54 protein-coding genes (2 of these 54 cut by a window edge) are annotated in these 56,269 nt (G+C 63.0%); 30 read left to right on the top strand and 24 right to left on the bottom strand.

Features of this window, described 5'->3' with window-relative positions:
* The 3 genes in view from AC1DU8_RS22055 to AC1DU8_RS22045 are tightly spaced (at most 10 nt apart) and all read left to right on the top strand, a layout consistent with a single transcriptional unit that may run on beyond the window.
* Positions 1–473, top strand: partial view of a carbon-nitrogen hydrolase family protein gene (locus tag AC1DU8_RS22055; RefSeq protein ID WP_457282426.1) — the 3' portion only. The gene continues 334 nt to the left of window position 1, outside the view; only the last 473 of its 807 coding nucleotides appear in the window; its start codon lies beyond the left edge, outside the window; its stop codon occupies positions 471–473.
* 10 nt (positions 474–483) lie between these two features.
* A complete protein-coding gene (locus AC1DU8_RS22050) occupies positions 484–2,577 on the top strand; it encodes a two-component system sensor histidine kinase NtrB (RefSeq protein ID WP_477666958.1) in 2,094 nt (697 codons plus the stop codon).
* 10 nt (positions 2,578–2,587) lie between these two features.
* The gene (locus AC1DU8_RS22045; protein WP_457282424.1) at positions 2,588–3,214 is read left to right on the top strand and encodes a response regulator transcription factor; all 627 of its coding nucleotides are present in this window, start codon (positions 2,588–2,590) and stop codon (positions 3,212–3,214) included.
* Positions 3,215–3,233: 19 nt separating this feature from the next.
* Here AC1DU8_RS22045 and AC1DU8_RS22040 read toward each other — a convergent pair whose 3' ends face one another.
* Positions 3,234–3,437: a hypothetical protein gene (locus tag AC1DU8_RS22040; RefSeq protein ID WP_457282423.1), complete on the bottom strand. Its 204-nt coding sequence runs from the start codon at positions 3,435–3,437 to the stop codon at positions 3,234–3,236.
* On the opposite strand from AC1DU8_RS22040, the gene mltA reads away from it, so the two are divergent.
* Positions 3,427–4,572: a murein transglycosylase A gene (gene mltA / locus AC1DU8_RS22035; protein ID WP_477727241.1), complete on the top strand. Its 1,146-nt coding sequence runs from the start codon at positions 3,427–3,429 to the stop codon at positions 4,570–4,572. The genes AC1DU8_RS22040 and mltA overlap by 11 nt on opposite strands.
* Before the next feature lie 35 nt (positions 4,573–4,607).
* The gene (locus AC1DU8_RS22030; RefSeq protein WP_457282421.1) at positions 4,608–4,946 is read left to right on the top strand and encodes a hypothetical protein; all 339 of its coding nucleotides are present in this window, start codon (positions 4,608–4,610) and stop codon (positions 4,944–4,946) included.
* 80 nt (positions 4,947–5,026) lie between these two features.
* On the opposite strand, the gene AC1DU8_RS22025 is transcribed toward AC1DU8_RS22030, so the two are convergent.
* A complete protein-coding gene (locus AC1DU8_RS22025) occupies positions 5,027–5,683 on the bottom strand; it encodes a hypothetical protein (protein WP_477666955.1) in 657 nt (218 codons plus the stop codon).
* Between the two features lie 136 nt (positions 5,684–5,819).
* Positions 5,820–6,305, bottom strand: coding sequence for an Lrp/AsnC family transcriptional regulator (locus tag AC1DU8_RS22020; protein ID WP_457282419.1), 486 nt, complete (start codon positions 6,303–6,305; stop codon positions 5,820–5,822).
* Between the two features lie 185 nt (positions 6,306–6,490).
* Here AC1DU8_RS22020 and AC1DU8_RS22015 point away from each other — a divergent pair, with 185 nt between their 5' ends.
* From AC1DU8_RS22015 to AC1DU8_RS21995, 5 genes are all read left to right on the top strand, one after another.
* Positions 6,491–10,057, top strand: coding sequence for an indolepyruvate ferredoxin oxidoreductase family protein (locus AC1DU8_RS22015; protein WP_457282418.1), 3,567 nt, complete (start codon positions 6,491–6,493; stop codon positions 10,055–10,057).
* A gap of 229 nt (positions 10,058–10,286) precedes the next feature.
* Positions 10,287–10,628: a preprotein translocase subunit YajC gene (gene yajC, locus AC1DU8_RS22010; protein ID WP_457282417.1), complete on the top strand. Its 342-nt coding sequence runs from the start codon at positions 10,287–10,289 to the stop codon at positions 10,626–10,628.
* A 68-nt stretch (positions 10,629–10,696) separates the two neighbouring features.
* Entirely contained in the window at positions 10,697–12,571 is a 1,875-nt protein-coding gene (gene secD / locus AC1DU8_RS22005) for a protein translocase subunit SecD (protein ID WP_477666953.1), read from the top strand.
* Between the two features lie 42 nt (positions 12,572–12,613).
* Positions 12,614–13,567, top strand: coding sequence for a protein translocase subunit SecF (gene secF, locus AC1DU8_RS22000; protein ID WP_477666952.1), 954 nt, complete (start codon positions 12,614–12,616; stop codon positions 13,565–13,567).
* A 28-nt stretch (positions 13,568–13,595) separates the two neighbouring features.
* Positions 13,596–16,058: a DUF1631 family protein gene (locus AC1DU8_RS21995; protein ID WP_457282414.1), complete on the top strand. Its 2,463-nt coding sequence runs from the start codon at positions 13,596–13,598 to the stop codon at positions 16,056–16,058.
* A gap of 66 nt (positions 16,059–16,124) precedes the next feature.
* Here the strand turns inward: AC1DU8_RS21995 and AC1DU8_RS21990 are convergent, their stop codons facing one another.
* From AC1DU8_RS21990 to AC1DU8_RS21980, 3 genes are all read right to left on the bottom strand, one after another.
* Complete coding sequence (locus tag AC1DU8_RS21990; RefSeq protein ID WP_457282413.1) at positions 16,125–16,637, bottom strand: Smg family protein; 513 nt, start codon at positions 16,635–16,637, stop codon at positions 16,125–16,127.
* A gap of 59 nt (positions 16,638–16,696) precedes the next feature.
* Entirely contained in the window at positions 16,697–17,845 is a 1,149-nt protein-coding gene (gene dprA / locus AC1DU8_RS21985) for a DNA-processing protein DprA (protein ID WP_457282412.1), read from the bottom strand.
* Positions 17,846–17,950: 105 nt separating this feature from the next.
* Entirely contained in the window at positions 17,951–19,174 is a 1,224-nt protein-coding gene (locus AC1DU8_RS21980) for a LysM peptidoglycan-binding domain-containing protein (protein ID WP_457282459.1), read from the bottom strand.
* Positions 19,175–19,391: 217 nt separating this feature from the next.
* Between AC1DU8_RS21980 and def the strand changes: the two genes are divergently transcribed.
* The 9 genes from def (at position 19,392) to AC1DU8_RS21935 (ending at position 28,311) form a co-directional block, all read left to right on the top strand.
* A complete protein-coding gene (gene def, locus AC1DU8_RS21975; RefSeq protein ID WP_477666950.1) occupies positions 19,392–19,913 on the top strand; it encodes a peptide deformylase in 522 nt (173 codons plus the stop codon).
* An 84-nt stretch (positions 19,914–19,997) separates the two neighbouring features.
* Positions 19,998–20,984, top strand: a complete 987-nt coding sequence (gene fmt / locus AC1DU8_RS21970) for a methionyl-tRNA formyltransferase (protein ID WP_477666949.1) — start codon at positions 19,998–20,000, stop codon at positions 20,982–20,984.
* Positions 20,985–21,018: 34 nt separating this feature from the next.
* Positions 21,019–21,765 (top strand): AzlC family ABC transporter permease, encoded by a 747-nt coding sequence (locus AC1DU8_RS21965; RefSeq protein WP_457282409.1) that lies wholly within the window; start codon positions 21,019–21,021, stop codon positions 21,763–21,765.
* Positions 21,762–22,097 (top strand): AzlD domain-containing protein, encoded by a 336-nt coding sequence (locus AC1DU8_RS21960; protein WP_457282408.1) that lies wholly within the window; start codon positions 21,762–21,764, stop codon positions 22,095–22,097. Before AC1DU8_RS21965 ends, AC1DU8_RS21960 begins: the two co-directional genes overlap by 4 nt.
* Before the next feature lie 388 nt (positions 22,098–22,485).
* Positions 22,486–23,679, top strand: a complete 1,194-nt coding sequence (locus tag AC1DU8_RS21955) for a phosphoglycerate kinase (protein ID WP_477666947.1) — start codon at positions 22,486–22,488, stop codon at positions 23,677–23,679.
* A 179-nt stretch (positions 23,680–23,858) separates the two neighbouring features.
* A complete protein-coding gene (gene pyk, locus AC1DU8_RS21950) occupies positions 23,859–25,292 on the top strand; it encodes a pyruvate kinase (RefSeq protein WP_457282458.1) in 1,434 nt (477 codons plus the stop codon).
* A gap of 500 nt (positions 25,293–25,792) precedes the next feature.
* A complete protein-coding gene (fba, locus tag AC1DU8_RS21945) occupies positions 25,793–26,857 on the top strand; it encodes a class II fructose-bisphosphate aldolase (RefSeq protein ID WP_477666946.1) in 1,065 nt (354 codons plus the stop codon).
* Positions 26,858–26,984: 127 nt separating this feature from the next.
* Entirely contained in the window at positions 26,985–27,893 is a 909-nt protein-coding gene (locus AC1DU8_RS21940) for a phosphoribosylaminoimidazolesuccinocarboxamide synthase (RefSeq protein ID WP_457282405.1), read from the top strand.
* A gap of 28 nt (positions 27,894–27,921) precedes the next feature.
* Entirely contained in the window at positions 27,922–28,311 is a 390-nt protein-coding gene (locus AC1DU8_RS21935; RefSeq protein ID WP_457282404.1) for a hypothetical protein, read from the top strand.
* Positions 28,312–28,314: 3 nt separating this feature from the next.
* On the opposite strand, the gene trxA is transcribed toward AC1DU8_RS21935, so the two are convergent.
* Positions 28,315–29,214, bottom strand: coding sequence for a thioredoxin (gene trxA / locus AC1DU8_RS21930; RefSeq protein WP_457282403.1), 900 nt, complete (start codon positions 29,212–29,214; stop codon positions 28,315–28,317).
* Between the two features lie 160 nt (positions 29,215–29,374).
* On the opposite strand from trxA, the gene purE reads away from it, so the two are divergent.
* From purE to AC1DU8_RS21910, 4 genes are all read left to right on the top strand, one after another.
* Positions 29,375–29,884 (top strand): 5-(carboxyamino)imidazole ribonucleotide mutase, encoded by a 510-nt coding sequence (gene purE / locus AC1DU8_RS21925; RefSeq protein WP_457282402.1) that lies wholly within the window; start codon positions 29,375–29,377, stop codon positions 29,882–29,884.
* On the top strand, positions 29,881–31,149 hold the full coding sequence (locus AC1DU8_RS21920) for a 5-(carboxyamino)imidazole ribonucleotide synthase (protein WP_457282401.1): 1,269 nt from the start codon (positions 29,881–29,883) through the stop codon (positions 31,147–31,149). The genes purE and AC1DU8_RS21920 overlap by 4 nt, the downstream gene beginning before the upstream one ends.
* Entirely contained in the window at positions 31,149–32,138 is a 990-nt protein-coding gene (locus AC1DU8_RS21915; RefSeq protein WP_477701608.1) for an L-threonylcarbamoyladenylate synthase, read from the top strand. Before AC1DU8_RS21920 ends, AC1DU8_RS21915 begins: the two co-directional genes overlap by 1 nt.
* A gap of 379 nt (positions 32,139–32,517) precedes the next feature.
* Entirely contained in the window at positions 32,518–33,141 is a 624-nt protein-coding gene (locus tag AC1DU8_RS21910; protein WP_477701607.1) for a LysE family translocator, read from the top strand.
* A gap of 226 nt (positions 33,142–33,367) precedes the next feature.
* On the opposite strand, the gene AC1DU8_RS21905 is transcribed toward AC1DU8_RS21910, so the two are convergent.
* Both AC1DU8_RS21905 and dacB read right to left on the bottom strand, forming a co-directional pair.
* Positions 33,368–33,631 carry a SemiSWEET transporter gene (locus tag AC1DU8_RS21905; RefSeq protein WP_457282398.1) on the bottom strand — a complete coding sequence of 88 codons (264 nt, stop codon included), beginning with the start codon at positions 33,629–33,631 and terminating at the stop codon, positions 33,368–33,370.
* Positions 33,628–35,133: a D-alanyl-D-alanine carboxypeptidase/D-alanyl-D-alanine endopeptidase gene (gene dacB / locus AC1DU8_RS21900; protein WP_477666942.1), complete on the bottom strand. Its 1,506-nt coding sequence runs from the start codon at positions 35,131–35,133 to the stop codon at positions 33,628–33,630. Before dacB ends, AC1DU8_RS21905 begins: the two co-directional genes overlap by 4 nt.
* Positions 35,134–35,309: 176 nt before the next feature.
* Between dacB and tsaB the strand changes: the two genes are divergently transcribed.
* The 3 genes from tsaB to AC1DU8_RS21885 are packed head-to-tail and all read left to right on the top strand — an operon-like array spanning position 35,310 to position 37,320.
* Entirely contained in the window at positions 35,310–36,065 is a 756-nt protein-coding gene (gene tsaB, locus AC1DU8_RS21895) for a tRNA (adenosine(37)-N6)-threonylcarbamoyltransferase complex dimerization subunit type 1 TsaB (RefSeq protein WP_477727240.1), read from the top strand.
* Entirely contained in the window at positions 36,062–36,541 is a 480-nt protein-coding gene (rimI, locus tag AC1DU8_RS21890; protein WP_457282395.1) for a ribosomal protein S18-alanine N-acetyltransferase, read from the top strand. Before tsaB ends, rimI begins: the two co-directional genes overlap by 4 nt.
* Entirely contained in the window at positions 36,538–37,320 is a 783-nt protein-coding gene (locus AC1DU8_RS21885; RefSeq protein ID WP_477727239.1) for a uracil-DNA glycosylase family protein, read from the top strand. Before rimI ends, AC1DU8_RS21885 begins: the two co-directional genes overlap by 4 nt.
* A 7-nt stretch (positions 37,321–37,327) precedes the next feature.
* Here AC1DU8_RS21885 and AC1DU8_RS21880 read toward each other — a convergent pair whose 3' ends face one another.
* The 3 genes from AC1DU8_RS21880 to AC1DU8_RS21870 all read right to left on the bottom strand — a co-directional run bounded on the left by AC1DU8_RS21880 (position 37,328) and on the right by AC1DU8_RS21870 (position 40,005).
* The gene (locus tag AC1DU8_RS21880; protein ID WP_477701603.1) at positions 37,328–38,218 is read right to left on the bottom strand and encodes a DMT family transporter; all 891 of its coding nucleotides are present in this window, start codon (positions 38,216–38,218) and stop codon (positions 37,328–37,330) included.
* Positions 38,219–38,379: 161 nt separating this feature from the next.
* Positions 38,380–39,159 (bottom strand): hypothetical protein, encoded by a 780-nt coding sequence (locus AC1DU8_RS21875; protein ID WP_477666938.1) that lies wholly within the window; start codon positions 39,157–39,159, stop codon positions 38,380–38,382.
* 21 nt (positions 39,160–39,180) lie between these two features.
* Positions 39,181–40,005: a cupin-like domain-containing protein gene (locus AC1DU8_RS21870; RefSeq protein ID WP_457282457.1), complete on the bottom strand. Its 825-nt coding sequence runs from the start codon at positions 40,003–40,005 to the stop codon at positions 39,181–39,183.
* Between the two features lie 271 nt (positions 40,006–40,276).
* Between AC1DU8_RS21870 and pyrF the strand changes: the two genes are divergently transcribed.
* Positions 40,277–41,116: an orotidine-5'-phosphate decarboxylase gene (gene pyrF, locus AC1DU8_RS21865; protein WP_477727238.1), complete on the top strand. Its 840-nt coding sequence runs from the start codon at positions 40,277–40,279 to the stop codon at positions 41,114–41,116.
* Between the two features lie 707 nt (positions 41,117–41,823).
* Here pyrF and AC1DU8_RS21860 read toward each other — a convergent pair.
* Positions 41,824–42,468, bottom strand: coding sequence for an NAD(P)-dependent oxidoreductase (locus AC1DU8_RS21860; RefSeq protein WP_477666936.1), 645 nt, complete (start codon positions 42,466–42,468; stop codon positions 41,824–41,826).
* Positions 42,469–42,565: 97 nt separating this feature from the next.
* Here AC1DU8_RS21860 and AC1DU8_RS21855 point away from each other — a divergent pair, with 97 nt between their 5' ends.
* Complete coding sequence (locus AC1DU8_RS21855) at positions 42,566–43,492, top strand: LysR family transcriptional regulator (protein ID WP_477666935.1); 927 nt, start codon at positions 42,566–42,568, stop codon at positions 43,490–43,492.
* Positions 43,493–43,586: 94 nt separating this feature from the next.
* Here the strand turns inward: AC1DU8_RS21855 and AC1DU8_RS21850 are convergent, their stop codons facing one another.
* The 8 genes from AC1DU8_RS21850 to AC1DU8_RS21815 all read right to left on the bottom strand — a co-directional run bounded on the left by AC1DU8_RS21850 (position 43,587) and on the right by AC1DU8_RS21815 (position 51,876).
* Positions 43,587–44,033, bottom strand: coding sequence for an acyl-CoA thioesterase (locus AC1DU8_RS21850; protein ID WP_457282388.1), 447 nt, complete (start codon positions 44,031–44,033; stop codon positions 43,587–43,589).
* 27 nt (positions 44,034–44,060) lie between these two features.
* Positions 44,061–45,032 carry a dipeptidase gene (locus AC1DU8_RS21845; RefSeq protein ID WP_477666934.1) on the bottom strand — a complete coding sequence of 324 codons (972 nt, stop codon included), beginning with the start codon at positions 45,030–45,032 and terminating at the stop codon, positions 44,061–44,063.
* A 73-nt stretch (positions 45,033–45,105) separates the two neighbouring features.
* Positions 45,106–45,870, bottom strand: a complete 765-nt coding sequence (locus AC1DU8_RS21840) for an ABC transporter ATP-binding protein (RefSeq protein ID WP_457282456.1) — start codon at positions 45,868–45,870, stop codon at positions 45,106–45,108.
* A gap of 23 nt (positions 45,871–45,893) precedes the next feature.
* Positions 45,894–46,742, bottom strand: coding sequence for an ABC transporter ATP-binding protein (locus tag AC1DU8_RS21835; RefSeq protein ID WP_477666933.1), 849 nt, complete (start codon positions 46,740–46,742; stop codon positions 45,894–45,896).
* The gene (gene nikC / locus AC1DU8_RS21830) at positions 46,739–47,653 is read right to left on the bottom strand and encodes a nickel transporter permease (protein WP_477666932.1); all 915 of its coding nucleotides are present in this window, start codon (positions 47,651–47,653) and stop codon (positions 46,739–46,741) included. The genes AC1DU8_RS21835 and nikC overlap by 4 nt, the downstream gene beginning before the upstream one ends.
* On the bottom strand, positions 47,650–48,744 hold the full coding sequence (locus AC1DU8_RS21825; protein ID WP_477690221.1) for an ABC transporter permease: 1,095 nt from the start codon (positions 48,742–48,744) through the stop codon (positions 47,650–47,652). Before AC1DU8_RS21825 ends, nikC begins: the two co-directional genes overlap by 4 nt.
* A 13-nt stretch (positions 48,745–48,757) precedes the next feature.
* Positions 48,758–50,362 carry an ABC transporter substrate-binding protein gene (locus tag AC1DU8_RS21820; RefSeq protein WP_477666975.1) on the bottom strand — a complete coding sequence of 535 codons (1,605 nt, stop codon included), beginning with the start codon at positions 50,360–50,362 and terminating at the stop codon, positions 48,758–48,760.
* 683 nt (positions 50,363–51,045) lie between these two features.
* The gene (locus tag AC1DU8_RS21815) at positions 51,046–51,876 is read right to left on the bottom strand and encodes a YecA/YgfB family protein (protein ID WP_477727237.1); all 831 of its coding nucleotides are present in this window, start codon (positions 51,874–51,876) and stop codon (positions 51,046–51,048) included.
* Between the two features lie 118 nt (positions 51,877–51,994).
* Here AC1DU8_RS21815 and AC1DU8_RS21810 point away from each other — a divergent pair, with 118 nt between their 5' ends.
* The gene (locus AC1DU8_RS21810) at positions 51,995–53,722 is read left to right on the top strand and encodes an FMN-binding glutamate synthase family protein (protein ID WP_477690219.1); all 1,728 of its coding nucleotides are present in this window, start codon (positions 51,995–51,997) and stop codon (positions 53,720–53,722) included.
* Here AC1DU8_RS21810 and AC1DU8_RS21805 read toward each other — a convergent pair.
* Positions 53,696–54,091, bottom strand: a complete 396-nt coding sequence (locus AC1DU8_RS21805; RefSeq protein ID WP_457282381.1) for a tautomerase family protein — start codon at positions 54,089–54,091, stop codon at positions 53,696–53,698. The genes AC1DU8_RS21810 and AC1DU8_RS21805 overlap by 27 nt on opposite strands.
* Before the next feature lie 105 nt (positions 54,092–54,196).
* On the opposite strand from AC1DU8_RS21805, the gene AC1DU8_RS21800 reads away from it, so the two are divergent.
* A complete protein-coding gene (locus AC1DU8_RS21800; protein WP_477727236.1) occupies positions 54,197–55,102 on the top strand; it encodes a LysR family transcriptional regulator in 906 nt (301 codons plus the stop codon).
* Here AC1DU8_RS21800 and AC1DU8_RS21795 read toward each other — a convergent pair.
* Both AC1DU8_RS21795 and AC1DU8_RS21790 read right to left on the bottom strand, forming a co-directional pair.
* A complete protein-coding gene (locus tag AC1DU8_RS21795; RefSeq protein WP_477727235.1) occupies positions 55,053–55,499 on the bottom strand; it encodes a putative toxin-antitoxin system toxin component, PIN family in 447 nt (148 codons plus the stop codon). The genes AC1DU8_RS21800 and AC1DU8_RS21795 overlap by 50 nt on opposite strands.
* A protein-coding gene (locus AC1DU8_RS21790; protein WP_477690216.1) for a THUMP domain-containing class I SAM-dependent RNA methyltransferase crosses the window boundary here: on the bottom strand, positions 55,496–56,269 show its 3' portion. 657 nt of this gene lie beyond the right edge of the window; only the last 774 of its 1,431 coding nucleotides appear in the window; its start codon lies off the right edge, out of view; the stop codon is at positions 55,496–55,498. The genes AC1DU8_RS21795 and AC1DU8_RS21790 overlap by 4 nt, the downstream gene beginning before the upstream one ends.

The following is a 56,269-nucleotide window of genomic DNA, read 5'->3' as shown; positions in this document are numbered from 1 at the left end:
ACAAGATCCATCTTTTTCGCTTTGCGCAGGGAAAGGAAGACTATGACGAGACGCGTGTGCTGGAGCCTGGCGCGCAGCCCGTCCGGTTTGATCTGGCTTCCCGCGATGGCCATGTCTACGCTGTCGGCATGAGCATTTGTTATGACCTGCGTTTCCCGGAGCTTTACCGCGCGCTGAAGGCCGATGTGCTGCTGGTGCCCAGCGCGTTTACCTACACTACCGGGCAGGCGCATTGGGAAGTGCTGCTGCGTGCACGCGCCATTGAAAACCAGGCCTATGTCATTGCGGCGGCGCAGGGCGGCACGCATGAAAACGGCCGCCGTACCTGGGGCCACAGCATGCTGGTGGATCCCTGGGGTGAGGTGATGGCTCAGCAGGCTGAAGGCGCAGGCGTTGTTCTGGGTGAAATCTCCAGCACTCACACGGAAGGTGTGCGAAGCCGTTTGCCTGCATTGAACCATCGTTTCCTATGAGGCCGGCCGCGTGAGGCTTCCGTTTGCAAACGGCGTCAGCCGCGCCAGCAAGCGCTGGTCCTTGTGGGCGCTGCTGGTGGCGCTGCTGGTGGCGCTGCTGGGCATTCTGGTGTGGCTGGCGGGACGTTATGAGTCCAGCATGGTGCAAAGCCGGCTGGAGCATGACGCAGCGGAAGCCGTAACAGACATCCGCTCGGGACTGACGCGCAATATCCAGACCTTGCAGGCGCTGCAGTCCAGCGACCGCACGCCGGAGCCGTGGCATTCATCCGCCGCCGAGCTGCTTCGCGAGCGCCGTGAAATCATGCGGCTTGAATGGCGCAACGAAGCGCTCGATGTGCTCGGGTTTGTGGAGACGCCCTATCGCACCTCGGTGTTCGAGCGGCTCGGGCGGGGCAGTTTGCAAACCGACGTGGGCCTGACCTGCACCACGGCCCGGCGCCTGAGCGGTGCGGCTTACTCCATCAGTTATTTCATGCCGCAGCGCGATGGCCTGGGCCTGGAAGTGCTCGACATGTGCCTGCCCGTCGTGGTGGCGGGGCGACTCACGGGGTATAGCGTGGTCACCTATTCGCTGCAGGACATTCTGGGGGAACTGGTTGGCCGCCAGCTCGCCCGGGGCATCGGCCTGTCTTTTACCGAAGCTGACGGCACGCGCCTGGCCCTGCAAGGCGTGCCTTCGCGCGGCAGCCGTATCTATATTGCGCAACAGCTGCTGGACCTGCCCGGCAATACGCTGGTGGTCAGGATGGAAAGCCGGCTGGGCACGCCGGCCCTTTTCCCCAATGTGCTCACCGCGCTGGTCACGGCCATGTCACTGGCGCTGCTTGCCGTGCTGTACCTCCTCGCCAGGGATATGCGCCGCAGGCTGAAAGTCGAGCATGACCTCGGCGAGGCCCTGGCTTTTCGCAAGGCCATGGAGGACTCCGTGCTGACCGGCCTGCGCGCGCGCGACCTGCAAGGGCGCATCACTTACGTGAACCCGGCGTTTTGCAAGATGGTTGGCGTGGACGCCAAGGACCTGCTCAACCAGAGCTTTCCCTCACCCTACTGGCCACCCGAACTGGCCGGCGTGTACCAGCAGCGCCAGGAAATCCGGCTGGCAGGTAACAGCCTGCCCAGGGAGGGCCACGAGTCGGTGTTCATGCGGCGCGATGGCACGCGGTTCCCGGTGCTGATCATGGAGGCCCCGCTGATCAATGCCGTGGGCAAGCACACCGGCTGGATGAGCGCGATTCTGGACGTCAGCGAACAGCGCCGGGTGGAAGAGCTTTCCCGTGCCAGCCAGGACCGCCTGCAGGCCACCGCACGGCTGGCGATGGTTGGCGAGATGGCCTCGCTGCTCAGCCACGAACTCAACCAGCCGCTGGCCGCCATTTCAAGCTACGCCACCGGCTCACTCAACCTGCTGCAGGATGGCATGGACCATGACAAGCCGCTGGCAGCGAACGCCAGCTCAGCGGTGGCGCCGTTGTCGGAAGATTTGCAGCTGGCCATGCGCCGCATTGCGGAGCAGGCCGAACGCGCGGGAAAGGTCATCAAGAGCGTGCATGACTTCGTGAGGCGCCGCGATCAGGTGCGCGAAGCCGTGCAGCCTCGCGCCCTGCTGGACGCCATCATGCCGCTGGTGACCCTTCAGGCACGCAAGCTCGGCGTGCGCGTGGTGATCGAGGTCGACGAGACCTGCACGCCCGTGCTGTGTGACCGCACCATGGTTGAGCAAGTGCTTCTCAACCTCTCGCGCAACGGCATGCAGGCCATGCAGGCTGTGACCCATGAAGGCGGGGCGGCGGAGGCGGCTTCGCGGGAAAAAGTGCTGACGCTGCGTATCCGTCCGGCCGCATCGAACGCGCAGAGCCGCTGGGTGGAATTTTCGGTGACGGATTGCGGTGAAGGCATTCCCAGTGAAGTGGCCGAGCAGCTCTTCACGCCATTTTTCACCACCAAGGAAGAGGGCATGGGGCTGGGCCTGAGCCTGTGCCGCACGGTGATTGAGCAGCACGGCGGCTTCCTGGGGTTTGAGCCCGGCCAGCCGCGGGGTACGATTTTCAGTTTCACCTTGCCGGCGGCCCTGCCGCATGATGCAGGTGCGGATACAGCCTGAAGGACACAGCATGGAACCCATTCAAAATGCCACGGTATATATCGTCGACGACGATGCCAGCGTGCGCGACGCGCTGGCCTGGCTGCTGCGCTCGCGCCGCCTGTTGAGCGAAACCTTCGACAGTGCAGAGGCGTTCGATGCGCGCGTATCCCAGCAATTCGCGGTCAAGTCGCCTTCATGTGTGCTGCTGGATGTACGCATGGCGGGCCTGAGCGGTCTGGCCATGTTTGAGAAGCTGATTGCTTACGGCTTGCTGCCCACGCTGCCGGTGATCTTTTTGACGGGCCATGCGGACGTTCCAACGGCGGTCGACGCGGTCAAGCGCGGTGCTTTTGATTTTTGCGAAAAGCCCTTTTCAGACAACGCATTGGTAGACCGCATTGAACAGGCGCTGAACCATTCCGCCGGGGCCCTGGCGCAGCACAGCGAGTCGACGGGCCTGCAGGCCCGTCTCGACGGCCTGACAGACCGTGAGCGTGACGTGATGAAGCTGGTGGTGGGTGGGTTGCCCAACAAGCTGGTGGCGGACCAGCTTGACATCAGCGTGCGCACGGTGGAGGTCCACCGTGCCCGGGTTTTTGACAAAATGGGTGTCAAGTCGGCGGTGGAGCTGGCCAATCTGCTGCGTAACCTGTAATTGCAGCGCTGCGCCGGGCTTATTTTTTTTCGGGCTCTGCCGGGGTCTCTGAGTGGACCGATTCCTTCAATTCGCCATTTTTACGGCCCGAAAACATCGTCCACCACACAATGAACACCAGCAGCAGCAATGCCCCCAGGGCTTCGAGCAAAAGTAGGGCCATGACATTTCCTTGGATTTCAAAAGAGGCTTCGATGCTTGTGCTGCCGTCAATGCGTTCCATGCGGCTTGTCCCAATTATCGCCATTGCGGCGCTGCTTGCTTCCTGCGCAAGCCCGCCCCGGCCGCCTTCGACCGTCCCTGCGGGCGAGCCCACAGCCCCGGGCGTGCGCGCCGGCGATACCGGCCCATTGCCTGCGCCCATGGTGCAGGGGAAAAGCCGCTGGGTCGCGGTCCGCTGGGCCGAGTTGCCCGGCTTCGAGGAAGACGCGCTGTTTGAGGCCTGGAACGCCTGGCTCAAAAGCTGCGAGCGTCCCGGCCCGGGTTTTGCGCCGCTATGCGGCGATATCCGGCGCCTCAGCATTGCGTCTGCCGATGAGCAGCGCAACTGGATGGTCAGGCGGCTGCAGCCCTACCGGGTGGAGAGCCTGCAAGGCGTAACCGAGGGGCTGTTGACCAGTTACTACGAGCCTGTGCTCAGGGCCAGCCGGCAGCCCGTTGCGGGTTACGAGGTGCCGCTGTACCGTCCTCCCGCATCGCTGGGCAGCCGCAAACCGTGGTTCTCCCGGCAGGAAATCGACACCCTTGCTGAAGCCAAAGCGGCGCTGCGCGGCCGCGAGATCGCCTGGCTGGTCGACCCGGTTGAGGCGATGTCGCTGCACATACAAGGCTCGGGCCGGCTGAACATCACCGAAGCCGACGGCTCGCAGCGTGTCGTGCGCGTGGCCTACGCAGGCACGAACGAGCAGCCGTTTCGCAGCGTGACCCAGTGGCTGCTGGAGCAGGGCGAAGGCCGCATGACGGCGCCCTGGGTGGAGTCCACCAAGGCATGGGTTGCGAAAAATCCGCAGCGCGCCCAGCAAATGCTCTGGAGCAACCCGCGCTACACTTTTTTCCAGGAGCAGCCGCTGAGTGAGCTGGATACCGCCTTTGGACCCAAAGGTGCGCAGGGCGTGGCGCTGACACCGGGCCGTTCCATTGCAGTTGACCCGGGAAGCATTCCCTACGGCACGCCGGTGTGGCTGGCGTCCCGTGGCGGTGCGGCCAACCTGCAGAAGCTGGTGCTGGCGCAGGACACCGGCAGCGCCATTGTGGGTGCGGTCAGGGCCGATTATTTTGCCGGAACCGGCCCCGAAGCCGGCCTGCTGGCGGCACGTGTCAACCAGCCGCTGCGGCTCTGGGTGCTCTGGCCGAAGTGAGTGCTCAAAACGTTGGGCAAGCTGAAGGAGATTCCATGAAACAACTGTCGGCCCGAACCGGGATGGCCTTGGTGGGGGTGACCGGAGCGCTTGTGCTGGCAGCCTGCGCGGCGGGTGGCGGGCCTTCGCCTGCCGCGCAGTACCGCTGCGAACACGGCGCTGACTTCAAGGTGAAGTTTGTGGACGACACCGCCGTGCTGGATAGCGCCGGCGGCTCGGACCTGCTGTTTCGTGACGCAGGCGGCCAGGGTGCGCAGCAGACGGTGTACAGCAATCCGCGGATGCGCGCCGAGTTTGGCCTGGGCGCCAGCGGCCGCGAGGCGGTGCTGCGTTATCCGCTGCTGCCGCTGACGGCACACTGCGTGCGCGACTGATTCCCTGTAAAACCTCTTTGCGTTGTTGTGCGGACCTGCCGTGCCAAAACCGCTTCACCGCGATTTGTGGGCGGCTTCTTCTAGCGCACGGAGAGGCGGACTTCCACCCTCATACCGTCCCGACGGGTCGATTGCCGGCTGTCGGCGATGCCGCTGCTGCTGCCGGCGCTCGCATCGTCCGACTCGGCCACGGTGACCCATTCCCCGAGGCGAACGGTCAGCGAGGTGCTGGTGGACGATGAGGACAGGGGAGCCTGCGGCGACGAGCCTGTGCGGCTGGCCTGCCCCGCGGCCAGTTCCAGCTCCACGCTGTCGCCGCCGTACCAGGTGGGCCTGGCTGAAAAGCCGCTGTTAGCCTCGATGAACACGGTGCCGGCCTGGCGCGCCTGTACCAGCCGCAGCGGCTGGCTGTTGCCCAGGTTGATGTTGGCGTTGCGGCCATTGAGTACCAGCACGCGCTGCACCAGGTCGCGTGAATCGCTGCGCTGGCTGTCCTGGGCTGTGATCTGGGCATTGAGGCCCGAGCGGCCCGGTTGCAGCACAACACCGCCCTGCGCGCCCAAGGCACTCTGGGAGCGCAGGCTGCTACCGGCCTGCCGCACTTCGATCTGCAGGTTGCGCATGGGTAGCGCCTCCGGACTTGCTCCTGAATTGATAGCGGGTTGCGCTTGCAGGGCGGGTGCCAGGGCCATAAAAAGCATAAAGGCCAAAGAGGCGGGGCTGGAAGATGGTTTCATGCGGGGCTCCTTGAAGCGTTGTCTTGCAGGTGTTTCATGCGCTGGCTGTTGTGAACAGCGAGCGAATTTGGTGCTATTAAATCAATAGCTGATTGCGCCCGTCAGTAAAGGGTTGCAAGCACTATTTACTTGAATTTTAGACTGTAACCCGCGTCAGGTGCCCGAGCGGCAGTGCGCTGCTCGCCTTGACCTCACCCAGCGAAAAACTGGTGTGCAGGTCTTTCACATTGGGCAGGTTGATCAGGTTTTGCAGCGCAAACTTGCTGAAAGCCTCCAGGTCTTGCGCTACCACCTGCAGCTCGAAAGTGCCGGTGCCGCTGATGTAGTGGCAAGAGACGATCTCCGGCAGCTTCTTGATGGCCTCTTCCAGCTGGCGCGTTGCGTCGCCACTGTTGCGGTCAGCGTCCAGCCGCACAAAGGCCAGAACGCCCAGCCCGATCTTGTGGCGGTTGATCTCGGCACGGTAGCCGGTGATGAAGCCCGATTCTTCCAGCGCCCGCACCCGCCGCCAGCAGGGCGCGGCCGACAGGCCCACACGGGAGGCCAATTCCGTGTTCGTCAACCGGGCGTCGAGTTGCAACTCATTCAGGATCGCGATGTCAAACTTGTCTAATGTTTCCATGTTTGCCACTTTACAGCAATATCCTTTCTGGAAGTGCCATAAATCGGGCAAACAAAGCAAAGACATATCACGGCTGGCGGCATACACTTTGCATGCAACTAGAGGGCGCCCCCTATCCGGGGGTGACCCTTCTGCCGGCCTGCCCACAAGGCGGTACTAAAAAACAGTCCTGGAGACCCACGAACATGAACGCGCCCCTACCTGAACACATCCGCAAAGCGCTAGAGACCGTCACGCTTGACGATAAATATTCTTTAGGCCACGGCCGCGCTTTCATGAGCGGTGTCCAGGCGCTGGTCCGCCTGCCTATGCTGCAGCGCACGCGCGATGCGATCGAGGGGTTGAACACGGCGGGTTTTATCAGTGGCTACCGCGGCTCGCCGCTGGGCGGCTATGACCAGGCCCTGTGGGCCGCCAAAAAGCACCTGGCTGCACAAAACATCGTGTTCCAGCCCGGTGTCAATGAAGAGCTGGGTGCCACGGCCGTCTGGGGCACGCAGCAACTCGACCTGTATCCGCAAAGCAAAAAATTCGACGGCGTATTCGGCATCTGGTACGGCAAGGGCCCAGGCGTGGACCGCTGCTCCGACGTCTTCAAGCATGCCAACATGGCGGGCACGGCCAAACACGGCGGCGTGATCGCCATTGCCGGCGACGACCATGTCTCCAAAAGTTCCACCGCCGCCCACCAGAGCGACCACATCTTCAAGGCCTGCGGCCTGCCGGTGTTCTTTCCTTCCAATGTGCAGGACATCCTCGACATGGGGCTGCATGCGTTTGCCATGAGCCGCTTTTCCGGCGTCTGGTCGGGCATGAAAACCATCCAGGAAGTTGTCGAGTCGTCCAGCTCCATCCTGGTCGATCCGGACCGCGTGAAGATCATCATTCCCGAAGATTTCGAGATGCCGGCCGGCGGCCTGCACATCCGCTGGCCCGACGCGCCGCTGGAGCAGGAAGCGCGGCTGATGGACTACAAGTGGTACGCGGCGCTCGCGTACATTCGCGCCAACAAGCTGAACTACAACGTCATCGCCGGCCCCAAAGACCGGTTCGGCCTGATCGCCAGCGGCAAGGCCTTCAACGACACGCGTCAGGCCCTGGCCGACCTGGGCCTGGACGAAGAGACCTGCCACCAGCTCGGCATTCGCCTGCACAAGGTCAACGTTGTCTGGCCGCTGGAGGCCACCATCACGCGCGACTTCGCCGAAGGCCTGCAGGAAATCCTGGTGGTCGAGGAAAAACGCCAGGTCATCGAATACCAGATCAAGGAAGAGCTCTACAACTGGCGTGCCGATGTGCGCCCCAATGTGCTGGGCAAGTTCGATGAACCTGAAGGCGACCAGTCGGGCGGCGAATGGGGCCGTTCCAACCCGAGCGACAACTGGCTGCTGCGCGCCAAGGCCGACCTGACGCCGGCCATCATCGCCAAGGCGATTGCCAAGCGGTTGAAGAAACTGGGCGTGCCCGCAGACATCATCTCCCGCATGGACGAGCGCCTGGCCGTCATCGAAGGGCGCGAGCGCGCCCTGGCCGCCGGCAAAGCCGACACCGGCGAGCGCGCGCCCTGGTTTTGCAGCGGCTGCCCGCACAACACCAGCACGCGCGTGCCCGAAGGCTCGCGCGCCGTGGCCGGCATCGGCTGCCACTACATGGCAACCTGGATGGACCGCTCCACCTCCACCTTCACCCAGATGGGCGGCGAGGGCGTGACATGGGTGGGCCAGGCGGCTTTTACGACCGACGAACACATCTTTGCCAACCTGGGCGACGGCACCTACTTCCACAGCGGGCTGCTGGCGATCCGCCAGGCCATCGCCTCGGGTGTGAACATCACTTACAAGATCCTCTACAACGACGCGGTCGCCATGACGGGCGGCCAGCAGGTCGGCGAGCGGCCCGAAGGCCATTCGGTGCTGCAGATCATGCAAAGCCTGCGTGCCGAAGGCGTGGCCAAACTGGTCATCGTGACCGATGAGCCGCAGAAATACGACGGCGCGCCGCTGCTCGAAGGCGTGACGGTGCACCACCGCGACGAGCTGGACCGCATCCAGCGCGAGTTCCGCGAGATCAAGGGCACGACCGCGATCATTTACGACCAGACCTGCGCGACCGAAAAGCGCCGCCGCCGCAAACGCGGCACCCTGGTGGACCCTGAAAAGCGCGTGGTGATCAACGAGCTTGTCTGCGAAGGCTGCGGCGATTGCTCAGTGCAGTCCAACTGCCTGTCAGTGGAGCCGCTGGAAACCGAGTTCGGCCGCAAACGCCGCATCAACCAGAACACCTGCAACAAGGATTACTCCTGCGTGAAGGGCTTTTGCCCCAGCTTTGTCACTGTCGAAGGCGGGCAGCTGAAGAAGCCAAAAAAAGACAAGAAAGGCGCACCCAGCAGCCTGTTTGTGGTTCCCGAGCCCGTGTTGCCGGTGGCGGAAAACGCCTGGGGTATCGTGGTAGGCGGCGTGGGAGGCACCGGCGTCATCACCATCGGCCAATTGCTGGGCATGGCAGCCCACATTGAGGGCAAGGGTGTGGTCACGCAGGATGCGGGCGGCCTGGCGCAAAAAGGCGGCGCCACCTGGAGCCACATCCAGATCGCCAACCGGCCGGAAGCCATTTACACGACCAAGGTCGACACCGCCAAGGCCGACCTGGTGATTGGCTGCGACCCGATCGTGGCGGCCAGCAAGTACACGCTCACCGTCATGCAGCCGGGCCGCACCTACGTAGCCATGAACTCGCACGGTACGCCGACGGCGGCCTTTGTGACCAACCCTGCCTGGCAGTTCCCTGGTGGCAATTGCGAGACGGCCGTGACTGCTGCAGTGGGCGCTGACTTGCTCGGTAGCTTCGATGCAGAGCAGGTGGCGGTGCAATTGGTCGGTGACTCGATCTATACCAACCCGCTCATGCTCGGCTTTGCCTGGCAAAAAGGCCGGGTGCCGCTGTCGCATGCTGCGTTGATGCGGGCCATTGAACTCAATGGCGTGCAAATCGACAACAACAAGGCAGCTTTTGAGTGGGGCCGGCGCTGCGCGCACGACCTGGCTGCTGTGCAGGCCTTGTTCAAGGCAGCCCAGGTGATCGAGTTCGTCAAACGGCCCGCACTGGCCGACATGCTGGCCAAGCGGATTGACTTCCTGACGGCCTACCAGAATGCGGCTTATGCGCAGACCTACCAGGCCTTCGTCGAGAAGGTGCGCGCCGCGGAAGCGCCGCTGGGCAAGACGCTGCTGACCGAGGCGGTGGCTCGCTACCTCTTCAAATTAATGGCTTACAAAGACGAGTATGAAGTGGCGCGCCTGCACACCGACACTGGTTTCCTGAACAAAGTCAACGGCATGTTTGAAGGCGACTTCAAGCTCAATTACCACCTGGCGCCGCCCATGATTGCGTCCAAAAACGACAAGGGCGAGCTGCAGAAGAAGCAGTTCGGCCCCTGGATGCTGGGCGCATTCAAGGTGTTGGCTCGCCTGAAAGGTCTGCGCGGCACGCCGCTGGATGTCTTTGGCCGCACGGAGGAGCGGCGCACCGAGCGGGCCCTGATTGAGGAATACAAGGCGAGCCTGCAGGACGTGATGGCAGGCCTGACGGCCGAAAACCACGCCACGGCGCTGGAAATTGCCCGGATTCCGGAAATGATCAAGGGTTATGGCCATGTCAAGGCACGCCACCTGGCCGCAGCGCGGCCCCAGTGGGCCGCGTTGATGGAGTCCTTTCGTACCCCCGGATCTACCGTTCAGCGGGAAGCGGCTTAAAGCCTGGACCGGCGCCGGCCTCGCCGCCGGTCCGGTGTTTCCTTCATGGGACGGCTTTGCTGCGGAGCTTGCAGCGGCCCTTTGCGCGCAACCCGGCTTGAAAAGCCCCTGGCGCGCGCCAGTTACCCCCTTCTGCGGATGCCCCGCCGCATACAATCGTGAACTCTGTGCGCTGTCCGTGCCGGATGGCGCGCGCCAGTGTGTCTTTTAAATCGTTGTGGAGTTAGCCGTGTTCATTTCTTCTGCCTTTGCCCAAACCGCTCCCGCTGCTGCCGCCGGCGGCGACATGATGTCCTCGCTGACGGGCATGCTGCCTCTGGTGCTGATGTTCGTAGTCCTGTACTTCGTCATGATCCGCCCGCAGATGAAAAAGCAGAAAGAGCATCGCGCCATGATTGAGGCGCTGGCCAAGGGCGATGAAGTCGCCACCGCTGGCGGCCTGCTGGGCAAGGTGACCAAGCTGGGCGACGTGTACCTGACCCTCGAACTGGCGCCAGGCGTCGAAGTCCAGCTGCAGCGCAGCGCGATCATTCAGGTGCTGCCCAAAGGCGCTATCACCCCAGCCAAATAAGGCTTTCGCCGGCCGCACCGGCCGGCAGGCCTGACTTTGTTCATCCGTCCATCAGGAACAGCCCTCTCATGAATCGTTATCCGGCCTGGAAGTACGCCATCATTGTGATCGCGCTCATCGTCGCAGCCCTGTACACGCTGCCCAACTTTTTCGGCGAAGCGCCTGCGGTCCAGGTTTCCAGCGCCAAGTCCACCGTCAAGATCGACAGTACGACGATGGCGAAAGTGGAGCAAATATTGAAGGAAGCCGGCGTTACGGCGGATGTCATCGCCCTGGACGGCAATTCCGTCAAGGCGCGGTTTGGCGATACCGACACGCAACTCAAGGCCAAGGACGCGATTCAGAAAGCGCTGGCCCCTGATGCGGGGGACTCCGGTTATGTGGTGGCGCTTAACCTGTTGTCCCGATCGCCTGCATGGCTGACATCGTTGCATGCAAACCCCATGTATCTGGGGCTGGATTTGCGTGGAGGCGTGCACTTCATGCTGCAGGTAGACATGCAGGCCGCGCTGGCCAAGCGTGCCGAGTCCCTGGCCGGAGATGTCCGGATGTCGTTGCGCGAAAAAAATATCCGGCACGGTGGCATCGCCCGCAACGGCCAGGCTATTGACATCAAGGTGCGTGACTCGGCCACGCTGGCATCTGCAAAAGGCCTGATTCAGGACCAGTTTCCAGACCTGCAGACGGTGGAGGTGCCGGAAGGAACCGAGTACAAACTGACGGCCACGATCAAGCCCGAGGCTGCGCGCCGCATCCAGGACCAGGCCCTCAAGCAGAACATGGTGACGCTGCACAACCGGATCAACGAGCTTGGGGTGGCTGAGCCGGTGATCCAGCAACAGGGCGCAGACCGTATCGTGGTACAGCTGCCGGGCGTGCAGGACACGGCAAAGGCCAAGGATATTCTGGGGCGCACGGCGACCCTGGAAATGCGTCTGGTGGATGACAGCGCTGAGGCCCGTGCAGCCATGACCGGGGGAGGCATGGTTCCCTTCGGCTCGGAAAAATTCCCTGATATCAGCGGCAATCCGGTGATTGTGAAGAAGCAGGTCCTTGTCACCGGCGAGAGCCTGACGGATGCCCAGGCCGGCTTCGATTCGCAAAAGCAGGAACCCAATGTATCCCTGACGCTGGATGCCAAGGGTGGACGGGTGATGCGCGAAACAAGCCGCGAGAACATGGACAAGCCGATGGCCATCCTGCTGTTCGAAAAGGGCAAAGGGCAGGCTATTTCGGTGGCAACCATTCGCGGGGAATTGGGTACACGGTTCAGCATCTCGGGTGCCATGAATATCAACGCAGCCAACGATCTCGCCCTGTTGCTGCGTGCGGGCTCGCTGGCCGCTCCCATGGAAATCATTGAAGAGCGCACCATTGGCCCGACGCTGGGCGCCGATAACATTGCCAAGGGCTTTCACAGCGTGTCGTGGGGCTTTGTCGTGATCGTGGCGTTTATGGCGATCTACTACATGCTTTTTGGCCTGTTTTCCGGCCTGGCGCTTGCCGTCAACCTGCTGTTGCTGGTCGCGGTGCTGTCCATGCTGCAGGCTACCTTGACCTTGCCTGGCATGGCGGCGATGGCGCTTGCGCTGGGCATGGCCATCGACTCCAATGTGCTGATCAATGAGCGTGTGCGCGAAGAATTGCGAAACGGTGCCTCCGCGCAAGCGGCGATTCATGCAGGCTATGAGCGGGCCTGGGCAACCATTCTGGATTCCAACACCTCGACATTGATTGTGGGTCTTGCGTTGCTGGCTTTTGGGTCCGGCCCGGTCCGCGGCTTCGCCGTGGTGCATTGCATCGGTATCCTGACCAGCATGTTCTCGGCGGTGTTTTTCTCGCGTGGCCTGGTCAACCTCTGGTATGGCCGCCAGAAGAAGCTCAAGACGGTTTCCATTGGCACTGTGTGGCGGCCCACCACTTCGGGTGCGGTGGCGAAGTAAGCCCACGCCCGGCCCTTTTCCTGAATTTCCCAAGGACTCCAGATGGAATTTTTCAAAATCCAGCGTGACATTCCGTTTATGCGGCACGCCCTGATCTTCAATGCCATCAGCTTTGCCACGTTCGCTTTGGCCGTATTCTTCCTGTTCTCGCGCGGCTTGCACCTGTCCGTCGAATTCACCGGCGGCACCCTGATGGAGGTGAACTACACCCAGGCTGCCGACGTCGGGAAAATCCGCGATACGGTGGCAGGGCTGGGCTTCGCCGATGTGCAGGTCCAGAATTTCGGCACCTCACGCGACGTGATGATTCGCTTGCCGGCACAAAAGGGCGTAAGCACTGCGCAGCAAAGCGACAAGGTGCTTGCGGCCCTGAAGGCTGCCAGCCCGGATGTGACGCTGCGGCGCACTGAATTCGTCGGCCCACAGGTGGGCGAGGAGCTTGCCCACGACGGGCTGAAGGCGCTCGCCATGGTGGTCTTCGGCATCATGGTCTATCTGGCTTTCCGCTTCGAATGGAAATATGCCGTGGCGGCCATCATCGCCAATTTGCACGACGTCGTGATCATTTTGGGGTTCTTCGCTTTCTTCCAGTGGGAGTTTTCACTGGCTGTGCTGGCTGCTGTGCTGGCGGTGCTGGGCTACTCCGTCAATGAGTCGGTAGTGATCTTTGACCGGATTCGCGAGAACTTTCGACGCTATCGCAAGATGAATACCACCGAGATCATCGACAACGCGATCACGTCCACCATCAGCCGTACCATCATTACCCACGGTTCCACCCAGATCATGGTGCTGTCCATGCTTCTCTTTGGCGGGCCGACCCTGTTTTACTTTGCCCTGGCGTTGACCATCGGCATCCTGTTCGGGATCTATTCGTCGGTGTTTGTTGCCGCTGCAATCGCCATGTGGCTTGGCATTCGGCGTGAGGACCTGATGAAAGGGCCGGCCAAAAAAGACGAGGATCCCAACGACCCCAACGCCGGGGCCACGGTGTAAGCTATGACTTAATCATCCTAGGGCGGCTGTGGCTCCAAGTAACAAAAATAGCAGGGTTCTGGTCGAGCAGGCACGTGCGCTGTTTGCGGAGCGTGCTGTACGCGTACTGCCTGCACTGGCGAAAACCATTCAAGACAGGCTCACTGCCGCAGTTGATCAGCCCGGCGGTGTCCGGGAAATGCAGGACCGGCGTGATGCCTGGATGGCTTTCCAGAAAAGTGGTGCCACCTGGGTTCGTGGCACAACCGCCGCATGGACCACTGCCCAGACGATTCCTGCGCCAAACTCGCCCTCGAGGTTTGCCGACAGCGGCAAATTTGAATTGATGGGTAACGACGTGATGGAGGACAAAATCCTTGCTTCGCGGCTCGCGCTTCGGTTGCTGGACTTCGCAAGCTGGGAGTTGAACGACCTCCGGTTGCGCATCCAAAACCTGGAGGCCGTCACGGAATTGCACAAGCAGGACATTCTTCGCCCCGAGGTGCTTGCCCAGCACATGGTTGAGCAATGGAGTCTTGCATCGCTGCCACGGGATGTCTGGCTCGTTGTCCAGGATGTCATCCAGAAGGACATGGGCACACACCTGCTGGAGACTTACCATGCCACCAACGAGTTTTTGGTGCAGCAGGGGGTGATGGCGGAAATCGACTTACGGCCGCTGGTCAAACGCACACCCTCCGCTGCGGATGCCGGAGCGTCTGCCAGGAAAGCCTCCACTTCCGAGAAGGAACGCGGCAAATTCGGCGGCGAAACCGGCTCCAGGACCGGCGGGTCTGAAGGCGGTGGCGCACGTGGTTTTGGCGGAGGCCAGGGCGATGGGCCTGATAGCCGGGTTCAGGGTGTGGGTGGCGGGCGATCTTCAGCTTCTGCCGGCCGTCAGGGTGCAGCTTCTCGAGGTGCGGCGTCCGAAGGGGCAGGGTCGCAGCCAGGCGTATCCAGGCAAGGCGGCGCAGTCTACGATGAAACCCGCATGCAAACGGCGACGACGCCGCTCGCCAGGGCACGCATGAGGGCCCAGGGTGTGATGGGGCACCTCAAGCGTTTGCTGTCGAACCAGGTCGCAGGCTTCGACGATACCCACCCCACACAGGCGTCGCCTCAGCTCGCGCAGGCCATGGTGAGTGTGCAGAAGCAGGAAGAAACCGGTGCAGAGCGTACCTTGCTCGCAGATGCGCAAGGGCAGATCTATGGCCAGGTGCATGTCGACAATGCTGCTACTGCCTTGCGGGAACGAACCAATACGCTCAAGCAGGCGGCGTCCACCTCATCCGAGAAGGCGACGATTGAAATCGTCGCCCTGATGTTCCAGAGCATTCTTGCCGAAGACCGCATTCCGCCTGTGATCCGGGTCTGGTTTGCCCGTTTGCAGATGCCGGTATTGCGTGTGGCGATTTCCGAGCCAGAGTTCTTTGAGTCGCTGCAGCATCCTGCACGCCGGTTGATCGACCGCATGGGCTCCTGCGTATTGGGCTTTGACGTCACGGTGGCCGGCGGCGCCATGGAATCTGAAGTCAAGCGCATTGTGCAAGTGATAGAGCAGTATCCCGAAACAGGGCGCCGGGTGTTTCAGCTGGTTTATGACGAGTTCGAAAAGTTTTTATCCAAATTCCTTTCCGAGCATGGCAGCGCCGCCCGTGTTGTGAGCGTCGCGCAACAGGTCGAACAAAAAGAGACCATGACGATCCAGTACACCATTGAGATGCGGAACATGCTCAATGACATGCCGGTTCGTGACGAGATCCGCGAATTCCTCTTCAAGGTATGGGCCGAAGTACTGGCCATCGCCGCGATGAAGAACGGGCCGCAGCACGAGGAAACCATCACGCTCAAGCGGGCTGCCGCTGATCTGGTGTGGGCCGCGAGCGCCAAACCGAACCGCAATGATCGCGCCCGTGTGATTGCAGACCTGCCGAAATTGCTGCAGCTGCTGCGCCTGGGCATGTCCATGCTGGGCTTGGGTGTGTCTGACCAGGACGGGCACCTGAAGACCATCAGCGATACGCTGGCCGATGCATTCATGTCCAAAACCGACACCATTTCCCAGGAGCGGGTGGAGATCATGGCCAAACGGCTGATGAACCTGGAAGACTATCTTTCCGATGAGGACGTCGGCGACCTGCCGCTAGATACTGACAGCCTGGTCACCATGATCGGGATCGATGCTACCGACATTGAAGTGATCGCCGATGGTGGCAGCCAGCCCACGGAAGCCATGCGCGCATGGGCCCGGGAGCTCCAGGTAGGTACATGGTTCAGCCTGGACCACAACGGCAAGATCAGTCATGTGCAGTTTGCCTGGTGCAGTGATCGCAAGCAGTTGCACCTGTTTGCTTCTGCCGATGGCCGGAACTTCCTGATCCAGGCTCGTCGGCTCGCGGCCTACCTGCAGTCGGGTTTGCTGGTGCCTACGGAAGAGGAAGCGCTCACGGTACGTGCCACGCGCGACGCGCTTGCCAAGCTGGATGCAAATCCCGAGCGGTTGCTCGGCTAAGGGCCTCGTTGTCCGGCGTGCCCGGGCAACCGGTTCAAAAATGTCGTTTTTGTGCCGCAGTGCTATTCAGTGAGCAAGGCGACCTTCCGCGTCGTCGCACAATTCGTCCAGAACCAGCGCATCGGGTTCTTCGCCGAAGCTCCAATAGACCATCAATACGATGATTTTCAGGTCATCCAGCGTGACGGGGTCGCCCGGTGCCGCCATGGCACGGTCAATCACAATCTCGCGCATGTGCGGAGGCAATACGCCGGACGACTCAAGGAAGCTCACAAATCCCAGGCTCTGTGCGCCGAGTTGTGTTTGCTCGGCAACCGAATAAACGCGAAGGCTGTCGGGGGATTGGGGCTGAATGACCGGATGCGCACCGGGCTCGGTGAGCTCTGACGGGGCACTGGCCGGCAGACTGATTTGCGTGCCTTGGGCGGCGATATTCAAGCCGTCGAGCCAGACGAGGGCCGCCTGGATTTCTTCCGCCTCAAAACCCGCTGCTGTCAGTTTGCGGCCGAGCCGCTGAAGTTCGGGGCAAGCGTCACCTTGCCAGTAATTTTCGTAGACGTACACGAGTACTTCGAACATGCGTCCAATATAACGCAGTTGGCGGCAGCATTGTCAAGCCGGTGAAAAGAGTGCGGTGTTTATGCGTCAGCGCGTCGCTGGAACAGGCCGCCGGGAAGCCTGAACACCTGTCCGTCGAGTTCCAGCTCAAGTAGCTGTGCCTGCAGCATGGCTGTTTCGATCCCGGTTCGCGCCTGTAGTGTGTCCAGGCTCACCACGTCGAATCCCAGTGCGGCGATCAGGGCGGTAGATGAGGGGGACTCGACCAGGAGACCGGTTTCTTTCTCTGTTGACGTATATGCCGCTGCACCCGGCGCCACACCCCGCGCAGGGAGATTTAATTCCTCCAATATGTCCTGCGCAGTTTCCACCAGCTTGGCTCCCTGCTTGATCAGTGCGTGGCAGCCGCGTGACTGGGGCGAATGGATGGAGCCGGGTATGGCAAACACCTCTTTGCCCTGTTCGGCCGCCAGCCGCGCGGTGATCAGCGAGCCGGATTGCAGAGCCGCCTCGATGACCAGAGTGCCCAGCGACAGGCCGGAAATGATGCGGTTGCGTCTCGGGAAGTTCGCGGTCAGCGGTGGCGTGCCGAGCGGGAATTCGCTGATGATCATGCCTTGCTGCGCAATACGGTGCGCCAGCTCGAGATGTTTTTTGGGATAGACACGGTCTAGTCCGGTACCCACCACGGCAATGGTATCTCCGCCGGCTTGCATGGCGCCGTCGTGCGCCGCACCGTCGATACCCAAGGCCAGGCCTGACACAACGCAGAGTTTGGCACCGGCCAGGGCCTTGGCGAATTGGCGCGCATTAGCTTCGCCCTGCGGCGTCGGGTTGCGGCTGCCTACGATGGCTATATGGGCCACGGGGGATGGCGATAACGCCTGCGGCTGGGGTGCATGCTTGCCGAGCATGTAGAGCATCAGCGGGGGATCGGCGATGTCGAGCAAGGCCGCGGGGTAGGCCGCGTCTCCAATCGCGACCACCCGCCGGTGCTCGCCGGCCTGCAACCAGTCCAGCGTCATTTGCAGCTGGGCTGCCAGATTTGGAGGCTCTGCCCTGAGTGCGCGGGCCAATTTCTCCGAACCCAACTGTTCCAGCGCGGCTGAACTCTGGTCAAAAATCGCCTGCACTGATCCAAAAGCGGCTAGCAGCTTGCGGGAATTCTCATTTCCTACGCCCGTTGAGAGGGTCAGGCGCAACCAGGCCTGGAGCTCATGTTTTTCCACGTGATAGCCAGAGCTGAAAGGAAGAAAGGGTCAACGACTTCGAGAACTTGCCCCGAATGTAGGTGGGCTCGGATTACCGACGCCGGTGCGTTGCTTGTCCGCCGGTTAATTGGGGTTGGCGAAACGGTCCCCTACCTTCACGCCGTCAGTCACCTGAAGGACGAGAGCATAGGAAACGGCATCAAAAGTGCGAAACACCATCAACAGGCCATTTCGTTCGTTGGGCAACTTGATCTGCGTGCGGTTACTGTCGGTTTTGTCTTTCAGTCGTTCCCCGTCCTTGAGAATGGCCATGACATGGCCACGTTCCAGGCCATCCCTGGCGCCACGATTGATGACCACGACCTGGTTCTCCGCAGCATTGGTCACGGCACTTCCATAGATAGACACAATCTGTCCGGCAACGGCAGAAGAAGGCGCGTGCGGTATGTAATTCAGCAACTCGCGTGGCGGTTCAACCAACAGCCGGTCACCCACACGCATCTCTTCTTTGGTAGCAACGATGTCGATCGTCGCCGGCACGATTTCGGATTGCAGCTTGCCGTCTTTACCGGCTATTTCCGCAACCGATTCGCCGCGTGCTATTTCCGCCTTGCCGACGTATTGCGCCTCGTAGCCCAGAATCGCCTGGGTCGTCGGATCTTTCAGCGGCGTTGCGTTGCGAAACACCCGGTAATTGACCGGTTCGCCTTTTTCAATGCTCAGGGGTTTGCCGGTGGTGCTGCCGGTGCCGTATTGGCTACGCGCATAGGCGCGATCTCCGCGGCTAAGCAGAACGCGGCCTTCCTGGGCCGCCACAATGCGGGGCGCATTGGAAAGCATGGCCTCGTCGACGATCAAGGCCTCATTCAGGAAGGGCTCGATCAGGTTGGGCGCGATCGTGGGAATGGAGGTGTCTGCCAGGGTTTCAAAGCGGGTGCGCGGAGAAACTCGTACGGTGTCTGTCGGCGGGCCATCGGTTTGGGCCTGGCGGGTTCGCAAAACGGCACGCCCATCGGATTTCTCCAGATAGAGCTGTTGCCCCGGGTAAATGCGGTGAGGGTTGCGGATGTCCTGGAGGTTCATGCCCCATAGCTCGGGCCAGCGCCAGGCGTTTTTCAGAAATAAACCGGAAATTGCCCACAAGGTGTCGCCGCGCTTCACGGTGTAGGTATCGGGCGCATTGGGAGCCAGATCGCCCAGGGGAACGCCTGTCTGGGCCACTTGGGCTGCCGTGGCTTTTTGGTCGGCCGTGATGGGGAAGTTCTGAGCATGCAAGCCGACCGAAATGCCCAAAAGAGCTGCAGCGGCTATTGAAATTTGACTGAAACGACCAGAAATTGTTTGCATCTTGTAGGCCTTCGGCGCTTTTATGGGGCTAGGACGGCGTTTTCGGGGTGCAACCCCGCGAAAAAAACCGTGTTTATATCTTGATAAATCACTAACGATTTTGTACCTAAGCCCTTGATTAAGCAACGAATACACGATTCTGGGAATATCAGGATGCCGAAAAACAGAGAAAAGTGGCGAAAATAGCGACATCTCACCCATTGCCCAGCCTTCCTCCATGAGCCAGTTAACCATTCTTCGTTACCCCGACCCCCGCCTCCACACCGTTGCCAAGCCTGTGGCGGCCGTTGATGCGCGCCTGCGCAAGCTGGTCGACGACATGCTCGAAACCATGCACGAAGCGGCGGGCATCGGCCTGGCGGCAACCCAGGTGGATGTGCATGAGCGCCTGGTCGTGATTGATGTCAGCGAAGACCGGACCCAGCCCCTGGTGCTGATCAATCCCGAGATTGTCTGGGCCAGCGAAGAAACACGCGTGGGCGACGAAGGCTGCCTGTCGGTGCCTGGTATTTATGACGGCGTGGAACGCTCTACCGCCATCAAGGTACAGGCGCTGGATCTAGACGGGAAGCTGCAGGTGCACGCAGCCGAAGGCATGCTGGCGGTTTGCATCCAGCATGAAATGGATCATCTGATGGGCAAGGTGTTTGTGGAGTACCTGTCCCCGCTGAAACGCAACCGCATCAAAACCAAGATGATCAAGCAGAAAAAGGACGAGGAGCGCGACTCGCCCCGTTAACCTGTCCGTACGTACGGACGTCGGCCGTCAGTACCGCGTGCCGGAACCACGGGATTTCCCTAGGAGTCTTTAGAATCGGACTCCATGCGTGTCATTTTTGCCGGTACCCCTGAGTTCGCCCGTGTGGCCCTTGAAAAGCTGCATGCAGCCGGTTTTGAGATTCCCCTCGTACTGAGCCAGCCTGACCGCCCCGCAGGCCGCGGCATGAAACTGCAGGCTTCGCCCGTCAAGCAATGGGCCGAAACCTCACACACGCCCATCGCCCAACCCAGAAGCTTGCGGCTGGACGGCAAATTCCCTGACGATGCCGCCGCGGCGCGCGAAGCCATCACCGCAGCACGCGCGGACGTCATGGTGGTGGCGGCCTACGGACTCATTCTTCCGCTGTGGGTTCTGGATGTACCGCGGTTGGGCTGCCTCAATATCCACGCGTCGCTGTTGCCGAGATGGCGCGGTGCCGCGCCGATTCACCGGGCCATCGAAGCCGGTGATCCGGAAACCGGCGTCACCATCATGCAAATGGATGCCGGGCTGGACACGGGCGACATGCTCCTGACGGAAAAGCTGCGCATCGCACCCGGCGACACCACGGCTTCGCTGCACGACAGGCTGGCCAATCTGGGCGGGCGGCTCATCGTGGAGGCCCTCGAGATCGCTGCGTGCGGAGGCCTGCAGGCGGTCTCTCAGCCCGCAGAGGGCATCACTTACGCACACAAAATTGAAAAACATGAAGCATTGCTGGATTGGTCGCAAAGCGCTGCCGTACTCGAGCGGCGCATCCGGGCGTTCAACCCGTTTCCCGGCGCGGCCGGTGTTGTAGACGGGCAAACCCTCAAGTTCTGGCGTGCCGAAGTTCTGGCGGATGTGCGCCGGCCGGGTGGGGCCGAGGCCGGTGAAGTCCTTGCCGCAGGGCCACAAGGTGTGGACATTTGTGCCGCCGATGGCGTTCTGCGCATGAGCCGGCTTCAAAAAGCCGGCGGCAAGGCGCTGGATGCATCCGAATTTTTGCGGGGATTTGAGATCCGTCCCGGCATGGTCTTCATTCAACCGGATATCGCCAGACAGGGGTGAAAAAAATGACGGGACAGAAAAGGGTGGGGTTTTTGTGAAGACATTCTTCAAGCATCCGGACTTCCGGCTCGGGGTGAGTGAGCTCGCCACCGTCGCGCCGGGTATCGCCGCCTGGGGCCTGATGACAGGCGTGGCGATGGTCAAGTCGGGCATGAGTCTTATCGAGGTGCTGCTGATGGCGGTGCTGGTTTTTGCCGGCAGTTCCCAACTGGCAGCCTTGCCACTTATCGTGGCTGGCGCACCCATGTGGGTGATTCTGGCCACCTCGTTTTGCGTCAACCTGCGCTTCATGGTCTTCAGCGCCCACCTGCGCCCCTATGTGATGCACCAGAGCTTGTGGCGCCGCATGGCTTTTGGCTACGGCATGGCCGACCTGAACTATGTGCTTTTTACCAAACGCTTCCCGCACCCGGCCGCCGATGCTGCCGGCATTGAAGCCCAGGACGCCTACTGGGTAGGCAGCTGCGGCATGAGCTGGGTCAGCTGGGTGGGCGCCACGCTGGTGGGAATCGCGCTGGCCAATTCCATTCCGCTGTCCTGGGGCCTGGGCTTTGCCGGCATCCTGGCGCTGCTGGGCATCATGTGGTCGCTGGCCACCACCCGACTGCGCGCGGTGTCTGCAGCCATCGCGGGTGCCGCCGCTGTCGCCACCTTCGCCTTGCCGCTCAAGTTCAATATCCTGGTGGGCATTGCCGTGGCCGTCATCGTCTGCCTGGTGCTGGAAAAATCAGCGCCGGCCAAGCCTGCGGTATCCACTCCCGGAACCGGAGACGCAGCATGAACCAGACGGATCTCTGGACGGTGGTGACCATCATCGGCATGACGCTGATGACCGTCCTCACGCGCTCCTTCTTTTTTCTCTCCAGCAAGCCCTGGACGCTGCCCGGCTGGGCGCAGCGCGGCCTGCATTACGCGCCCATTGCTGCGCTGGCCGCAGTGATCGTGCCGGAAATGGTGATGACGCAGGGCCACTTCATCGCAACCTGGAAAGACGCGCGGCTCTTTGCAGTAGTCGCCGGCACCGCCTGGTATTACTGGCGTCACGGCGTGCTGGGCACCATCCTGGCCGGCATGGCGGTGTATTTGCCGTTGCATATGGGGTTGAATTGGTAGCCCCCACGGTCGCTCACTTCGTGTAGCTCCCGAGGCCTTGCAGGCCGCGGCTCGCGAGACGCTGCGCCTCTGTCGCCCGTCCAAGCCTGCGCAGGCAGGCTTGGAGCCGCGGGCTCCAGCCCCTCGGGGGCCGCCCGCCCTTCGGCCCGGCAAAGCCGGTTCCGGGGCTCATGCTGGCCTGGTACGGCTCGCTTCGCATCGCGGTTGATGGTGGGCGCTATCAAATCAGTAGCTGCTTGCGCACGTTTTGCATGGGCGGGAGGCATCATTTGATGCTTCAATTTACGCTTTTCCGGCTTTGTCTGACGGGCCCAGGCACATACAGGCACCTACAATTTAGGGCTTTGGGCGCTGTGGCCCAAAGCATTTTTTATTTTGCGAGACATCCATGAACTTCATCCGTTTCTCCGACCTGTGCGCTAGCGGCAAAGTTGCCGGCAAGCGCGTGTTCATCCGTGCCGACCTCAACGTGCCGCAGGATGACAGCGGCAACATCACCGAAGACACGCGCATCCGCGCCTCGATTCCCTGCATCCAGATGGCGCTGGATGCCGGCGCCGCCGTGATGGTGACTTCCCACCTCGGTCGGCCGGTGGAGGGTGAATTCAAGCCGGCCGATTCGCTGGCGCCTGTGGCCAAACGCATGGGCGAGTTGATGAAGCGCGACATTCCCCTGGCCTCCGGCTGGGTAGACGGTGTGGATGTCAAACCCGGCCAGCTGGTGATGCTGGAGAACTGCCGGCTCAACAAGGGCGAGAAGAAAAACAGCGAAGAGCTGGCGCGCAAGATGGCTGCGCTCTGCGATATTTTTGTGCACGATGCGTTCGGCACGGCGCACCGCGCTGAAGCCTCCACCTATGGCATTGCGCAGTACGCGCCCGTCGCCAGCGCCGGCCCGCTGCTGGCCGCCGAGATGGACGCCATCTCCAAAGCCCTTTCCAGCCCGCGCAGGCCGCTGGTTGCCATCGTGGCCGGCAGCAAGGTCTCGACCAAACTCACCATCCTCAAGTCGCTCGCCGCCAATGTTGACCAGCTCATCGTGGGCGGCGGTATTGCCAACACCTTCATGCTGGCCGCCGGTTTGAAAATCGGCAAAAGCCTGGCCGAAGCCGATCTGCTGGCCGAAGCCAAAGCCGTGATTGACGCCATGAAGGCGCGCGGCGCCGAGGTGCCCATTCCGACGGACGTTGTCACCGCCAAAACCTTTGCCGCTGACGCGCCGGCCACCGTCAAGGCGGCCACTGATGTCGCCGATGACGACCTGATTCTTGATATCGGCCCGCAAACCACCGCGAGACTTGCGGCGCAGCTCAAGGCGGCCGGCACCATCGTGTGGAACGGCCCGGTCGGCGTGTTTGAGTTTGACGCGTTCGCCAAAGGCACCGAAGGCATTGCGCGCGCCGTTGCGGACAGCAGCGGGTTCTCTATCGCCGGAGGCGGGGACACGCTGGCCGCCATTGCCAAATACGGCATTGAAAAGCAGGTCGACTACATCTCGACCGGCGGCGGCGCTTTTCTGGAGGTGCTGGAAGGCAAGACGCTTCCGGCCTTTGAAATCCTGCAAAAGCGCGCGGGCCATTGAGGCGCTACTTGCAAAATACGGCAAACCGCGGTTTGCAGGTTCAGGGCGCGACACGCTGCATGCAGCGGGCCACCCTCCGGCTTCTGGCCAATACCCCGGCTGCGGCGATGGCTTGGTAACCGCTACGTAACTCATTCGTGTAAAAATAAGAAACTAAATTACAGGAGACAGACATGAAGATGCAGCGCCGCGGCACCAAAATCGTTGCCACCCTTGGCCCCGCCTCCAGCGATCCGGCCTTGCTGGAGCAGATGATTCGCGCTGGCGTCAATTGCGTGCGGCTGAATTTCAGCCACGGCACGGCGCAAGACCACATCGACCGTGCCAGGCTGGTGCGGGAGGCCGCCACCCGCGCCGGGCGTGAGGTCGCCATCATGGCCGACCTGCAGGGCCCGAAAATCCGTGTCGGTAAATTTGCCGAGGGCAAGGTGCAGCTCGAGCAAGGCATGAAGTTTGTGCTCGACGCGTCCCGCACCGAGCTGGGTGACATCAACGGCGTGGGCCTGGACTACAAGGAACTGCCGCGCGACGTCAAGGCCGGTGACACCTTGCTGCTCAACGACGGCCTGATCGTCATGACCGTGGACAAAGTAAAGGGCGAGCAGGTCCATGCGACGGTCAAGATCGGCGGCGTGTTGTCCAACAACAAGGGCATCAACAAGCAGGGCGGCGGCCTGACGGCGCCGGCGCTGACGGCCAAGGACATGGAAGACATTCGCACTGCGATGAGTTTCCAGGCCGACTATGTTGCGGTGAGCTTTCCGCAGAACGCCAGCGACATGGAAATGGCGCGCCAGCTGTGCAACGTGGCCGGTGCCGAGCACCGCCACAAGCCGGGCTTGATCGCCAAGATCGAGCGTGCTGAGGCGATCCCCAATCTGGAAGCCATCTGCAGGGCCAGCGACGGCATCATGGTCGCGCGCGGCGACCTGGCCATCGAGGTCGGCAATGCCGCTGTGCCGGCGCTGCAAAAACGCATGATCCGCATGGCCCGTGAGCTGGACAAGGTGGTCATCACCGCGACCCACATGATGGAATCCATGATCACCAACCCGGTGCCTACGCGCGCCGAGGTCAGCGACGTGGCCAACGCGGTGCTCGACGGCACCGACGCCGTCATGACCTCGGCCGAGACCGCCGCCGGCCGTTATCCGCTGGAGACCATTGTCGAGATGGCCAATATCTGCGCCGAAGCCGAAAAAGCCGAGGACGTGAAACTGGATGCCGACTTCACCGGCATGACCTTTGACCGCATTGACCAGTCCATCGCCATGGGCGCCCTGTTCACGGCCCACCACCTGGGTTGCAAGGCCATTGTGGCGCTGACCGACTCGGGCTCTACGGCGCTGTGGATGAGCCGCCACCGTATCCATATCCCCATCTACGCACTGACGCCCAAACTGGCGACCCAGCGCAAGATGGCGCTGTACCGCAATGTCAGGCCGCTGCTGATGGACCAGAGTGTCGAGCGCGACACTGCGCTCGGCGATGCCGAGGCCCACCTGAAAAAACGCGGCATCGTCGAAAGCGGTGACATTTATGCCATCACCTGCGGCGAACCCATGGGCGCGCCAGGCGGCACCAATATGCTGAAGATTTGCAGGGTAGCTTGAGCCCCCACGCTTTTCACTTCGTGTAATGCGCTGCCCCCCGAGGGGGCCGCCCGCCCTGCGGCCCGGCAAAGCCGAAAAATTGGCACACCCCTATCGGGCTCACTGCGTGTAGCCCTTTTCCCCTTGCAGGGGACCGCGCCTGCGGCCCGGCAAAGCCGGTTCCGCGGCCCATGCTGGCATGAAGAATCAGTAGCGTAACCAGCGGGGGTTTTCACCAGTGGGGGCCAAGGGTTCGGCTTCGCCGGCCCAAGGCGCCGCCCCCTCGAGGGGGGAACAGGCTACACGCAGTGAGCCTGGACGGGGGTGGACGATGTTTACACGCCGTTACGGCATGCATTCAGACACAAGTTCGGTTATCCCACCCTATTCGGGTAAACGTTAGAATCAAGGCTTCGGTTACTTCGTGGTTACGGGCGTTTCCAGGCGGCTTTTACGCCGCACGGCCCTCGCGAGGAACCCGCCTTTTGGCAGTGTTTTTCTAACTTCTGGGGATATCACACATGGCACTCGTTTCTATGCGCGAGCTGCTGGACCATGCGGCAGTCAACGGCTACGGCATTCCGGCTTTTAACGTCAACAACCTTGAGCAGGTGCAAGCCGTGATGGAAGCGGCCAAAGAGACCGGCGCGCCCGTCATCCTGCAGGCCAGCGCAGGCGCCCGCAAGTACGCCGGTGAACCCTTCATCAAACACCTGATCGAGGCGGCTATCGAGATGTATCCCAACATCCCGCTGGTCATGCATCAGGACCACGGCCAGAACCCTGCCGTTTGCCAGGGCGCCATCGACCTTGGTTTTTCGTCCGTGATGATGGACGGCTCGCTCGAAGCCGACGGCAAGACCATCGCCAGCTATGAATACAACGTCGAGGTGACGAAGAAGGTCTCGCAGCTGGCCCACAAATACGGAGTTACCGTCGAAGGTGAGCTCGGCTGCCTGGGTTCGCTGGAGACCATGAAGGGCGACAAGGAAGACGGCCACGGCACCGACGCCACCATGACGCGCGAGCAGCTGTTGACCGACCCCGAGCAGGCCGCCGACTTCGTCAAGCGCACGCAAATTGACGCGCTGGCGATTGCCATCGGCACCAGCCACGGCGCCTATAAATTCACCCGCAAGCCCACCGGCGACATCCTGGCGATTGACCGCATCAAGGAAATCCACAAGCGCATCCCGAGCACCCACCTGGTGATGCACGGCTCGTCCTCGGTGCCGCAGGAAATGCTGGCTGTCATTCGCCAGTACGGCGGCCAGATGAAGGAAACCTACGGCGTGCCCGTCGAGGAAATCCAGGAAGCCATCAAGCACGGCGTGCGCAAGATCAACATCGATACCGACATCCGCCTGGCCATGACCGGCGCGGTGCGCAAGTTCCTGGCTGAAAACCCCGAGAAATTCGACGCCCGCGAATGGCTCAAGCCCGCCCGTGAAGCCGCCAAGGCTCTGTGCAAGCAGCGCTACATCGAATTTGGCTGTGAAGGCCAGGGCGCCAAGATCAAGGGTGACGCCCTGCAGGTCGTGGCCGCCAAGTACGCCAAGGGCGAGCTCGCCCAGGTCGTGCATTAAAAAGCACCGAAAATTCCCGCCGCCCGCCCGCGCGGATTGGCGATAATTCAAAGCCCGTGGACTCTTTCGAGTCGCGCGGGCTTTTTACTTTGACTCCCTCTGCCACCCTGTCATCCTGCCTCCCACCATGACCCAAGCACTCCATACCTCCGCCCTGACCTCCCTGCCCCTGCTGGCGCGCGGCAAAGTGCGCGACAACTACGCTGTGGGCAAGAACAGGCTGCTGATGGTGGCCAGCGACCGGCTGAGTGCATTCGATGTCATCCTGGGTGAGCCAATCCCCGGCAAGGGCGCGCTGCTCACGCAGATGGCGCTGTTCTGGTTTGGCAAGCTCGGCCACATTTGCCCCAACCACCTGACCGGCGAGACACCCGAAAGCGTGGTCACCCCGGCCGAGGTGCCGCAGGTCGTCAACCGCTCCATGCTGGTCAAGCGCCTCAAGCCCATCCCGGTCGAGGCCGTGGTGCGCGGTTACCTGGCCGGCAGCGGCTGGAAAGAATACCAGGAGAGCCAGGCCGTCTGCGGCGTACCGCTACCCGCGGGCCTGAAGAACGCAGGCAAACTGCCGGAGCCCATCTTCACACCGGCCGCCAAAGCCGAAGCCGGCGAGCACGACGAAAACATCAGCTACGAGCAGGTGGTGAAAGTAGTTGGCGCCGACATGGCCGCGCAGATCAAAAAGATCAGCATCGAGATCTATAGCACCGCCGCCGCCTTCGCCCTGACCAAGGGCATCATCATTGCCGACACCAAATTCGAATTCGGCCTTGATGAGAATGGCGTGCTTACGCTGATGGACGAGGTGCTGACGCCCGACTCCTCACGCTATTGGCCGATCGAAGGCTATGAAGCGGCGTATGCCGCCGGCCAGAACCCGCCCAGTTACGACAAGCAGTTTGTGCGCGACTGGCTTGAAAGCGTGCGCATCAACGGCAAGCCCTGGGACAAAACCCCGCCTGCGCCGCACCTGCCGGCCGATGTGGTTGCCAAGACTGCTGCCAAGTACCAGGAAGCCTTGGCCCGCCTGACGGCCTGAGGCACGGCAGCAGTCGCCGGCGCCCTCCATGGAGTTCCTGCTCGAGTTGCTGTTCGAATTTTTCGGTGAACTGTTTTTGCAGCTCTTCGGTGAGTTTTTTGGCGGTGTTTTCAAGGCGGCCTGGTACAAGCTGCACGGACGCGACCATGAGCTCACTCCCGTGCAGGAAGCTGCCTGGTCTGTGGCTACAGGTGTTGGCGCCGGCCTCCTCACCGTGCTGGTGGTGCCTCATCTGGCGATTCGCCTGCACTGGCTGCAAATTCTCAATCTGCTGCTTGCCCCTTTGCTGGCGGGGCTGCTGGTCGAAAGGGCTCGTGCGTGGCGCGAATCGCGCCGTGAATTCAGCGTTGAGGTGGCAGGCTATGCTGCGCTGTTCGGGTTTGCTTTTGCCTTGACGCGCTGGCTGTTTGGCCAATAAGCCCTAGCTCAAGACGACGCTGCTGAGGCGCCGACGATACGTCGCCACGGTCGCATCTTCCGGCGGGATTTGCCCATCAGCCACCTTGGGCTTGGGCGCTTCCATGACGTCGAGCACGGCGATGTAGGTCTTGCGTGCCAGGTCTTCGTTCCAGGCCTTGTCGCGCATCAGGATTTCCAGCAACTCGTCCAGCGCCTCAGTCCAGCGCTGCTGCGCCATGAGCCAGCGGGCTTTGTCAAAACGTGCTTCGAAATCGCGTTTGTTGGCCGTAATCCTTGCATCAAAACCGGCTGCAGCGCCCACTCCATGAGCGCCGGTAGCTACAAAATCCATAGCATCCATCCAGCGCTTGAGCGAGTCAAAGCGCCGCACCACGGTGGTCTGGGCGATCACAGGCGCAAACGCCACCTTGGCGTCGTCTTCGCGGCCCAGCTGCAGCAGCAGCTTCACATAGTCAAAGCGGGCGTTGTCGTCGGCCGGGTTGGCGGCGACGGCATGCTGGAGTTTTTCCAGCACGGCAGTGGGGTCCGTGTTTTCTTCTTCGAGCGCGAGTTCCTGCTCTTCGGGCTGCTCTTCAGCCGGCGGCAAATGCTTGTCGAGGAATTCCTTGACCTTGCCTTCGGGCAGGGCGCCGGCAAAACCGTCCACCGGCTGGCCGTTCATCATCAATATGCAGGTGGGGATGCTCCGGATGCCGAAAGCGGCACCCAGTTGCTGCTCCTGGTCGGAGTCGATCTTGACCAGCTTGAAGCGCCCGGCATATTCCACTTCCACTTTTTCAAGGATGGGCCCGAGCGACTTGCAGGGGCCGCACCAGGGCGCCCAGAAGTCGATCAGCACAGGCGTGGTCATGGATGCGGCAACGACTTCCGCTTCAAAGTTGGCAATGGTGACGTCGATCATGGTCTGGCAGAGTTGGGGTATCGGGGCCGGTTTTCAACCGGGTCGGCGCAGCTGGACGCCTGAGAGGCAAGAGCGTAGCACGCACGGCACGGCCCTTGCGGTGGCCTGCCCTTAAAATCATGGGGTTAGAACCTGCAACCCCGGCCTTGAAGGTCCCCGCATGACAACAAGCAACAATTCGGCAAAACCCCTGGTGGGTGTGGTGATGGGCTCCAGCAGCGACTGGGAGACCATGCAGCACGCCGTGCAGATCCTGACGCAATTCGGCATTGCGCACGAAGCCCGGGTGGTGTCGGCCCACCGCATGCCCGACGAGCTGTTTGCCTATGCCGAAGGTGCCGGCGGTCGCGGCTTGCAGGCCATCATTGCCGGCGCCGGCGGCGCAGCGCACCTGCCCGGCATGCTGGCCGCCAAAACCACCGTGCCGGTGCTGGGTGTTCCCGTGGCCAGCAAGCATTTGCAGGGCGTGGACTCGCTGCACAGCATCGTGCAGATGCCCAAGGGCATTCCGGTCGCCACCTTTGCCATCGGCAACGCCGGCGCAGCCAATGCAGCCCTGTTCGCGGTGGCCATGCTGGCCCTGCACAACCCGGCGCTGGCCGCCCAATTGCAGGCTTTCCGTGCAGAGCAAACCGCTGCCGCGCACGCCATGACGCTGCCGCCCGCATGACCGCCTCCACCTCTTCCCGGGCCGCCTCCAGCCTGCCGGAGTTGCCTATTTTTCCCGGCACGGCCTCGGCCTCCGGCCAGCCCGCTACCCTCGGCGTGATGGGCGGCGGCCAGCTGGGCCGCATGTTTGTGCATGCCGCGCAGCGCCTGGGTTATTTCACGGCGGTGCTGGACCCCGATCCGCAAAGCCCCGCGGGCCTGGTGAGCCATCACCACATCCAGGCCGGCTACAGCGATGAAAAAGGGCTGACCCAACTGGCCGCACTGTGCGCCGCCGTCACCACCGAATTTGAAAACGTGCCCGCCGGCGCGCTGCAGGCGCTGGCCGCCAGCCGCCCCGTGGCACCCGGCGCTGCCGCCGTGGCCATCGCGCAAAACCGCATCGAGGAAAAATCCCACTTCACCGCCAGCGCTGCTGAATCCGGCGTGCTGGCCGGCGTTACCTGCGCACCCTACGCCGTGATTGAAACAGCCGGGCAGCTGAAGGCGGTGCCCGCCGGTTTGCTGCCCGGCATCCTCAAGACCGCGCGCATGGGCTACGACGGCAAGGGCCAGGTCCGCGTCAAGAATGCGGACGAACTGGCCACCGCCTGGGCCGGCCTGAAGCAGGTGCCCTGTGTGCTCGAAAAAATGCTGCCACTCAAGGCCGAGTGCTCGGTCATCGTGGCGCGCGGCTGGGACGGCAGCGTCGTGAGTTTTGCGCCCCAGCTGAATGTGCATGTCGACGGCATTCTCGCGGTGACGCAGGCTTATGAAGGAAATATGCCTGCAGCGCTTGCTGGTCGTGCGCAAGCAGCTACCAAAACCATAGCAAAACACATTGACTATGTCGGCGTGCTCTGCGTCGAGTTTTTCCTGGTGGACGACGGCAGCGCCGATGGCGCGCTCATCGTCAATGAAATGGCGCCACGCCCGCACAACAGCGGCCACTACACGATGGACGCCTGTGACGTGTCGCAGTTCGACCTGCAGGTGCATGCCATGGCCGGCCTGCCGCTGCCGCAGCCGCGCCAGCATTCACCGGCCATCATGCTCAACCTGCTGGGAGATGTGTGGTTTGACACCCATGGAAAGATGCGCACACCCGACTGGCAGGCCGTGCTGGCACTGCCCGGCACGCACCTGCATCTCTACGGCAAAACCGAAGCCCGCATCGGCCGCAAGATGGGCCATCTCAACATCACGGGCCCCGACGTCGCTTCAGTCAAGGCCACGGCACGCCAGGTTGCATCCATCCTGGGCCTGCCCGGCCTGGACGCCCTCTGATGATTCTTCCCGGTACGGACCCTGAAGCCATTCTTGAAGGCGCACGCCGCATCCGGGCCGGTGGGCTGGTGGGCTTCCCGACGGAGACGGTGTACGGCCTGGGCGCCGACGCTTCCAGCGATCAAGCCGTCGCCGGAATTTTTGAAGCCAAGGGCCGTCCGTCCGACCATCCGCTCATCGTGCACGTGGCCGATGCGGCGCACGTAGACGCTTACGCCAGCAGCGTGCCGCCGTTTGCCGCGCGCCTGATGAAAGCCTTCTGGCCCGGGCCGCTCACCGTGATCCTGCCGCGCAAGGAAGGCGTGGCGGCGGCCGCGGCCGGCGGCCAGGATTCGATCGGCCTGCGCTGCCCCTCACACCCTGTCGCGCTGGCTTTTTTGAAAGCATGTGACACGGGTGTTGCCGGCCCCAGCGCCAACCGTTTCGGCCGCGTCAGCCCCACCACTGCGCAGCATGTGCAGCAGGAGTTTGGCGACAGCCTGCTGGTGCTCGACGGCGGGCCCTGCGATGTCGGCATCGAATCCAGCATCGTCGACTGCACGCGCGGGCGGCCTGTGTTGCTGCGCCCGGGCATCCTCACGCGCGCGCAACTCGAAGCCGCGTGCGGCGAGGCCGTGCTGGGCAAAGACGAATTCGAGCAAGAGGCTCCGGGCGATGCGCCGCGCGCTTCCGGCACGCTCGAAGCGCACTACGCGCCCGACGCCAAGGTGCGCCTGATGGACGCAGGCCCCATACAAACCGCACTCGATTTGCTGGGCGCCGAGGCCGCCCACATCGCCGTTTACGCGCGCAGCATCGTGCGCATCAAGTCAGAAAAAGTGTTGTACCGCCGCATGCCCGACGACGCGCTGGCCACCGCGCAGCAGCTCTTTGCCGTGCTGCGCGACTTTGATGCCAAAGGCGTCAAGCTGATCTGGATTGAAAACCCGCCGGCGGCCGCCGAGTGGGATGGCGTGCGCGACCGGCTGCAACGGGCTGCCGCGAGCTGAAGCGTCAAGAATCGGCTGCCATGTTGGATGGAACCATCGCTTGTCTCCTCATCGGTGCCGCCGTCGGGTTGTGGATGATGTGGCGCGAGCGCAGGAGCGACCGGCGGAACACTGGCGGGTGTTGCTACCAATGCGGAAGAGCGCTTGGCTTTGACTTCAAGACCGTCACGCGAAGGTACGAAGGAGGGTCAACCAAGCGCGTTGACTTCTGCGCGAAGTGTGCACGCCACCGGCTTGTCTGGGGCTGGCTCGTCCTTGGGCTCGTGATCATTTTTGTTGGGCTAATGTGGTATCACTTGCATCACTCGGGCTGATGCATACCGGCGCATCACATCGAATTTGTCCCCATGTACCTGGGACATCAGGAAAGAGGTAACCCATGCTCTCCATCCTCCTCACCATCTGGTTCCTCCACGTCGCGGCCATGATGAGCCCCGGCGCCAATGTGCTGCTGGTCTCGCAACTCGCTGCCAGCGATAGGGCGCGTAGCGCGGTGTTCGCGGCGCTGGGTGTGACGGCCGGGGCTGCCATCTGGGCGCTGTGCGCGGTGCTGGGCGTCAACGCCATCTTCCAAATTTTTCCGGGGCTGCGCCTGGTGCTGCAGGTGGCCGGTGGCCTGTATCTGCTCTATGTGGCGAGCCGGCTCTGGCGCTCGGGCGGCCTTGCACTGGGCGATGGCGGCCCGGCGGTGTCATCGGCAGCGGCGTTTCGCCTGGGGTTTCTCACCAATATCACCAACCCCAAGTCGGCGCTCTTTTTCGGCAGCGTGTTTGCCGCCTCGTTTCCGGCCGCTCCCAGCCCGGCATTGCAGGCCGCGGCCGTGGCCATGATCGTGGTCAACGCGCTGTGCTGGCACACGCTGCTGGCCTTTTTGTTTTCGCGCGAGCGGGTGCGGTTTGCGTATGCCCGTACGCGGGGCACGGCGGACCGCATCGCCTCGGTGGCTGTCGGCGCATTGGGCCTGGGGCTGCTGGCGGCATCATTGCGCGAAGCGCGCTCCTAGAGCCGGTTCTCAGGGCAGCGCGAATTGCCCGTCAGGCTCCGTGACGGGCCAGGCAGGCAGTTGCCCAAATTTCGGGCATTGTGGCGCAATGCCGCGCCAAGTGGTGTTTTCGTCCACAAGTCCCGCCGCCATCAACAGCCTTGTCCACAGGCGGCAGGGATAACTTGCAGGCACATTGATGAAGCATCCGTGCCTGCCGCGCTGGGCGTCTGTGGTACCGGGCTATTCAGTCGCCGCGCCCGTATACCAGCTTCATCACCAGAATGGCCAGCGCCAGGCCCAGCGTGACCGCGTTCGCCAGCACGATGGGCCAGGCGCCCGCCAGCACACCGTAGGCCAGCCACAGTGCCACGCCAACCGTAAAGGCGCTGTACATCGCCAGTGAAATGCCGCTGACATCGCGGCTGCGAAAGGTCAACCAGGCCTGCGGCGCAAAGCTCGCCGTGGTCAGCACGGCCGCCAGAAAGCCCACGATGTCTGTTGCGTTCATCGCTTGCCCTCCTTGACGGCCCATTCCAGCATCGCATCCAGTGCCGGGCGCGCAGCGGGCGCGTTCGCGTGGTTGATCAGCCCCACCACGATGTAGCGTGCGCCGCTGTCGCCATTGGCATAACCGGCAACCGCGGTCACGTCGCGCAGCGAGCCGGTCTTGACGAAAGCCAGCCCGGCCACCGGCCTGGCGCGTTCGCGCATGGTGGCGTCGGTGCCGGCCACCGGCAGCGAATCGGCGAGATCGGCGGCAAAAGGGCTTTTGGCGGCATGCTGCAGCAGGGCCGACAGGCTGGCAGCACTGATGCGCTCCTCGCGGCTCAGGCCCGAGCCGTTGTCCATCAGCGGGGGTGTGCTGCCGGGCAGGCTTTTGCGCCACCAGGCGGTGAGCGCTGCGCGGGCGGATTCAAGCGTGCCGGCTTTGGGCTGGCCCAGGCCGGCCCAAAGCCCGAGTGTCAAAAAGAGGTGTTGGGCCATGATGTTGTTGGAGTATTTGTTGACGTCGCGCACCATTTCCAGCAACGGCGGCGACTGGTATTCAAACCGCACCGCGGCCTTTTCGCCCGAGAGGGTACCGGTCCTGCGCAGCATGGCCAGCTCTGCCGGCGTGGCGTCGCGCACCGTTCCCGTCAGCAGGCCGCCCAGCTGGCGCCACGACCCTTCGATGGCGCGCGCCGCAAAACTCGCGGGGTCGGCATAGGCGCTGGGCCACACCTTTTCGCCGCAGGCCGAAGAATAGGTACCCAGGAATTCGATGTTGACGGGGTTTTCAACGCTGGCGCGCAGCTCGCTGCGCCAGTCGCCGCAGCGCGCCACACGCACGATCGGCACCGTCGCGCCCACCTGCACACCCGCCAGCGGCGGCTCATAGCGCACCAGCGCACGGCCATTTGGAAGGTCCGGCGTGAATGTCATCACGATGGTTTTGAAATTGATCAGCAACGCATCGGGCCGGGCGTTGTAGGGCCGCAGCGGCTCGCCGTCAAATTCGCCCGGATCGGTGGGCGGCACGCTGAAGGCGCTGCGGTCCAGCACGATGTCGCCGCGGATCGCCCGCGCCCCTCCGGCCTGCACCTCGGCCAGCAAGGCCTGCAGGCGTTCAACGACCAGCTTGGGGTCGCCGCCGCCCTGCACCACCATGTTGCCGTTGAGCAGGCCGCCCGAGGCGCTGCCGTCCAGTATCACCTTCGTCTTCCAGGTGAAGTCGCGGCCCAACGCGTCGAGCGCCGAGTACGTGGTCACCAGTTTCATGACGGAGGCAGGGTTCATTGGCACATCGGCGCGCCAGCTCAGGCGCGGCACCGGTTTGCCGCTGCCGGCTTCCACCACCAGCATGGACACCGCATCGCGCGGCACCCTGGCGCGCGACAGGGCTTTTTCAATCGGGGCCGGCAGGCGTGCGGTTTGTGCCAAGCCGGGGCTTGCGGCCAGGGCTGCCATGGCCGCCAGGGCAGCCAGCGCAACAGTGTGTGTCGTGCGCGGGCGCAGCAAGTCGTGGGTCATGCGGGGATTATCGCGGTTGAGCGTTCTGCAAGGCGCTGCCGGTGGGCGCCGGGGTGGCCGGCCATTGGCGCGGATAATCAGGGCTTACCCATCGGCCCCAGCCTCCGGGTACTCGCAGATTGCTATGAATTTAATAGCTGCTTGCGCCTGATATATAAGGGCTTGAGCCCGATTTAATGCCTGAACTTGTGAAATTCCTCGCTTTTGACACCAGCACCGACCGCATGTCCGTGGCGCTGACCGACGGTGCGCACGTCTGGCAGCACAACGGCCCAGGCGGCGCGCAGGCTTCCACCACGCTGATCCCCGCCATCCTGGCGTTGCTGGCCGAGGCTGGCCTGGCGCTGGGCGAGCTGGATGCCATCGCCTTCGGGCGCGGCCCCGGCTCCTTTACCGGCCTGCGCACCGCCTGCGCGGTGGCGCAAGGCCTGGCGCTGGGCGCCAACCAGGGCGCCGGCATTCCCGTGCTGCCTGTCGACACGCTGATGGCTGTGGCCGAAGAAGCGCGCTTTCAGCAGCAGGGTGATGGCGAAGCGTCCCTGCGCGTCACAGCGCTGCTGGATGCGCGCATGGACGAAATGTATGTGCAGGGTTTTGAGTTCAGCGGCGGGCACTGCCGGGCGCTCGGCGAATGCGGGCTGGTCCGGCCTGAAAACCTGGTGCCGGACACTGCGGCCGGTTTGTTCGCGGGCAATGTTTTCGCGGTGTACGCCGGGCGTTTGCCGGGCAGCCTTGCGGCATTTGCACAGGCCGAGGCCCTGCCCACGGCCACCGCCATGCTGCGCCTGGCGCCGCAGCTGGCTGCTGCCGGGCTGTGCGTCAGCGCCGACCTCGCCCTGCCGCTCTACGTTCGCGATAAAGTAGCGCTGACCACCGAAGAGCGCGACCAGGTCAGGGCCGCCAAGCTGGCCGCCGCTCCACCCCTTTCATGAACGCCATCCTCAAGCCCCTCGAAGCCCAGTTCGAAGCCATGACACCTGCATGGCTGGATGAGGTGGTGCGCGTGGAAAAAACCGCGTATGGCCACCCCTGGACGCACGGCAATTTCAACGATTCGCTCAATGCCGGCTACCAGGCACAACTGCTCACCGCCGGCAATGCGCCCGACGCCGTGCTACTGGGCTATTTCGTGGCCATGAAGGGCGTTGACGAAGTGCACCTGCTCAACATCACCGTGGCCCCCGAACACCAGCGCCAGGGCTGGGCCCGCATCATGCTGGATGCGCTGGCCCTCTGGTCGCGCGGGCAGGGCGCGCAGTGGCTGTGGCTGGAAGTGCGCGTGAGCAATGTGCGGGCCAAGGCCATCTACGAACGATACGGCTTTCGCCATGTTGGCACGCGCCGCAACTACTACCCGGACGGCGCTTCCACGCGCGAAGATGCGGTCGTCATGAGCCTGGCGCTATGAGCCTGGACCTCGACAAACGCCAGCGCGCCATGCTGCGCGAAATGGGTGTGCGCGTGTGGCTGCCGGTTGCCGCTGCGCCTGTTGAAACTGCCACTGCTACTGATTTGGTAGCTGCTGGCGCACGATCAGTAACGCCTGCAAGTGAATTTGATCAAAAAGTCAGTGCGCCTTCCACGTTCGCTGTACCGCGAGAGGTTGCGCCGCTCGTGCGGCCTGTGCAGGCGCCGGTTCGCCCGCAGGTCGAAGTGCGCGAAACCGCTGTACCCGGCACAACGGCTGCGTGGCGGATGGGCGACGCGCAAGCCCTGTACGCTGACGCCGCCCATGCCGAAGGCGCGCGCTGGCTGGTGCTGGCCGAAACGCCGGCGGCTGCGCTGCAGCGGCAGTCTTTCAACCCCTTTGAAGGCGATGCCGGCAAGCTGCTCGACAACATGCTGCGCGCTACGCGCCTGCACAAGGCCGGCATGGTGCTGCTGGCCCCGCTGGTCCGGCAGGCGGCATCCGGTGCGGGCGCCGGCCTGCCCGAAGCGCTGCCCGCCCTGGTGGCCAGCGCGCAGCCCGATGTCGTCTTGGTCATGGGCCGCCTGGCCGCGCAGGCGGTGTTGCAGTCGACAGAGCCTTTCGGCAAACAGCGCGGCCAATTGCACAGCCTGCATGGAGCCCGCATGGTAGTGACCTACGACGCCACCTATTTGCTGCGCAACCCGGCCGACAAGGGCAAGGCCTGGGACGACCTGTGCCTGGCCATGAGCTTGGTCGTTACTCCCGGCGTCGCCTGATTTTCCTTCAGGCCTTTTCAGGTACTGTGCGGCTGGGCGCCAGCACTGAAGCAATCGCCACCACCATCAGCACCACGGCAGCCCAGTCTTGCCAGTGCAGCACTTCGCCCAGGCCCAGAGCGCCTGAAAACACCCCGAGGACGGGAATCATCATCACGCTCAGCGTGGAAGCCACCGGCGGCAGCGCGCGCGCCAGCGTGAACCACGCCGCATGCGCAAAACCGAAGATCAGCACCGCGTTGTAAAGAATCGCGCCCCAGGTCGTGGGCGAAGGAGCCTTCCACTGCGGCATCTCAAACACGACACCCAACACGGTCAGCATCACGGCGGTCATCACCGTCATCCAGAACGACAACGTCAGCGTCGCGGCCGGTATCGTGGTCTTGCGCAGCAGCTGCGTGCCCAGCGCCCACACCGCGGCCGCCACCAGCGCGCACAGCACACCCAGGGGGCTGCCCGACAGGTTGGTCATTTCATTCCATAGCAGTAGCGCCACGCCCAGTGCGGCGGCCGCCACCCCCAGCCAGTTGCGGGCTTTTAGCGTCGCGCCAAAAAACCAGGCGCCCAGCAGCGCCGAAAAAATCGGCATGGTGTAGCCCAGAATCGCCGCACGCCCGCTGCTGAGGTTTTTGACGGCGAGGATGATCAGTGCATGCCAGACAAACATGTTGGCCGCAGCCAGCCAGAAGAGCTCACGCCACCTGCCCCGCGGCACCCCAAACGGCACCTTCAGCACCACCATGGCGATGCCCAGCACCGGGATGCCCAGCCAGATCGACATCGCCCGGAACGTCAAGGGTGGAAAGTCCGCAATCCCCAGTTTCATCACCGGCCAGTTCAGGCCCCAGACCAGGGTGAGCAGAACCAGCAGGATGAGTTGGCGTTGCGAGAGTTGCATGGAGTTATTGTGCCCCCACGGTCGCTCACTTCGTGTAGCTTCCTGCCCCCCGAGGGGGCCGCCCGCCTGCGGCCCGGCAAAGCCGGTTCCGCGGCTCATGCTGGGTTGAAGAATCAGTGGCGTAACCAGCGCGGCTGGGTTGCGCAACACGGGTTGAATTGCTACGCCGCTTCTGGCTCAGCGGCAGACTCTGTTCGTGCTGGCACCCTGTCGTCTTCTGGAATGGCGTAGCGCGGCGCCAGTGCAGCAAGCGACCTCAACACCGGGACGGGTGTCCAGCGAAATAGCGGCGTGAGCCAGGGATAGGGCACTCTGGATTTCAGAATGGCGCCGTAATCACACGAGGCTTCGTGGGGGAAGTAGTTCTCACGCACGGCCACAAGCTCACAAAAGCCCTTGCCGTGGTAGTAGCGCAGCTGTGGATCAACCGGCAAACCGGCCCGCGTAGCCTGTGCATAGGCCTCTACCGATGCGCCTGGTTTGCGCTGCAAATGACGCCTGAGCCCGGGCATGGGAGAGCCCAGAAACACTTCGCGATTGCCGCATTTCACCGCATACAGATAGTTAAAGGCGATCAGCTGCAAGGCCGCGCCGGCATCCACGCTGGTCAGGCTGATGCCGAACAGGCAGCGGGAGGCGTGCTTGTTCGTTGGCACCTTGCCGTCCAGAGCGGCACTCTTTTGCCAGTCGCCCGGGTTGACCCACTCTGCCTCCGTGGTGGGCTTGCAAAAGAGCGACGCCAGCAATTCACCCGTTTCTGCGCAAAATGCACCCCCGCTCAAATCGGGATGCGCGGCAATGCGTGATCGAAAGTCTTCTGCGGTGGCTTGCTGCTCTTGCGTCCATTGCTTGCGCTCCAGATCCAGCAAGGCTGGAATATCGCCAATACGCAAATTGCGGGTGATGTAGCTGCGCTTTTTGATGGTCGGTTTGGTTGTCATGGGTAACGGTATGCGTGGGTGTTAAAGGAGTTGACTGCCCGGAACGTCGGGGACTGGTGGCGGGTGTGCGGTACCCGAATGGCAGGCGCAATTGCGAGTGCCCAAGGGCTGGAAGTCATGCATCAGCTGCACAGCACCTGTGGTGAGCCACAGCCGGGTGACCCGGGCCTTGTTGCCGAAAAATCCGCTCAGAAAAATGCTGGCTTGCAAATTCACCACCTCATGCCACCAGCCATGAGGCACGTAGATGGCATCACCCGGATACAGATCGACGGCAAACAGTGCGTCTGTTGGCACATCGCTTTGTGCCAGGTCGCGCATGCCCACCGATGCCAGCTTGGCCCAGCGGTCATACTTAGTTGACAACGCACCCAGGTGTTCCACGGTGCCGGGGCGTGCCAGGTAAAAGCGTTTGACTCCGCGCGTGAGCACCGCCAGGTTGTCCAGCAAGTCGTAATGCAAACCCGTGTGTGCACCTTGCGGGCCAATCCATGCGCTGCTGGAGACGATGTTGCCTGGCGGGAATAATGCGTCTTGCTGCACGTCCTGGCGCAATGAGGGTATCTCCTTGAGCAGATCAAACTCTTTGAGGTAGCCGATATGCGAGCCTTCTTCCTGCGCGGCTGTCTGCAACTCCAGTTGTGCCACATAGCGGTCAAGTGTGGACGTCACAAACCGGGTACTGGACCTCTCCCGATTCCCCACCACCAGGGTCACAGGCCTGGCCCCGCCCAGATGGGCAAGGTGCTGAAACGTCCAACGCTCCAGCGCGGCCCAGTTGCGCCCCATGCCCCGCAAAACAACAGGGCCATGACCTATCCACTCATGCCCCCGGGGAGACACCATCTCTGGCACAGCCCCGAGCCTGGAGCGAGGTATTCCTAGCGGGCATTCGCCTTGGGTAATCCACAAATTCACAACGACCTTCAGCACTTGCAATGCGGTGATCGTAAAAATCCACTGTGAAATCCTGATGACGCTAGCGCTTGTTTTTTTGTTGCATCGTGTAAAACGCCGGACAGGTAGCCGCTGGAGACAATCGCGCGTTTGGCATACAGGGGGTTTTCCATCGGGGCCCGGTGCAAGCTGCGGAGATGGTGGGAGCTTAAAATGGGACATGACTTTTCTCGACATGCTGGGCGCCGCAGAACGCCAGAACCGCTCCATGCTCTGCGTCGGCCTGGACCCTGAACCTACGAAATTCCCCGGCAAGCTCAAGGGCGATGCCAACAAGATCTACGATTTCTGCGCGGCGATTGTTGACGCCACCGCCGACCTGGTGATTTCATTCAAGCCGCAAATCGCCTACTTCGCCGCGCACCGCGCCGAAGGCCAGCTTGAACGCCTGATGGAACACATGCGCCGCGTGGCGCCGCAAGTGCCCATCATCCTGGACGCCAAGCGCGGCGATATCGGCAGCACGGCGGAGCAATATGCCAAGGAAGCCTTTGAGCGCTACGGTGCCGACGCGGTGACGCTCTCGCCCTTCATGGGGTTTGATTCGGTGGCGCCGTATTTGAAGTACGGAGGCAAGGGCGCCTTCCTGCTGTGCCGCACCTCCAACCCCGGCGGCGACGATCTGCAGAACCAGCGCTTCGCCTCGATTGAAGGCCAGCCGCTGTTGTACGAGCATGTGGCGCGTCTGGCGCAAGGTCCCTGGAACCTCAATGGCCAGTTGGGCCTGGTGGTGGGGGCGACTTATCCGGCCGAGATCGAGCGTGTGCGTTCGGTGGCGCCGACCTTGCCGCTGCTGATTCCGGGTGTGGGGGCGCAGGGTGGCGATGCCGTCGCGACCGTCAAAGCGGGCTGGCGGGCCGGCGCGCCAATCATCGTGAACTCGTCGCGTGCGATTATCTATGCCTCTTCGGCGGATGATTTTGCGGAGGCTGCGCGGCGCGAGGCGGTGAAGACTCGGGATATGTTGGAAGCGGCTCGGGGTGAGGCTCTGAAGCTGTAGTCTTTCTTGTTCCAGCGCTTTTTGCTGAGGGTTGCTGGCCGGGGGTTGCCCGGCATGCAACTCACTTTTCTTTGCTTCGCCAAAGAAAAGTAAGCAAAAGAAAGGCGACCCTGGTTCCTGCGTCCCTTCGCCGCGCTACGGGCAACCTGCGGTGCTCGGTCCAGCCGGGGTCAAAAACAACTCGCTTCGCTCAAACAAGTTTTTGCCCTGATCCGTCTGGCCCTGCGCTCCTCGGCGCATCCACAAGGGCCAATCGGGAGCGGGGACAAAAATACAAAATCAACACAAATACCAACAAGGACTCGCCACGGCGAGTCCTTGTTTCTTCAGGTATTCGGATTCCTGTCTTCGGCTGTTGGTATTCCTTCTCCCCATCCCTTCTGTATGCGCCGAGGAGCGCAGGTTCAGGCGGATCAGGGATCGCGATTGTCTGAGCGAAGCGAGTTCGAGCGAGACCCCGCCTGAACCGAGCACCGCAGGTTGCCCGTAGCGAAGCGGAGGGTCGCAGACAGCAGGGTCGCCTTTTCTTTTGCTTACTTTTCTTTTGGCGAAGCAAAAGAAAAGTGAGTAGCCGCCGGGCTACCCCCGGCCAGCAACCCTCAGCAAAGACCGCAAACACCGAAACAACAACAACCAAAAAAGAAAATAGCTATTAATTTAGGAGCTGCCTGCGCCCGTCCCTATTGGGCGTAAGGCCAATAAGACGATTAATTGGCAACCGTGAACCGGCGCCGAACATGCCGCGCGTTTTCAATCTCGTCCACGATGGCCACAGCCAGGTCAGGCACCGAAATACCGGCCGGCTTGTCACCCTGGCCAGGCAGCAGGTCGTCCGCACCCAGCCGGTATTTGCCGGTGCGCTCACCGGGTGCCAGGCCAATGGGAGGCGAGACAAAGCTCCAGTCCAGTGAGGTTTCGAGCTTGAGCTGGTTCAGCGCCTCGCGTGCGGCGAGCGCGCCCTGCTTGTATTGCGCGGGAAACTCCGGCGTGTCCACGAGTTGCAGGCCGGGCGCCACATACAGGCTGCCGGCGCCACCCACCACGAGCAGGCGTTTGACGCCCGCCTGCTTGACGCCATTCACGATGGCTTTGCTGGCCTCAAGGTGCAGGTCGTGGATTTTCGGCTCGCTCCAGCCGGGGTTGTAGGCGCTGATGACGGCATCGTGGCCCGCCACGGCTTTGGCCACCTGGCCGGCATTCAGTGCGTCGGCGGCGACCACGGTCAGGCCGGTTTGCGGGTTGACCTTGCCAGGGTTGCGGGCCAGTACGGTGACCTTGTGGCCGCGGCTCAGCAGTTCGGAAAGAATGGGTGCGCCGATAAAACCTGTGGCGCCGATCAGTGCGATGTTCATAAAAACTCCTATGGGTAAAAGAGTCTCTAGTTTCATTACTTCACAACGGCCTGAATAGACGGCAAAATTCGCTAACACTGTGAAGTAGAGCTAACTAATGAGCGATAAATCCATGGACCAGCTCAAGCGCATGGCCATTTTTGCCGAGGTGGTTGCCAAAGGGTCCCTGACCGCGGCTGCTCGGCAGCTGGGCATGACGCCTTCGGCCGTGAGCCAGCATTTGCGGCAGCTTGAGCAGTCGCTCGGCCTGGCCCTGCTGCACCGGTCCACGCGGCGCCTGACGCTGACAGAAGCGGGGGAGCGCTACCACGCCGGTTGTGCCGCCATGGTGGCGGCTGCGCGCTCGGCGGAACAGGCGCTGGTGCGGCTGCGCGACGAACCCGAAGGCGAGCTGCGCCTGGCCGCGCCGGCCGGCTTTGGCAGCCTGCTGGCAGCGGCGCTGGCGCCGCTGCGCGGCTACCCCCGGCTCACGCTGCGTCTGCTGCTGGACGACAAGCTGGTGGACCTGATCGGCGAACGCGTGGATATCGCGGTGCGCGTGGGGGAGTTGGCCGACTCCAGCCTGGTGGCACGCAAGCTGGGCGATATGACGCGCCAGCTCTGCGCCTCGCCGGCCTACCTGGCCGAACGCGGCTGGCCCGCCACGCCGCAGGATTTGCTGCGCCACGACTGGCTGGCCAGCAAACCCAACAGCAGCAACAGCGCGGACATGCTGGAGCTGCTGGGCCCGTCCGGCGAACGCGAAACCCTGAGGCTGGAAGGCCGGGTGCAGGCCTCGCAGGTCACGGCGCTGCATGCGCTGGCCATAGCCGGCTGGGGCATCAGCATGGGTGTGAGCGAGGACGACCGCAAAGCGATGGCCGAAGGCCGCTTGCTGCCGATACTGCCGGGCTGGCGCATGGCGGATGTTCCGGTCTACGCCGTCACGCCGCGGCGCGGCGAGCAGCCGGCCAAGGTGCGGTACACGCTGGAGTTGCTGGCGGCCTGGTTCGTAGGTGTCAGGCCTGTTACGGACGCGGCCTGAGCACCAGCCCGCCCAGCATCACACAAGCCAGTGCGGCCGTCAGGTCAAGGCGCATCAGGCGTTGCTTCGCATCCGGTAGCGTTGTGCGGCGGGCTCAGGTCAGTTGCATGGAGCGCGCGGCATCCAGGTGCGCCTTCACACGCTGGGCCAGTGCGACGTCGCCGGGGGTCTCCGGCCGCCATTCCTGGGCGGGCAAGGCCTTGCCGTCCAGGTCCACCGCGACAAACACCACCAGGCATTCGGTGATGACCTGCATCTGCCCGACTTTCATGTCGCCGGCGCGCACTTCCACCGAGATGTTCAGGCTGGTCGTGCCGGTGTAGGCCAGGCGGGCTTCGACTTCGACCAGGTCGCCGATCATGATGGGACGCTGAAAACGTATGCTGCCCACCGACACGGTGACGCAATAGCGCTTGGCCCAGCTGGTGGCGCAGGCGTAGCCGGCTTCGTCAATCCATTTCATGACGGTGCCGCCGTGCACTTTGCCGCCGAAGTTGACGGTACTGGGTTCGGCCAGGAAGCGGAGGGTGATGGAGGACATGGGGGCTGCCGGTGTGTTGTGGGTTGTTCAGGCGTGCTGCCAGGCGACGGCGGCGACACGCATCATATTGTCGCCCATCACGCCCTCTACCTCAGTTGCGCTCAGGCCCACCCGGCGCAGCGCTTCGGGCAGCAGTTGCCAGGTTTCAACCGGCGTGTAAGTCATGCGCTGCACGGCGCGGTCGTAGCCGGCCGACCTGGGCCACCAGTAGGTGGGGTCATAGTCGCCCGGCGGGTTGTCATTGAGCTCATCCTGCCGGAAGCTGATGTCCAGGCCGATGCCCGCATGCTGCGCGCCGACCAGGCCCGCCACATGGGCCACATGCCGCGCCATATCGTCAGCCGTAGGAGTGCGCGTACCCAGGAATGCAGAGACGCCCGAGACGCACACCACCCCGCCGGTTGCGGCGCAGGCGCGTATTTGCTCGTCGGTGATGTTGCGCCCGTGCTCGACCAGCGCCAGCGGGTTGGCGTGGCTGAAGATCACCGGCTTGGCCGAGGCGGCCATGATGTCGAGGCTGCAGCGGCGGCCGGTATGGGAGCAGTCCATCAAGAGGCCCGCCTCATTCACGGCCTGCACCATGCGCACACCCAGCGGCATGAGGCCGCGTGCTTCGTCGTGGCAGCCGTCGGCCACGCTGTTGTTGCGGTTGTAGGCGAAATGGATTTGCCGCACGCCGAGTTCGCGGTACAGGGTCACCATCTCGGGCCGCTCCTGCAAGGGCATCGCACCTTCCAGGTCAAAGCCGATGGCAAGCTGGCTCGCCGCCGCGGCTTCGCGGATCTCGTCCACGCTGGATACCAGCCGGTAGCGCCCGGGGTTCGCGGCGATCTTCGCGCGGAAGGCCGCAATGACCGCCATGATTTGCGCCACCGGGTTCATGTCCATGCCGACATTGACGGATACATAGTTCACGCCCGCGGCGCGCAACGCGTCCATCGGCGAAAAATCGGCTGCCGGGTGCAATGGCAGGCAGGCGTGGGCTTCCCAGTGGATCATGGCGTGGCGTGTGGTGTTGAAGAGAAATTAAAGCATGCGGCGCTGCGGCGCGCCAGACCTGCCTGGTAACGATTTACGCCGTAGCGGACACGTCGTCCGCTGCGCGGCGTTTGAACCCGGTGGAAGCCTCCATCAGGCTCAGCGTATAGGCATTCGTGACTTTGTGTGCCGCCAGGTCGGCCGCAGGCAGCATCTCCACCGTCTGGCCGCGCTGCATCACCATGAGCCGCTCGCACAGGTGGGTGACGACGGCCAGGTCGTGGCTCACCATGATGAAGGTCAGGCCGCGCCGGCGGCGCAGTTCCTCGAGCAGGTTGAGCACCTCGGCCTGCACTGAGGCGTCCAGTGCCGAAGTGGGCTCGTCCAGCAACAGGATTTGCGGCTCGAGGATCAAAGCGCGCGCAATTGCGATGCGCTGGCGCTGCCCACCCGAGAGTTGGTGCGGGTAACGGAAGCGAAAACCCGTGCCCAGGCCGACTTCTTCCAGCGCACGTTCGATGCGCGCTTCCGCATCGCTGATGCCGTGGATGGCCAGCGGCTCGGCGAGGATGCGGTCTACGGTGTGGCGCGGGTGCAGCGAGCCGTACGGGTCCTGGAACACCATCTGCACCTGCCGCCTGAAGGCCTTGCTGCCGGGCGCGCTGTCCTGGCCCAGCAACCTGACCGTGCCGGCCGTGCGCGGCGCGAGCCCGCAGATGGCGCGTAGCACGGTGGATTTGCCGGAACCCGATTCGCCGACGATGCCGAAGCTTTCGCCGGGGTTCACGATGAAGGAGGTATCGGCGACGGCGACAAAGCTGTCGTACACCACGCGCAGGCTGCTGACTTCCAGGCCCAGCGATGCGGATGAAGCCACTGGGTTCACAGCGCCCACTCCGGTTGCCTGTCCAGCGTCGCCAGCGGATGCGTGGACGCGCCCAGCTGCGGCAGACAAGCCATCAGGCCGCGTGTGTACGGGTGCTGCGCATTCGCCAGGCCGCCGGCGGCCAGCTCTTCCACCACCCGGCCGGCATACATCACCAGGATGCGGTCGCAAAAGGTGGACACCAGCCGCAGGTCGTGCGAGACCAAAATCAAGCCCATGCCGCGCTCGGCCACCAGCGTGTCGAGGATGGACAGCACCTGTAGCTGCACCGTCACGTCCAGCGCCGAGGTCGGCTCGTCGGCGATCAGCAGGTCCGGGTCGGCAATCAGCATCATCGCGATCATCGCGCGCTGACCCATGCCGCCCGACACCTCATGCGGATACAACTTGTAGACGCGCGCCGGGTCGTCGATGCGCACGGATTCGAGCGCGGCCAGTGCGCGCTTTTTGGCTTCGGCCGACGAGACGCGGGTGTGGGCCTGCAGCGTTTCCACGATCTGTGCGCCTATCGTCATGACGGGGTTCAGCGAAAACTTCGGGTCCTGCAGCACCATGGCAACACGGCCGCCGCGCAGCGCACGGCGTTGGGCGGGCGGGCAGTTGAGCAAGTCCACACCGGAAAATTCGAGACGCTTGGCGCTGATGCGGCCTTCGGGTGCGGTCAGGCCCATGATGGCGCGGCCGGTTTGTGATTTGCCCGAACCCGACTCGCCCACGATGCCCAGGCGCTCACGGCCCAGCGTGAAGGACACGCCGCGCACCGCCTCCGTCATGCCGCCGTCACGGCGCGGAAAGCTGACGCGCAGGTCGTCAACCACCAGCAGGGGAGCGTTGGCGCCCGTCATTTGGCGGCCTTCGGGTCCAGCGCATCGCGCAGGCCGTCACCCAGCAGGTTGAAGGCCAGGCTCACGACAAAAATCGCCGCACCGGGCGCGGCCGCCACCCACCACTGGTCCAGCACATAGAGGCGGCCGTTGGCGATCATCGCGCCCCACTCCGGCATGGGCGGCTGCGCGCCCAGGCCCAGAAAACCCAGCCCGGCGGCGGTCAGGATGATGCCGGCCATGTCCAGCGTGACGCGCACGATCACCGACGACACGCACAACGGCATGATGTGGCTGAGCACGATGCGCCAGGGGGAGGCGCCCAGCAATTGCACGGCCGCGATGTAGTCGGTCTGCCGTATTGTCAGTGTCTCGGCCCGCGCCATGCGCGCATAGGGCGGCCAGGAGGTGATGGCGATGGCAATCACCGCGTTCTGGATGCCGGGCCCCAGCGCCGCGACAAACGCCAGCGCCAGGATAAGGCGCGGAAACGCCAGAAAAATATCAGTGATGCGCATCAGCACTGCGTCGATCCAGCCGCCGGCATAACCGGCCACAGTGCCGACGATGAGGCCGAGCGGCGCGGCCAGCACCGCCACCAGAATCACCACCATCAGCGTGATGCGCGAGCCGATGATGATGCGTGAGAGGATGTCCCGCCCCTGGTCGTCGGTGCCGAACCAGTGTGCCCACGAGGGCGGCAGCAGCCGTGTGGTGCGCAGGTCGCCGGTGTAGGCCGAATACGGCGCGAGCAGGTCGGCAAAAATCGCCACGAGGACCAGACCCAGCACGATGAAGAGGCCCAGCATCGCCAGCCGGTTGCGCGAAAAATCGTGGCAGCCGTGGTACATGCGGCCCATGAAAGCCTGGCGGCGCGAGGCAGGGCGGTCGGTGTTCAGCCAGTCGCGCAAAGATGCAACCTTTGAAGTCATCGGATTCGCGTCCTTGGGTCGAGCAGCTTGTACAAGACATCTGACAATAAATTCAAACCGACAAAGATCGACCCCACCACAATCGTGCCGCCCAACACCGCGTTCATGTCGGCGTTCTGCAGCGAGTTGGTGATGTACAGGCCCAGCCCCGGCCAGGCAAAGACGGTTTCGGTCAGTACCGAGCCCTCGAGCAGACCCGCGTACGACAGCGCGATCACCGTGACCAGCGGCACCATGGCGTTGCGCAGCGCATGGCGCCAGATAATGCGCGACTCCGACAGGCCCTTGGCGCGCGCAGCAATCACGTATTCCTGGGCGAGTTCGTTGAGCATGAAGGAACGCGTCATGCGGCTGATATAGGCCAGCGCGAAATAGCCGAGCAGCGAAGCCGGCAGGATGAGGTGCGAAAACACATTGCGAAAAGCCTCCCACTCGCCGGTCATGGCCGTGTCGAGCAGCAACAACCCGGTGATGGGCTTGAGTGTGTATTCATAACTCACGTCAATGCGGCCCGGCCCGGAGACCCAGCCCAGTCGCGCATAAAACACCACCAGCGCCATCAGCCCCAGCCAGAAGATGGGCACCGAATAGCCCACCAGGCCGATCACGCGCACCACCTGGTCCACCAGCTTGCCGCGCCGCACTGCGGCCCAGACGCCCAGCGGCACGCCCAGGCCCGCGCCTATCAGGATGCCCAGGCTCGCCAGCTCCAGCGTGGCCGGAAAGGCGCGCTTGATGTCCGTCATCACCGGGTTGGCTGTCAGCACCGAGACGCCGAAGTCGCCCTTGAGCACCTTGCCGATGTAGATGTAGAACTGCTCATACAGCGGCTTGTCCAGCCCCAGCTCCTGGCGCGCCCGCTCGATCACATGCGCCGGCGCGCGGTCGCCCACGATGGCCAGCACCGGGTCGATCGGGATCACGCGGCCGATAAAAAACGTGACCGCGAGCAGGCCCAGGTAGGTGAGCAAAATCACCACCAGGAAGTTGCCAAAGCTTTTGGCGTGCGGCGTCAAGCGCTGGCCTGCCGTGCGTGTGGCTACCGCGCTGAGCGGTGCCACGCCGGCAGCCGTGGGGTCGGGGATGGCCAAAGTCGTGGAGCTATCAGCGCTTGGAGGCGTTGAACATGTAGTTGGTGTCGAAGGTGGGGCCCAGCTTCAGGCCGTCCACGTTGGTGCGATAAGCCGCCACCTCGGTCTGCTGGTAGAGCATGACAAAGGGGCTGGTCTTGCGGAACTCGGCCTGCAGGTCCTCGTACATCTTCTTGCGCTTGCCGGCGTCGCGCTCGAGCACGGCGGCATCCGACTGCTTGGTCAGCTCGGGGATCGCCCAGGCGTTGCGCCAGGCCAGCGGCTTGGCCTTGGCATCGTCGGCGTTGTCGGGGTTGCGCGTGAAGGTGTCGGCGTTCGAATGCGGGTCCCAGTAGTCGGCGCCCCACTGGCCGATGTACATGTCGTGGGTGCGGGCACGGTACTTGGTCAATGTTTGCTTGCCGTCACCGGGAATGATCTCGACGTCAATGCCGGCCTGCTTGGCTGTTTGCTGGAAGGCCTCGGTGATGCCTTGCACCGGCTGGATGGTGCGCATGTCGATGGTGACCTTGAAGCCGTTGGCCAGGCCCGCTTTGGCCAGCAGCGCCTTGGCCTTGGCCACGTCGAGCTTGTACGGCTTGACGGTGCTGGCGCCCAGCAGGCCCTGCGGCAAGAAGTTCTGGTTGATCACGCCGATGTTCTTGACCAGCGTGTCGCCGATCGCGTCGTAGTCGACCAGGTATTTCAGGGCCTCGCGCACCTCGGGCTTGGCCAGGTTGGCGTTCTTCTGGTTCAGGCTGATGTAGTAGACCGTGCCTTTGGGCGTGGAGGTCATCTTCACGTCCTTGTTGGCCGAGAGCGCCGCGATGTCCTGCGGGCTCAGGTTGCGGGCGATGTCGATGTCGCCTTTTTCCAGCAGCAGGCGCTGCGTGGCCGATTCCTTCACGTGGCGGTAGATCACGCGGGCCAGTTTGGGCTTGGCGCCGTAGTAGTTGTCGTTGCGTTCCAGCGCCACGATTTCATTGGCACGCCATTCGCGCAGCTTGAGCGGGCCGGAGCCGGCGTAATTGGTTTTCAGCCAGGCGTAACCCCAGTCACCGTTGACCTCTTTCGATTGCACCAGCTTCATGTCGACAATGCCGGCCACGTTGGCCGTCAGGCAGTTGAAGACAAAGGTGGGTGCATAAGCCTTGTCGGTTTCCAGGGTCACCACGGTCGGGCTGGTGGCCTTGATCTTGTCCTTGACGTTGGTCTTGGAGAAACCGAACTGGGTCAGGATGAAAGCGGGGGACTTGTCGAGCATCACGGCGCGCTGCAGCGAATACGCCACTTCTTCAGCCGTGAGCGGATTGCCGGAGGCGAACTTGATCCCGGGCTTGAGCTCGAAGGTATAGGTCTTGCCGTCGGCCGAGACGGTCCAGGATTTGGCCACGTCGCCCACCAGTTTGGACGGGTCGTTCACATCCAGGCGCAGCAGGCGGTCATAGGTGTTGCCCATGATTTCGCCGGCGGACAGCTCAAAGGCCTCGGCCGGGTCCATGGTGATGATGTCATCGAAACCGAAGGCCAGCACCAGGGTGTCTTTGGGCGTGGCGGCCAGCACGGCGCCGGCGCTGCAGGCCAGCATGGCGGCTGCGGCAGTGGCGCAAAGAACGCGGCGGCTGAGGTGGGGAAGCATGTGGTTCAAGATGATTTCCTTCGGTTGGACAGTCAAACAAACATTGCGCCTGACCGCTTGTGGCGGCCGCGCCCGGGGGTCTCAGGGGTGAGCAGGAATCATGCCCATACCGCTGGTGGTTGCCGCCGGTAACTTGTACATACAAGTCAGGGACCTGTTCACGGTCCAGGGCGACTGATGCATTCTGCGCCGCCGACCGCGCGCGTCAAGACCCGGGTTTTCCGCGATTGCTGACTTCATGAAAACCGGCGGTCCGGCGGCGGACCGCCTGGCCGTCGCCTATGTAGCCAACACCGTTGCCCCAAAAAAGTGTCCAGAAGCCGCCTTCCAGGGTGAAGCGTTACGACCTGCTGCTCGGCGGAATATCCTGGTGGACAACCGGCTGGACTCTGCGGGTTTTACCGGTGTTTGTTGTTGCTATTAAAAGCATAGCTGCTGGCGCCCATCCATATTGGGCTTAAGGCCGAAACCTCCCCTGAAAACAGCCTGAACCGGGTCTGGTTTCAGTTTGGGGGGAAGTCCCTTCTTCTGGCGTGCGTTCGGGGGGGGGCGTGGGCCTTGTTTTTTCGGGTCAAAAGTGGCTAGAGGCCAATTAAATCGGGCGCGACAAGCTATGAAATTGATAGCGATTATTCAATGCGCCCGAATCCGGCAAAGGACACATGCCGTCAGATCACCGGCCTTTACCCCGCCCCGTGACATTTCTTGTACTTCTTCCCGCTCCCGCAATAACAAACGTCGTTGCGCCCGGGCGTGGCCTCCACCCGCACCGTCTCGACTTTGGGGCCCATGGTCTTCCACAGCTCACGCAAGTCATACACCGCCCAGATGGCCTCGCCAAACGCGTTGAGCCTGGCAATGCTGGTGCTGGGTGTGCCGTCTTCGCTGAGGGGTGACACCTCGGGCGGGGCACTGTCGTCTTCGGTCATGGCGACCACGGCCTGCAGGGCACCATCGAGCCACCTGGCGGCGTCTTTGTCACGCGGCGCCATCCACTCGTCGGGCCAGCTTTCCACCGCGAACATGAAACCCAGCGCCCAGACCTGCGCGAATGCGGGCAGGTCTTCGCCCTTGAAGGCGGCACGTTCGTCGGGCGGCATGTCGGCCACGGCGCCGCGTATGTCCATGACCTCGGGGTGGTAGCAGTTGTCGTCTTCGAGCGAGTCCACTTCGGCGTCCAGCGCCGTTTCGACTTCCTGCCAGCGCTGGTTCCAGAGCATGAGGAAGCGCTCACGCTGCGCCTCGCTGGCGAACGAGCCGCCTTCCGGATCCGGTGCCTCGCCCTCAGCGGGGACGGCGAGCAGCACGGGCAGGTATTCGGCTGCCTCGATGGGCCGGCGCGAGCAGATCACGGCGGCCATGAAGCCTTCGCAGAATTCCCACTGCGGTGTTTCGTCGTAACGGATGCGCAGGTCGTCGAGGATGGCATCGAGCTCGTCGAACGCCTCGACTTCCAGGAAAACCGGCTCCGGCGAGGGCTTAGAGGGGATGACGGATTTGGGGGTGGGCTTCATGAAAAAAACAGTTCTGAGCGTCACGTGAGGCTCTTATGATGCAAAGTGTATCTGGCGCGTCGCGGCTGCATGCCTGTGTTTTGTGCCCTTTTGTGACCCCTCCCACGGAAGCCCCGTCATGTTTCTTCAGCGCCTGGATGCCTGGTTCCCCGTCCGTTACACCTTTATGGCCCTGTGCGGGCTTGCTGCGCTGCTGGGGCTGCTCGGCCTGATGGTTTTTGGCGTCGGGAAGCTGGCCCTGGTATCCCTGGTGGCCGGCGTGGTGCTGGTGTGTGTCGGTGTGCGCGACTTGCGGCAAACGCGCCATGCCGTGCTGCGCAACTACCCGGTCATCGGCCACATGCGTTTCCTGTTTGAGTACATCCGGCCCGAAATGCGCCAGTACTTCATCGAAAGCGACAGCGAGGCCACGCCATTTTCACGCGCCCAGCGCTCGCTGGTGTACCAGCGCGCCAAGGGCGAACCCGATAACCGGCCGTTCGGTACGCAGCTCGACGTGGGCGCGCAGGGTTATGAATGGGTCAACCATTCGATGTCGCCGACCAAACTGCCAACCCACGACTTCCGCGTCTGGATAGGCGGCACGCCCGATCACCCGTCGCCCTCGGTGGAGCCCTGCACGCAGCCTTACCACGCCAGCGTGTTCAACATCTCGGCGCTGAGCTTCGGATCGCTCTCGGCCAATGCCATCATGGCGCTGAACAAGGGCGCCAAACTCGGCGGCTTCGCGCACGACACGGGCGAGGGCTCGATCTCGCAGCACCACCGGTTGCATGGCGGTGACCTGATCTGGGAGATCGGCTCGGGCTATTTTGGTTGCCGCAACGAGGATGGCACGTTCAGCGAAGAGCGCTTCGCCGCCAACGCATGCGACCCGCAGGTCAAGCTGATCGAGCTCAAGATGAGCCAGGGCGCCAAGCCCGGCCACGGCGGCATCCTGCCCGGCCCCAAGGTCACCGAGGAAATCTCGGCGGCGCGCGGTGTACCGCAGGGCAAGGACTGCATTTCGCCCTCCAGCCACAGCGCATTTTCCACGCCGGTCGAGATGATGCATTTCATCGCCAAACTGCGAAAGCTGTCGGGCGGCAAGCCGACGGGCTTCAAGTTCTGCATCGGACACCCGTGGGAATGGTTTGCGATTGTGAAAGCCATGCTGGAGACCGGCATCACGCCGGATTTCATCGTGGTGGACGGCGCCGAGGGCGGCACGGGCGCTGCGCCCGTCGAGTTCACCGACCACGTGGGCGCGCCGCTGCAAGAGGGCCTGCTGCTGGTGCACAACACGCTGATCGGCGTGAACCTGCGCAGCCGCGTTTCCATCGGTGCCGCCGGCAAGGTGGTGAGCGCGTTTGACATGGTGCGGCTGATGGCGCTGGGCGCCGACTGGTGCAATGCCGGGCGCGGCTTCATGATGGCGCTGGGCTGCATCCAGGCGCAAAGCTGCCACACCGGCAAATGCCCGACGGGCGTCACCACACAAGACCCGGTGCGCCAGCAGGCACTGGTGGTGCCCGACAAGGCCGAACGCGTGCGCAACTTTCACCGCAGCACGCTGCATGCGCTGCAAGAACTGGTGCAGGCCGCGGGCCTGTGCCACCCGCGCGAAGTCAACGCGCATCACATCGTGCGGCGCCTGACCGACACCGAGGTGCGGCTGCTGAGCAACCTCATCATGCAAGTCGAGCCCGGTGCGCTGCTGGGCTCGCTGGAAAAGCAGAACACGGTCTTCAGCTACTACTGGCCGCTGGCCAGCGCGCACAGTTTTCGCGCCAACGGCGCCGCGATGCAGGCACCCGCCGGACCCGATGGCGCCGCGACTTCAGGCACCCGCGTCGCAGTGGCCTGAATACGCCTGGCCACGGCCAAGCGACCAGTCGATCGGCGAATTTTCCGTCAGCGCGATCATGATGTCGTCCGGCGAAAAGCCGGCGGCGACCGCCTTAGCGACCACGCGGGCGTAGAGCTCACGCTTGCGCGCGTCGTTGCGGCCACCCAGAAAAGTGATTTCCACAATGCAGGCGCCGGCCGAGCGGCTCACGTCCGGAAACGTCGGATCCAGGATCATCGCGTCGGGCTGGAAACGCGAAACCAGTTGAAACCGGTCACCGGGCGGCACACCGCATGTCTCAACCAACCCCTGGTGAACAGCATCAGCAAGGGCCATGATGAACTCCTGCGAAAGGTGCGCGGGCACCGAAATACGGGCGAGTGGCATGGTCAGGACTCCTTGAAAATGTGGAAATCCGACTTTATAGAGACCAAAAATTAGATAAATATGCACATTGGTCAGTCATTGCGACTGAAAACGACATAATGAGGGATGCAGTACACCGATGACATCGCCATCTTTGTTCGCACGGTGGATTTAGGGGCATTTGCTGCGGCCGGCAAAGAGGCGGGGCTCACCGCTTCGGCGGTCGCGCGTATCGTGTCGCGGCTCGAAAGCCGGCTTGGCGCCAAGCTATTGCATCGTTCAACACGGCGGCTTGTACTCACGCAGGAAGGCGAAACCTATCTCCACCATGCCCGCGCGATCATTGCCCGGGTTGAAGAAGCACAGGCCCAGATCGGGGCGGTCAAGGGCCGCCCGCAGGGCTTGATTCGCATCAATACCGGTACCGCTTTTGCGAAACACAAGCTGGTGCGCCTGCTGCCGGAGTTTCAGACCCTATACCCGGATATTTCTGTCGCACTAACCGTCGGTGATCAGCGCATAGACCCCCTGCTCGACCAGACCGATGTCACCATCCGGGTAGGCCCCTTGCAGGATTCCGGACTTGTGCTGCTGCAGCTGGGAACTGTTCATCGCGTCATGGTCGCCAGCCCAGGCTACCTGGCCAGGCACGGAGTTCCGCAGCATCCCCGTGAGCTTCTCGCGCACAACTGCCTGCAATTAAGTGGATTCACGCGTCTGGCGGAATGGCCGGTGCTGGAGGACGGCAAGCGTGTCATGCTGCCGGTCAAAGGTTCCATCACATGCGACAGCGCCGACCTGCTGCTTGACCTGGCCCTGGCCGGCGTTGGCATTGTCCGCCTCGGTGATTTCCTGGGGGAACAGGCGCTCGCTGACGGACGGCTGGTGCCGCTACTGACGACGCTCCACGACAGCGACCCGACGCCCCTGTCAGCCCTGGTTCTTCCCGGCCGGCAGAACATTCCTCGCGTACGCGCCTTCCTCACCTTCCTGAAGGCTGCTTGCCGTCAGACATCGAGCGCTGCACCCTGACGCCGAGGTTGCCGAGCCGTTTGGTCATGGAGAGAACATGCCGGTCCTTGCTGAGCAGCAAGGCCTTGCCGGCCACCGCCAGGTCGATGAACTTCTGGTCGTCGGGGTCGCTGCAAGTGACACCGGCCTTGGCTGCCACCTCCGTCAGGCGAGCATGCCGGTCAAAGGCAGCGAGCACGTCACCGGCGCTTAATTCGTAAAACGCCAGGCGGGGAATGATTTGCGGATAAGCCAGCACGCGCTCAAGTTCGTCGCGCATGGCCTGCGTGGCCAGCCAGTCGAGCTCGCCGGCCTCCAGCGCTTTTTTCAGTGGCTGCGCTGCCGCATCGTTGAAAACAAACACGTCGAGGACGATGTTGGTGTCCAGCACGACAGGCTGGCGCACTGAGGCCGTCACGCCGCCGGCTCGTTCGGTGGGGTGGGGGTGGCTGCGCCGGGCTTGCCGCGTGCGGAGCCCGCCACCATGTCAAAGCGGAACAGGCGGCATTCGATGGGACCATTCCACATCGGCACGCGCCGCGATTCTTTCAGGCGCATCTTGCCCGGCAGTTTGAGGTCGGGCGTGAGCACGTGAGCGGTCCAGCCGGCGTAGTTTTTCTTCCAGTGCGCGGCCAGTTGCGGAAAAAACTCCGTCGCTTCTTCGCCCCAGGCGTTTTGTGCCTGTTCGCGGCCGGGATTGGCAGAACGGTCGCGCGAAGTCTCGAAGGCGGGCTCTTCACGCGTGTCGCCCCGATCGCCGCTGTCCCGGTTCAGCGGCTGGCCAAATTCATCGATGGGTTGGTTGCGGTGGTCCTGCTGCACGCGTCCTTCGGCATGTCCTTGCTGGCGGCGCTGGTCGCGTCCCTGCAGGCCGGTGATGCCGGCCACGCCTGCCACATCGATCCGTTCGCCGTAAGGCGGGTTCACCAGCATCACGCCCGAAGGCGCAGGTGGCATACGCTGCAGCGCGTCGCCGCCGCGGAATTCCACCGCATTGGCCACACCGGCACGTTCGGCATTGCGCTCGGCAAAGTCAACCATGCGGAAAGACACGTCGCTGCCGAACACCTTGGCCGTGGGCTCGGTGATGGCGGCTTCGGCCTGGTCGAGGAGGCCGTCCCACACGTGGCCCTGGAAGGGCAGGTATTTCTGGAAGGCAAAACGGCGGTTGATGCCGGGTGCGATGTT

Source organism: Polaromonas sp. P3_A5 (genome assembly GCF_056403055.1).
The sequence above is the reverse complement of the archived record's forward strand: the minus strand, read 5'-3'. Positions and strand labels throughout refer to the sequence as shown.

Coding starts and splice junctions, on each gene's coding strand:
- rimI (WP_457282395.1), top strand. CDS start 36,062: ATGAACGCCATCCTCAAGCCCCTCGAAGCCCAGTTCGAAGCCATGACA.
- AC1DU8_RS21845 (WP_477666934.1), bottom strand. CDS start 45,032: ATGATCCACTGGGAAGCCCACGCCTGCCTGCCATTGCACCCGGCAGCC.
- AC1DU8_RS21885 (WP_477727239.1), top strand. CDS start 36,538: ATGAGCCTGGACCTCGACAAACGCCAGCGCGCCATGCTGCGCGAAATG.
- purE (WP_457282402.1), top strand. CDS start 29,375: ATGACAACAAGCAACAATTCGGCAAAACCCCTGGTGGGTGTGGTGATG.
- AC1DU8_RS21935 (WP_457282404.1), top strand. CDS start 27,922: ATGGAGTTCCTGCTCGAGTTGCTGTTCGAATTTTTCGGTGAACTGTTT.
- AC1DU8_RS21875 (WP_477666938.1), bottom strand. CDS start 39,159: ATGACAACCAAACCGACCATCAAAAAGCGCAGCTACATCACCCGCAAT.
- secD (WP_477666953.1), top strand. CDS start 10,697: ATGAATCGTTATCCGGCCTGGAAGTACGCCATCATTGTGATCGCGCTC.
- tsaB (WP_477727240.1), top strand. CDS start 35,310: ATGCCTGAACTTGTGAAATTCCTCGCTTTTGACACCAGCACCGACCGC.
- AC1DU8_RS21835 (WP_477666933.1), bottom strand. CDS start 46,742: ATGACGGGCGCCAACGCTCCCCTGCTGGTGGTTGACGACCTGCGCGTC.
- AC1DU8_RS22015 (WP_457282418.1), top strand. CDS start 6,491: ATGAACGCGCCCCTACCTGAACACATCCGCAAAGCGCTAGAGACCGTC.
- pyk (WP_457282458.1), top strand. CDS start 23,859: ATGCAGCGCCGCGGCACCAAAATCGTTGCCACCCTTGGCCCCGCCTCC.
- nikC (WP_477666932.1), bottom strand. CDS start 47,653: ATGACTTCAAAGGTTGCATCTTTGCGCGACTGGCTGAACACCGACCGC.
- AC1DU8_RS21960 (WP_457282408.1), top strand. CDS start 21,762: ATGAACCAGACGGATCTCTGGACGGTGGTGACCATCATCGGCATGACG.
- AC1DU8_RS22025 (WP_477666955.1), bottom strand. CDS start 5,683: ATGAAACCATCTTCCAGCCCCGCCTCTTTGGCCTTTATGCTTTTTATG.
- AC1DU8_RS21910 (WP_477701607.1), top strand. CDS start 32,518: ATGCTCTCCATCCTCCTCACCATCTGGTTCCTCCACGTCGCGGCCATG.
- AC1DU8_RS21820 (WP_477666975.1), bottom strand. CDS start 50,362: ATGCTTCCCCACCTCAGCCGCCGCGTTCTTTGCGCCACTGCCGCAGCC.
- AC1DU8_RS22045 (WP_457282424.1), top strand. CDS start 2,588: ATGGAACCCATTCAAAATGCCACGGTATATATCGTCGACGACGATGCC.
- AC1DU8_RS21815 (WP_477727237.1), bottom strand. CDS start 51,876: ATGAAGCCCACCCCCAAATCCGTCATCCCCTCTAAGCCCTCGCCGGAG.
- def (WP_477666950.1), top strand. CDS start 19,392: ATGAGCCAGTTAACCATTCTTCGTTACCCCGACCCCCGCCTCCACACC.
- AC1DU8_RS22020 (WP_457282419.1), bottom strand. CDS start 6,305: ATGGAAACATTAGACAAGTTTGACATCGCGATCCTGAATGAGTTGCAA.
- AC1DU8_RS21880 (WP_477701603.1), bottom strand. CDS start 38,218: ATGCAACTCTCGCAACGCCAACTCATCCTGCTGGTTCTGCTCACCCTG.
- mltA (WP_477727241.1), top strand. CDS start 3,427: ATGCGTTCCATGCGGCTTGTCCCAATTATCGCCATTGCGGCGCTGCTT.
- dacB (WP_477666942.1), bottom strand. CDS start 35,133: ATGACCCACGACTTGCTGCGCCCGCGCACGACACACACTGTTGCGCTG.
- AC1DU8_RS21955 (WP_477666947.1), top strand. CDS start 22,486: ATGAACTTCATCCGTTTCTCCGACCTGTGCGCTAGCGGCAAAGTTGCC.
- AC1DU8_RS21905 (WP_457282398.1), bottom strand. CDS start 33,631: ATGAACGCAACAGACATCGTGGGCTTTCTGGCGGCCGTGCTGACCACG.
- fba (WP_477666946.1), top strand. CDS start 25,793: ATGGCACTCGTTTCTATGCGCGAGCTGCTGGACCATGCGGCAGTCAAC.
- AC1DU8_RS21805 (WP_457282381.1), bottom strand. CDS start 54,091: ATGCCACTCGCCCGTATTTCGGTGCCCGCGCACCTTTCGCAGGAGTTC.
- AC1DU8_RS21855 (WP_477666935.1), top strand. CDS start 42,566: ATGAGCGATAAATCCATGGACCAGCTCAAGCGCATGGCCATTTTTGCC.
- trxA (WP_457282403.1), bottom strand. CDS start 29,214: ATGATCGACGTCACCATTGCCAACTTTGAAGCGGAAGTCGTTGCCGCA.
- AC1DU8_RS21980 (WP_457282459.1), bottom strand. CDS start 19,174: ATGCAAACAATTTCTGGTCGTTTCAGTCAAATTTCAATAGCCGCTGCA.
- AC1DU8_RS21870 (WP_457282457.1), bottom strand. CDS start 40,005: ATGGTGTCTCCCCGGGGGCATGAGTGGATAGGTCATGGCCCTGTTGTT.
- AC1DU8_RS21940 (WP_457282405.1), top strand. CDS start 26,985: ATGACCCAAGCACTCCATACCTCCGCCCTGACCTCCCTGCCCCTGCTG.
- AC1DU8_RS21850 (WP_457282388.1), bottom strand. CDS start 44,033: ATGTCCTCCATCACCCTCCGCTTCCTGGCCGAACCCAGTACCGTCAAC.
- AC1DU8_RS21800 (WP_477727236.1), top strand. CDS start 54,197: ATGCAGTACACCGATGACATCGCCATCTTTGTTCGCACGGTGGATTTA.
- pyrF (WP_477727238.1), top strand. CDS start 40,277: ATGACTTTTCTCGACATGCTGGGCGCCGCAGAACGCCAGAACCGCTCC.
- AC1DU8_RS21990 (WP_457282413.1), bottom strand. CDS start 16,637: ATGTTCGAAGTACTCGTGTACGTCTACGAAAATTACTGGCAAGGTGAC.
- fmt (WP_477666949.1), top strand. CDS start 19,998: ATGCGTGTCATTTTTGCCGGTACCCCTGAGTTCGCCCGTGTGGCCCTT.
- AC1DU8_RS22040 (WP_457282423.1), bottom strand. CDS start 3,437: ATGGAACGCATTGACGGCAGCACAAGCATCGAAGCCTCTTTTGAAATC.
- AC1DU8_RS21810 (WP_477690219.1), top strand. CDS start 51,995: ATGTTTCTTCAGCGCCTGGATGCCTGGTTCCCCGTCCGTTACACCTTT.
- secF (WP_477666952.1), top strand. CDS start 12,614: ATGGAATTTTTCAAAATCCAGCGTGACATTCCGTTTATGCGGCACGCC.
- AC1DU8_RS21860 (WP_477666936.1), bottom strand. CDS start 42,468: ATGAACATCGCACTGATCGGCGCCACAGGTTTTATCGGCGCACCCATT.
- AC1DU8_RS21920 (WP_457282401.1), top strand. CDS start 29,881: ATGACCGCCTCCACCTCTTCCCGGGCCGCCTCCAGCCTGCCGGAGTTG.
- AC1DU8_RS22030 (WP_457282421.1), top strand. CDS start 4,608: ATGAAACAACTGTCGGCCCGAACCGGGATGGCCTTGGTGGGGGTGACC.
- AC1DU8_RS21915 (WP_477701608.1), top strand. CDS start 31,149: ATGATTCTTCCCGGTACGGACCCTGAAGCCATTCTTGAAGGCGCACGC.